Annotated in this window: 51 protein-coding genes and 1 riboswitch (1 of these 52 only partly in view); of the genes, 31 read left to right on the forward strand and 20 right to left on the reverse strand. The window is 69.8% G+C overall.

The annotated features are described in order from the left end of the window. Positions 1-29: 29 nt before the first annotated feature. From AB0F17_RS60570 to AB0F17_RS60590, 5 genes are read right to left on the reverse strand one after another with little or no spacing between them, the layout of a single operon-like run. Positions 30-1,274 carry a right-handed parallel beta-helix repeat-containing protein gene (locus AB0F17_RS60570; protein ID WP_358044766.1) on the reverse strand — a complete coding sequence of 415 codons (1,245 nt, stop codon included), beginning with the start codon at positions 1,272-1,274 and terminating at the stop codon, positions 30-32. 57 nt (positions 1,275-1,331) lie between these two features. Continuing rightward, positions 1,332-3,107 (reverse strand): glycoside hydrolase family 13 protein, encoded by a 1,776-nt coding sequence (locus tag AB0F17_RS60575; protein WP_358044769.1) that lies wholly within the window; start codon positions 3,105-3,107, stop codon positions 1,332-1,334. Between the two features lie 6 nt (positions 3,108-3,113). Further along, positions 3,114-3,953 (reverse strand): sugar ABC transporter permease, encoded by an 840-nt coding sequence (locus AB0F17_RS60580; protein ID WP_358044772.1) that lies wholly within the window; start codon positions 3,951-3,953, stop codon positions 3,114-3,116. Next, entirely contained in the window at positions 3,950-5,518 is a 1,569-nt protein-coding gene (locus AB0F17_RS60585) for an ABC transporter permease subunit (protein WP_358044775.1), read from the reverse strand. Before AB0F17_RS60585 ends, AB0F17_RS60580 begins: the two co-directional genes overlap by 4 nt. A gap of 4 nt (positions 5,519-5,522) precedes the next feature. Then, positions 5,523-6,806 carry a maltose ABC transporter substrate-binding protein gene (locus tag AB0F17_RS60590; protein WP_358044778.1) on the reverse strand — a complete coding sequence of 428 codons (1,284 nt, stop codon included), beginning with the start codon at positions 6,804-6,806 and terminating at the stop codon, positions 5,523-5,525. Positions 6,807-7,073: 267 nt separating this feature from the next. Here AB0F17_RS60590 and AB0F17_RS60595 point away from each other — a divergent pair, with 267 nt between their 5' ends. From AB0F17_RS60595 to AB0F17_RS60605, 3 genes are all read left to right on the forward strand, one after another. After that, positions 7,074-8,561: a glycoside hydrolase family 13 protein gene (locus AB0F17_RS60595; protein ID WP_358044781.1), complete on the forward strand. Its 1,488-nt coding sequence runs from the start codon at positions 7,074-7,076 to the stop codon at positions 8,559-8,561. Positions 8,562-8,686: 125 nt separating this feature from the next. Then, positions 8,687-10,027, forward strand: coding sequence for a HAMP domain-containing sensor histidine kinase (locus AB0F17_RS60600; RefSeq protein WP_358044784.1), 1,341 nt, complete (start codon positions 8,687-8,689; stop codon positions 10,025-10,027). 77 nt (positions 10,028-10,104) lie between these two features. After that, positions 10,105-10,923, forward strand: a complete 819-nt coding sequence (locus AB0F17_RS60605) for an SAM-dependent methyltransferase (protein WP_358044786.1) — start codon at positions 10,105-10,107, stop codon at positions 10,921-10,923. On the opposite strand, the gene AB0F17_RS60610 is transcribed toward AB0F17_RS60605, so the two are convergent. Beyond that, positions 10,920-12,254 (reverse strand): cation:dicarboxylase symporter family transporter, encoded by a 1,335-nt coding sequence (locus tag AB0F17_RS60610; protein ID WP_358044789.1) that lies wholly within the window; start codon positions 12,252-12,254, stop codon positions 10,920-10,922. The two genes, AB0F17_RS60605 and AB0F17_RS60610, sit on opposite strands and share 4 nt — an antisense overlap. A gap of 105 nt (positions 12,255-12,359) precedes the next feature. On the opposite strand from AB0F17_RS60610, the gene AB0F17_RS60615 reads away from it, so the two are divergent. The 5 genes from AB0F17_RS60615 to AB0F17_RS60635 all read left to right on the forward strand — a co-directional run bounded on the left by AB0F17_RS60615 (position 12,360) and on the right by AB0F17_RS60635 (position 18,875). After that, positions 12,360-13,874, forward strand: coding sequence for an ATP-binding protein (locus tag AB0F17_RS60615; protein WP_358044791.1), 1,515 nt, complete (start codon positions 12,360-12,362; stop codon positions 13,872-13,874). After that, complete coding sequence (locus tag AB0F17_RS60620) at positions 13,871-14,536, forward strand: response regulator (protein ID WP_358044793.1); 666 nt, start codon at positions 13,871-13,873, stop codon at positions 14,534-14,536. Before AB0F17_RS60615 ends, AB0F17_RS60620 begins: the two co-directional genes overlap by 4 nt. Positions 14,537-14,608: 72 nt before the next feature. Continuing rightward, entirely contained in the window at positions 14,609-16,648 is a 2,040-nt protein-coding gene (locus AB0F17_RS60625; RefSeq protein ID WP_358044796.1) for an N-acetylneuraminate synthase family protein, read from the forward strand. A gap of 11 nt (positions 16,649-16,659) precedes the next feature. Then, positions 16,660-17,640, forward strand: a complete 981-nt coding sequence (locus AB0F17_RS60630; RefSeq protein ID WP_358044799.1) for a glycosyltransferase family 2 protein — start codon at positions 16,660-16,662, stop codon at positions 17,638-17,640. After that, complete coding sequence (locus AB0F17_RS60635) at positions 17,637-18,875, forward strand: polysialyltransferase family glycosyltransferase (RefSeq protein WP_358044802.1); 1,239 nt, start codon at positions 17,637-17,639, stop codon at positions 18,873-18,875. Before AB0F17_RS60630 ends, AB0F17_RS60635 begins: the two co-directional genes overlap by 4 nt. Positions 18,876-19,028: 153 nt before the next feature. On the opposite strand, the gene AB0F17_RS60640 is transcribed toward AB0F17_RS60635, so the two are convergent. Both AB0F17_RS60640 and AB0F17_RS60645 read right to left on the reverse strand, forming a co-directional pair. Next, positions 19,029-20,195, reverse strand: a complete 1,167-nt coding sequence (locus AB0F17_RS60640; protein WP_358044805.1) for a DUF6716 putative glycosyltransferase — start codon at positions 20,193-20,195, stop codon at positions 19,029-19,031. Positions 20,196-20,343: 148 nt separating this feature from the next. Further along, complete coding sequence (locus AB0F17_RS60645) at positions 20,344-21,288, reverse strand: hypothetical protein (RefSeq protein WP_358044808.1); 945 nt, start codon at positions 21,286-21,288, stop codon at positions 20,344-20,346. A 96-nt stretch (positions 21,289-21,384) separates the two neighbouring features. Here AB0F17_RS60645 and AB0F17_RS60650 point away from each other — a divergent pair, with 96 nt between their 5' ends. From AB0F17_RS60650 to AB0F17_RS60665, 4 genes are all read left to right on the forward strand, one after another. Next, the gene (locus AB0F17_RS60650) at positions 21,385-22,212 is read left to right on the forward strand and encodes an aldo/keto reductase (protein WP_358044811.1); all 828 of its coding nucleotides are present in this window, start codon (positions 21,385-21,387) and stop codon (positions 22,210-22,212) included. Positions 22,213-22,231: 19 nt separating this feature from the next. Further along, positions 22,232-23,185, forward strand: coding sequence for a Gfo/Idh/MocA family oxidoreductase (locus tag AB0F17_RS60655; RefSeq protein WP_358044814.1), 954 nt, complete (start codon positions 22,232-22,234; stop codon positions 23,183-23,185). A gap of 118 nt (positions 23,186-23,303) precedes the next feature. Then, positions 23,304-23,439, forward strand: a riboswitch (cyclic di-AMP (ydaO/yuaA leader). Positions 23,440-23,450: 11 nt separating this feature from the next. Beyond that, entirely contained in the window at positions 23,451-24,131 is a 681-nt protein-coding gene (locus tag AB0F17_RS60660; RefSeq protein WP_358044817.1) for a CHAP domain-containing protein, read from the forward strand. 284 nt (positions 24,132-24,415) lie between these two features. Further along, the gene (locus AB0F17_RS60665) at positions 24,416-24,580 is read left to right on the forward strand and encodes a hypothetical protein (protein WP_214641500.1); all 165 of its coding nucleotides are present in this window, start codon (positions 24,416-24,418) and stop codon (positions 24,578-24,580) included. A 98-nt stretch (positions 24,581-24,678) separates the two neighbouring features. Here the strand turns inward: AB0F17_RS60665 and AB0F17_RS60670 are convergent, their stop codons facing one another. Further along, the gene (locus AB0F17_RS60670) at positions 24,679-25,413 is read right to left on the reverse strand and encodes a hypothetical protein (protein WP_358044820.1); all 735 of its coding nucleotides are present in this window, start codon (positions 25,411-25,413) and stop codon (positions 24,679-24,681) included. A gap of 391 nt (positions 25,414-25,804) precedes the next feature. Next, positions 25,805-27,034 (reverse strand): transposase, encoded by a 1,230-nt coding sequence (locus tag AB0F17_RS60675; protein WP_358044823.1) that lies wholly within the window; start codon positions 27,032-27,034, stop codon positions 25,805-25,807. A gap of 146 nt (positions 27,035-27,180) precedes the next feature. On the opposite strand from AB0F17_RS60675, the gene AB0F17_RS60680 reads away from it, so the two are divergent. The 9 genes from AB0F17_RS60680 (at position 27,181) to AB0F17_RS60720 (ending at position 36,758) form a co-directional block, all read left to right on the forward strand. Continuing rightward, the gene (locus AB0F17_RS60680) at positions 27,181-27,597 is read left to right on the forward strand and encodes a YciI family protein (protein WP_358044826.1); all 417 of its coding nucleotides are present in this window, start codon (positions 27,181-27,183) and stop codon (positions 27,595-27,597) included. Positions 27,598-27,703: 106 nt separating this feature from the next. Continuing rightward, complete coding sequence (locus AB0F17_RS60685) at positions 27,704-28,945, forward strand: RNA polymerase sigma factor (RefSeq protein WP_358044829.1); 1,242 nt, start codon at positions 27,704-27,706, stop codon at positions 28,943-28,945. A gap of 334 nt (positions 28,946-29,279) precedes the next feature. Continuing rightward, complete coding sequence (locus AB0F17_RS60690; protein ID WP_358044832.1) at positions 29,280-30,620, forward strand: extracellular solute-binding protein; 1,341 nt, start codon at positions 29,280-29,282, stop codon at positions 30,618-30,620. A 58-nt stretch (positions 30,621-30,678) separates the two neighbouring features. Next, a complete protein-coding gene (locus tag AB0F17_RS60695; protein WP_358044835.1) occupies positions 30,679-31,629 on the forward strand; it encodes a sugar ABC transporter permease in 951 nt (316 codons plus the stop codon). Then, positions 31,626-32,456 carry a carbohydrate ABC transporter permease gene (locus AB0F17_RS60700; RefSeq protein WP_358044838.1) on the forward strand — a complete coding sequence of 277 codons (831 nt, stop codon included), beginning with the start codon at positions 31,626-31,628 and terminating at the stop codon, positions 32,454-32,456. Before AB0F17_RS60695 ends, AB0F17_RS60700 begins: the two co-directional genes overlap by 4 nt. Then, positions 32,453-33,862 (forward strand): GH1 family beta-glucosidase, encoded by a 1,410-nt coding sequence (locus AB0F17_RS60705; RefSeq protein ID WP_358044841.1) that lies wholly within the window; start codon positions 32,453-32,455, stop codon positions 33,860-33,862. The genes AB0F17_RS60700 and AB0F17_RS60705 overlap by 4 nt, the downstream gene beginning before the upstream one ends. Further along, the gene (locus AB0F17_RS60710; protein ID WP_358044845.1) at positions 33,843-34,844 is read left to right on the forward strand and encodes a LacI family DNA-binding transcriptional regulator; all 1,002 of its coding nucleotides are present in this window, start codon (positions 33,843-33,845) and stop codon (positions 34,842-34,844) included. Before AB0F17_RS60705 ends, AB0F17_RS60710 begins: the two co-directional genes overlap by 20 nt. A gap of 73 nt (positions 34,845-34,917) precedes the next feature. Further along, positions 34,918-35,745 (forward strand): aldose 1-epimerase family protein, encoded by an 828-nt coding sequence (locus AB0F17_RS60715; RefSeq protein WP_358044848.1) that lies wholly within the window; start codon positions 34,918-34,920, stop codon positions 35,743-35,745. 17 nt (positions 35,746-35,762) lie between these two features. Then, a complete protein-coding gene (locus AB0F17_RS60720) occupies positions 35,763-36,758 on the forward strand; it encodes an aminoglycoside phosphotransferase family protein (protein WP_358044851.1) in 996 nt (331 codons plus the stop codon). Here AB0F17_RS60720 and AB0F17_RS60725 read toward each other — a convergent pair. Further along, a complete protein-coding gene (locus tag AB0F17_RS60725) occupies positions 36,702-38,978 on the reverse strand; it encodes a M64 family metallopeptidase (RefSeq protein WP_358044854.1) in 2,277 nt (758 codons plus the stop codon). The genes AB0F17_RS60720 and AB0F17_RS60725 overlap by 57 nt on opposite strands. Positions 38,979-39,151: 173 nt before the next feature. Next, positions 39,152-40,231 carry an anti-sigma factor gene (locus AB0F17_RS60730; protein WP_358044857.1) on the reverse strand — a complete coding sequence of 360 codons (1,080 nt, stop codon included), beginning with the start codon at positions 40,229-40,231 and terminating at the stop codon, positions 39,152-39,154. A gap of 118 nt (positions 40,232-40,349) precedes the next feature. Here AB0F17_RS60730 and AB0F17_RS60735 point away from each other — a divergent pair, with 118 nt between their 5' ends. The 3 genes from AB0F17_RS60735 to AB0F17_RS60745 all read left to right on the forward strand — a co-directional run bounded on the left by AB0F17_RS60735 (position 40,350) and on the right by AB0F17_RS60745 (position 43,870). Further along, positions 40,350-41,546, forward strand: coding sequence for an FAD-dependent oxidoreductase (locus AB0F17_RS60735; RefSeq protein WP_358044860.1), 1,197 nt, complete (start codon positions 40,350-40,352; stop codon positions 41,544-41,546). Positions 41,547-41,636: 90 nt separating this feature from the next. Next, a complete protein-coding gene (locus AB0F17_RS60740) occupies positions 41,637-42,983 on the forward strand; it encodes a class II 3-deoxy-7-phosphoheptulonate synthase (RefSeq protein WP_358044863.1) in 1,347 nt (448 codons plus the stop codon). Positions 42,984-43,102: 119 nt separating this feature from the next. Then, a complete protein-coding gene (locus tag AB0F17_RS60745) occupies positions 43,103-43,870 on the forward strand; it encodes an SAM-dependent methyltransferase (RefSeq protein WP_358044866.1) in 768 nt (255 codons plus the stop codon). 43 nt (positions 43,871-43,913) lie between these two features. On the opposite strand, the gene trxA is transcribed toward AB0F17_RS60745, so the two are convergent. Further along, positions 43,914-44,288, reverse strand: coding sequence for a thioredoxin (trxA, locus tag AB0F17_RS60750; protein ID WP_358044869.1), 375 nt, complete (start codon positions 44,286-44,288; stop codon positions 43,914-43,916). 227 nt (positions 44,289-44,515) lie between these two features. After that, positions 44,516-46,126 (reverse strand): DUF6880 family protein, encoded by a 1,611-nt coding sequence (locus tag AB0F17_RS60755; RefSeq protein ID WP_358044872.1) that lies wholly within the window; start codon positions 46,124-46,126, stop codon positions 44,516-44,518. A gap of 135 nt (positions 46,127-46,261) precedes the next feature. Here AB0F17_RS60755 and AB0F17_RS60760 point away from each other — a divergent pair, with 135 nt between their 5' ends. Further along, positions 46,262-46,636: a hypothetical protein gene (locus AB0F17_RS60760; protein ID WP_358044875.1), complete on the forward strand. Its 375-nt coding sequence runs from the start codon at positions 46,262-46,264 to the stop codon at positions 46,634-46,636. Here AB0F17_RS60760 and AB0F17_RS60765 read toward each other — a convergent pair. Further along, the gene (locus AB0F17_RS60765) at positions 46,598-47,251 is read right to left on the reverse strand and encodes a TetR/AcrR family transcriptional regulator (RefSeq protein WP_358044878.1); all 654 of its coding nucleotides are present in this window, start codon (positions 47,249-47,251) and stop codon (positions 46,598-46,600) included. The genes AB0F17_RS60760 and AB0F17_RS60765 overlap by 39 nt on opposite strands. Positions 47,252-47,359: 108 nt before the next feature. On the opposite strand from AB0F17_RS60765, the gene AB0F17_RS60770 reads away from it, so the two are divergent. Both AB0F17_RS60770 and AB0F17_RS60775 read left to right on the forward strand, forming a co-directional pair. Beyond that, the gene (locus tag AB0F17_RS60770; RefSeq protein ID WP_358044881.1) at positions 47,360-48,307 is read left to right on the forward strand and encodes an SDR family NAD(P)-dependent oxidoreductase; all 948 of its coding nucleotides are present in this window, start codon (positions 47,360-47,362) and stop codon (positions 48,305-48,307) included. A gap of 46 nt (positions 48,308-48,353) precedes the next feature. Next, positions 48,354-49,013: a class I SAM-dependent methyltransferase gene (locus AB0F17_RS60775; RefSeq protein ID WP_358044884.1), complete on the forward strand. Its 660-nt coding sequence runs from the start codon at positions 48,354-48,356 to the stop codon at positions 49,011-49,013. Positions 49,014-49,075: 62 nt separating this feature from the next. Here AB0F17_RS60775 and AB0F17_RS60780 read toward each other — a convergent pair whose 3' ends face one another. The 3 genes from AB0F17_RS60780 to AB0F17_RS60790 all read right to left on the reverse strand — a co-directional run bounded on the left by AB0F17_RS60780 (position 49,076) and on the right by AB0F17_RS60790 (position 51,722). After that, entirely contained in the window at positions 49,076-49,285 is a 210-nt protein-coding gene (locus tag AB0F17_RS60780; protein ID WP_358044887.1) for a hypothetical protein, read from the reverse strand. 153 nt (positions 49,286-49,438) lie between these two features. Then, on the reverse strand, positions 49,439-49,909 hold the full coding sequence (locus AB0F17_RS60785; protein WP_358044890.1) for a hypothetical protein: 471 nt from the start codon (positions 49,907-49,909) through the stop codon (positions 49,439-49,441). A 130-nt stretch (positions 49,910-50,039) separates the two neighbouring features. Then, positions 50,040-51,722, reverse strand: a complete 1,683-nt coding sequence (locus tag AB0F17_RS60790) for an ExeM/NucH family extracellular endonuclease (protein ID WP_358044893.1) — start codon at positions 51,720-51,722, stop codon at positions 50,040-50,042. A gap of 205 nt (positions 51,723-51,927) precedes the next feature. Here AB0F17_RS60790 and AB0F17_RS60795 point away from each other — a divergent pair, with 205 nt between their 5' ends. Next, complete coding sequence (locus AB0F17_RS60795; RefSeq protein WP_358044895.1) at positions 51,928-53,262, forward strand: pentapeptide repeat-containing protein; 1,335 nt, start codon at positions 51,928-51,930, stop codon at positions 53,260-53,262. Here the strand turns inward: AB0F17_RS60795 and AB0F17_RS60800 are convergent. Beyond that, entirely contained in the window at positions 53,259-53,588 is a 330-nt protein-coding gene (locus AB0F17_RS60800; RefSeq protein ID WP_358044898.1) for a metalloregulator ArsR/SmtB family transcription factor, read from the reverse strand. The genes AB0F17_RS60795 and AB0F17_RS60800 overlap by 4 nt on opposite strands. Positions 53,589-53,680: 92 nt before the next feature. On the opposite strand from AB0F17_RS60800, the gene AB0F17_RS60805 reads away from it, so the two are divergent. After that, entirely contained in the window at positions 53,681-54,343 is a 663-nt protein-coding gene (locus AB0F17_RS60805) for a permease prefix domain 1-containing protein (protein WP_358044901.1), read from the forward strand. Here AB0F17_RS60805 and AB0F17_RS60810 read toward each other — a convergent pair. After that, the gene (locus tag AB0F17_RS60810) at positions 54,327-54,662 is read right to left on the reverse strand and encodes a helix-turn-helix transcriptional regulator (RefSeq protein WP_358044904.1); all 336 of its coding nucleotides are present in this window, start codon (positions 54,660-54,662) and stop codon (positions 54,327-54,329) included. The two genes, AB0F17_RS60805 and AB0F17_RS60810, sit on opposite strands and share 17 nt — an antisense overlap. Positions 54,663-54,781: 119 nt before the next feature. Between AB0F17_RS60810 and AB0F17_RS60815 the strand changes: the two genes are divergently transcribed. Then, positions 54,782-55,933 (forward strand): cytochrome ubiquinol oxidase subunit I, encoded by a 1,152-nt coding sequence (locus AB0F17_RS60815; protein ID WP_358044906.1) that lies wholly within the window; start codon positions 54,782-54,784, stop codon positions 55,931-55,933. Positions 55,934-55,943: 10 nt separating this feature from the next. Next, positions 55,944-56,643, forward strand: the 5' portion of a protein-coding gene (locus AB0F17_RS60820; RefSeq protein ID WP_358044909.1) for a cytochrome d ubiquinol oxidase subunit II. Its footprint extends 65 nt past the window's final position; 700 of the gene's 765 nt are visible here — the first part of the coding sequence; its start codon is at positions 55,944-55,946; its stop codon lies beyond the right edge, outside the window.

A 56,643-nucleotide genomic window follows, 5' to 3' on the forward strand; every position in this document is an offset into this window, starting at 1 on the left:
GACCCGCCGGCGGGTCACACAACGGGGTTTCACCGCTGGTAGGCGCCGGCGTCCGGGACGGCGGGCAGGCGGGCGATGTCCGGGCCGGACGACCTGCGGCCGAACCACGCCGGGCCGAGCCGGACGCCGTGGCCCAGGGCCGGAGAACCGGGCCGCAGGTGGAGGTCCGTACGGGAGACGAAGCGGGGGTCCGCCTTCACCGACTTGGGCCCCAGCTTGAACCCGTACGTACGCCCCCGGTAAACGCCGCCCGCGTCGTCGGCGCCCTTCCCGTCCTCGTACCCGGCCTGGCCGCCGACCGAGATCACGTTGTTGCGCAGCTTGAGTATCGACGGCGAGCAGCCACCGTGGCAGGACCAGCCGATCGTCACCCGTCCGGGCAGGTAGACCGAGTTGTGCACCGCGATGGTCCCCGTGACCGGGCCGACGACGTGCTCGGGACCCCGGGTGACCAGGAACGATCCATTCTTGCGGGAGGAGGTGACCACGTTGAAGGCGAACACGTTCCCGGCGGCCGTGCTCCCCTTGCGGGCGCCGAGTTCGGTGAACGCCTCGTTGTCGCGGGCGGTGTTGTGCGTGATCAGGTTGCGGTCGCCGTTGTAGATCTCGACCGCCGCCCCGTCGAAGCCGTAGTCGACGCTCGACGCGTAGCTGCCGGTGATGGTGTTGCCCGTCACCGTGTTGTCGTCGCCGTTCAGCAGGACGCCGAACGCCCCGGAGTCGTTGTCGGGGTCCGAGTCGTTCACGCTCATCCGGGCGTTGGCCGTCAGTCTGCTGTCCCTGATGACGTTGCGGGATCCGCTGGGGGTGACCAGGACGCCGGCGATGTTGTGATCGGCCCCCACGCCGACGAGCTCGTTGCCGTCGCCGCTCAGCTCGAACCCCGCCCACTGGCAGCGGGAGGCCCGCACGCCGCTGATGCGCCAGTGGTCGCCGCTGACGACGACGCAGTTGCCGTCCATGCCGGAGATCTTCGCCATGGGGCCGGTCCCGTACGGCTGGAGGACGATGGGTTTGGCCGCCGTGCCGTTGGCGGCGAGGGTGAGCGAGCCGGTCCACCTGCTGCCGCGTTTGACGCTGACCGCGTCGCCGGGTTTGAGGTCGGCCGCGCCGATCTTGTCGAGCGACTTCCACGGTTTGGTGGCGCTGGTGCCCGTCGCCGAGTCGTCGCCCGCGCGCGAATCGACGTAGTAGGTGGTGCCGGCACGGGCCAGAGCCGGTAACGGCAGGGCGGGCACGAGTGAAGCGATGACGGCCACGGGGAGCAACCTCATGCGAACACACCACTATCTAGTTTAAATCTGAACGATGGGCGGGCCCACGCTAGCGGGTCAGCGCGTGAGGCGCCAGACACGTAGCGAAGGGCCATCACCTGGCAACACATCGGTGTCAGAAGCGTTATAAACGCCCACCGCCCGGGTGGGCAGCGGCAGGGCACGACCGGGTGCCCTACGCGCGCACACTAGCAGCGACTCGGCGGCGGTTTCCCGGAGAAAGACCAGGCAGTCGGTATCGGCATGCAACCATCGCAGCCCGCCGTGGCGCAGCGCGGGCTCGGCCCGGCGCAGCCCGAGCAGCTCCCGGTAGGAGGCCAGCGTCTCGAGGTCCTGGTCGGCGGGCCGGTCCCAGGGCATCGGGGTACGCGCGTGCTCGCCGTTCACGCCTGTCAGCCCGTACTCGCTGCCCGCGAACACCATCGGTGTGCCCGGCAGCGTGGCCTGCAGCCCGAGGGCGACGAGGTGGCGGTCGGCCGAGCCGGTCACGGTGCGGATGCGCGGCGAGTCGTGCGAGTCGAGGAGCTGCCACGAGTTCGCCTGTGAGCGCCACGACAGGTGGGCGGCGAACGCGCGGAACGTCGCGTGCGTCTGGAGCCCGTCACGCGCCGGCACGCCGCCGGGCACGCCGAGGAAGTTCGTCAGCTCCAGCTCGGGCGAGCGCAGCCAGGCCCACACGGGCCGGGTGAAGCCGCCGTAGTTCATGGTGCCGTGCCAGCCGTCGCGGTCCAGGTCGGTCGAGGCGTCGTGGCAGTGTTCGGCGATGAGCGCCGCGCCGGGGCCGATCTCACGCCGCAGCAGGGCGGCGATCTCGTGGTTGTGGTCGTGGGGGCCGTGCCGGCCGGTCATGTTCGCGACGTCGACGCGCCAGCCGTCGAGCGGGCCCAGCCATTTCTTCAGTACGGCCGGCATCCGGGCACGCACCTGGTCGCTGCCCCAGTTGAGCTTGGGCAGCGACTTGACCCCGTACCAGGACTCGTAGTCGCCGGTGCCGGGATCGAAGTAGAACATCTCCCGCTCGGGCGCGCCCGCGTCGGACAGCGCGGCGGTGAACCAGGGATGCGTGCGGCCGCAGTGGTTCGTGGTGATGTCGCCGATCAGCCGCATGCCGCGCGCGTGCAGCGCGCCGGCCAGCCGGTGCAGCGCCGCGTCGCCGCCGAGCAGCGGGTCGATCCGGTCGAAGTCGGCGGCGTCGTAGCGGTGGTTGGAGCGGGCCGGGAAGATCGGCGTCAGGTAGACGGTGTCCGCGCCGAGCGCCTGTACGTGGTCCAGCCGCTGGACGATGCCGTCGAGGTCGCCGCCGTAGAACTGCCGGGACGTGCCGGGGCCCGACGGGATGACCGGATCGCGGTCCCAGTCCCGCGGCAGCGCCCAGTCCGGCAGCTCCCGCATCGGCCTGGACCTGGCGAAACGGTCAGGGAAGATCTGGTAGACGATGGCGTCGGCCAGCCACGGGGGCGGCGGCTCGTGGCAGACCAGCCGGAAGTCGGTGGCGTCGGTGACGTCGTGGGTGACGAGCCCGGCCGCGGTCAGCCACGCCTGGCCGCCCGTGGTGTGCAGGAGGAAGCGGTAGGGGGTGACCGGGTTGGCGGCGACGACGTCCGCGCGCCACCAGACGTCGGTCTCGCCGTACCCGCCGATGGCGCCGGGGGTGCCGGCCGACGCGGCGGTGAAGCGGGGTTCGCCGTCGCGGACCGTACGGACGTGCACGCCGGTGATCCCGGCGGACAGGGGCGCCCGCACCCGGACCGTCACCGTCGAGCCGGGTGACGGCGCCTGGGTGGAGACGTACAGAGCCGAGCCGTCGTGATGCGGCTCACCGAGGAAGCGCAATGAGACCTATCCCTTGACGGCTCCGGCGGTGAGCCCGGAGACGATGTACTTCTGCAGCCATAGGAACACACCGACCGTGGGTACGGCGGTGAGCAGCGTGGCCGCGGCGAACATGCCGAAGTTGGCGTTCCGCTGGTCCCCCGCGATCATCCCGTACATGCCGACGGCCAGCGTCTTGCTCTCGGGATCGCGCAGGAAGACGTTGGCCATGATGAACTCGCTCATCGTGCCGATGAAGGCCAGCAGCGCCGTGACCGCGAGGATCGGCGTGACCAGCGGCATGATGACCCGCCAGAAGATCTGCGCGTGCGTGGCCCCGTCGACGGTGGCCGCCTCGTCCAGTTCCTTGGGGACGGTGTCGAGGAAGCCTTTCATCAGCCAGGTGTTCACGCCCAGCGCGCCGCCCAGGTAGAGCAGCATGAGCCCCCACACGGTGTTGAACCCGAACGCCGGGTAGAGCTCGGTCACCCTGGTGAAGATCATGAAGATCGTCACGATGGCCAGGAACTGCGGGAACATCTGGATGAGCAGCAACGCCAGCAGCCCGACCCGGCGCCCGCGGAACCGCATCCGGCTGAAGGCGTAGGCGGCGAACATCGACAGCACCAGGCTGGCGAACGACGACGACAGCGCGATGAACGTCGAGTTGAGGAACCACCTGGCGAACGGATACCTGTCGGAGGTGAACAGGTCCGCGAAGTTCCCCAGACCGGCCCCGGTCGGCAGCAGGTCGGTGGAGGCCAGCGTGCCGAGCGGGTTGATCGCGGCGGAGAACACGAACAGGATCGGGAACACCGCGAACGCGCACACCACCAGCACGAACACGTGCCGCAGCGCGAGTCTCATGCGTAGACCTCCTCCTGTTTGCGGGTCCGGCGGAAGGCCACCGCGGAGATGAGCGCCACGATCGCGAAGATGAACACCGAGATCGAGGCGGCGAAGCCGAACTGCGCGCCATAGGTGCCGAACGCCAGCCGGAAGGTGTAGGTGATCAGCAGGTCGGTGGCCCCCACCTGCGGGCTCTCCGCCGGGAACGGGCCGCCCTCGCTGGTCAGCGCGATCGCGTTGAAGTTGTTGAAGTTGAAGGCGAACGACGAGATCAGCAGCGGGGTGAGCGCCACCAGCAGCAGCGGCAGCGTCACCTTGCGGAAGCCGTGCCACGGCGTCGCCCCGTCGATGGAGGCGGCCTCGGTCAGCTCGCGCGGGATCGCCTGGAGCGCGCCCGTGGTCACCAGGAACATGTACGGGAAGCCCAGCCAGAGGTTGACCAGGATGACCGCCAGCCTGGCGGTGGACGGCTGCCCCATCCAGTCGACGTCCAGCCCGAAGAGCTGGTTGATCAGCCCGAAGTCGCGGTTGAACATGTCCCGCCAGACCAGCAGCATCGCGAAGGCGGGCATGGCGTAGGGCAGGATCAGCGCGATCCGGTAGGCGTGGGTGCCGCGCATGCGCGGATGGTGCAGCGCCAGCGCCACCGCCATGCCGAGCGCGAACGTGGACGCCACGGACGCCAGCGCGAACACCACGTTCCACCCGAAGACGCCGATGAAGTACCCGGAGATCGTGGGGTTCGTCAGCACCCGGGCGAAGTTCGCGAAGCCGACGCTCACCTGCCAGCCCTGCGCGAGGTGCGCGCCTTTGGCGTTGACGAAGTAGCCCTGCCCCTCGTCGGCCGTCCACCGGTCGCCCTCGCCCTGGACGCAGTCGCAGCGCGCGTCGTAGACGAGCGCCGCCCGTCCCTCGACCGCGCGGCTCAGCCCGTTCGCCTTGATCAGCCCGCCGCGGGTCGGTACGGCCAGCGCCGCGATCTGCTGCGCCCTGGCCGCCGCCTGCGGGGCCGTCAGCACGGTGAAGCCGGGCGCCCGCAGCACCTTGCCCGTCACGCCCACCTGGGCGCCGGTCACCGGCGCGAGCCCGGCCGGGTCGCCTGACTGGACCTGCTTGGTCTTCGGGTCCACGAGGAGGAAGACCAGCCGGTCGCCTTTCAGCGCCGTGGTCAGGTTGTACTCGGGCGAGCCGGGCGCCTGCCGCACGGAGCCCGTCTCGATCGAGGTGATGGCCGCCGTCTTGTCGCCGCGGTGGCCGTCGCCGAAGTTCGTGAACGCCGTGCTCACCGTGTACAGGACCGGGAACACCTGGAAGGCGATCAGGAAGAGGGTGCCGGGGATCAGGTATTTGGCCGGGATGAACCGTCGGGTCAGATAGAGATAGGCGATCACCGCCGTGGCGCCGCCGAGGATCACCAGGGCGGGCCACGACCCGGCCGCCACCAGGGGCGGCGCCGCGTACACCAGGAGCGCCGCCGCCACCGCGAGCACCGCGATCCTGCTCACCAGGAAAGCCGTGGTGATCTCGCGGCGGGGCCGCGGGGGAGCATGAGCCCCCGAGGCCGCACGCACGTCCAGGGTCATGGCGTCAGTTCTTGAGCGAGGTGTCGATGGCCTTCTGCGCGGCCGCCGCGGCCTTGGCCGGGTCGCCGCCCTTGACCACCGCCGCCTCGGCGATGCCGAACGGCTCCCAGACCGCCTGCATCTCGGGGATGGCCGGCATCGGCAGGCCGTTCTTGCCGGCGTCCATGAACTTGCCCGCGTCGGGGTCGGTCGCGCCGACCTCGGTCAGCGCCTCGGTCAGCGCCGGGGGCCGCGGATCGGCCGCGTACAGGGCCTTGGCCACGTCCTTGTTGGTCACGTAGTTGGCGACGAACTCCTGCGCGAGGGTCTTGTTCTTGCCCTTGGCGGCCACGAAGAACGACTGGACGCCGACGAACGGCGTGGCGGGCTTGCCGTCCTTGAACGACGGGACGGGCGTGATGTCGTAGCTGATGCCGCCCTTCTTCACCTCGGCCATGGCCCAGGGTCCGGAGATCAGGAACGCGCACTTGCCGCCGGCGAAACTGGCGACGTAGTTCTCGTTGGTGATCGACGTCTTGAGCGCGCCGTCACCCTTCTCCCCCAGCTCCTTCAGCTTGCCGAACGCCTTGACCGAGTCGGGTGAGCCGAGCAGCACCTTCTTCGGGTCCGGGTCGCCGGAGGCGGTGGTGCCGAACAGCGAGCCGCCGCCCGCCGCGAAGAGCGGGTAGACGTGGAACCCGTCGCCCTTCTGCGCCACCGGCAGGCAGAGCACCTCCTTGACCTTGCCCGCCGCCTTGAGCGCCTTGCCCTGCTTGACCATGTCCTCCAGCGTCGCGGGGGCCTCGGGCGCGAGCTTGGTGTTGCGGATCAGCGCGATGTTCTCCACCGCGTACGGCGCGGCCATCACCTGCCCGTCGAACGTGACCGCCTTGATGGCGATCTCCGGGAACGCCGCCTTCTGCGCGTCGGTGAGGTTGACCGGGTCGATGGCGCCGTTCTGCACCAGGTTGCCGATCCAGTCGTGCGCGCCGACCATGATGTCCGGGCCGCTGCCCTGCTGGGAGGCGGTGAGGAAGGTCTGCTGGTTGTCCTTGCTGATCTCCTTCACCTCGACGGCCACGCCGTTCTCGGTGCCGAACTGGTCGGCGAAGGGCTTGAGCGCCTTGACCCGGTTGGGGTCGGCCCAGATCACGAGCTTGCCGCTGCCCTTGTCGGCGGCGGGGGCCGAGGCCGAGGCGGCGGAACCGCTGGGGGCGGCGGAGGGGGTGCCGGGCTGCGAACCACCGCACGCCGTGGCGGCTAACGCCAGGGACGTGAGAGCGGCGACACCCAGAGCTCGCTTGCGCATGGGACCTCCTGAGGTCACGGAGGGAGCATTGACCGCTTTCGCGGCTTATATTTCCGGGACGTTAGCGAGTCTTTGCAAGAATTGGAAGAACTTGCGAAAGAGCGTTACCTGATCCAGATGCTCCGGATACTCCCTTGACCTCGCCACCTGGTCTCCTGGGGGAAGTACGGTGTTATCTGCAACTTTCCGCAACTTACGCTTGACCCCACAGAACAACGCAAGCCATCCTGCACCAGACATCACGGACATTTCCCCCGGAGGACCGCAATGCTCGGCAACGACGATTGGTGGCGGGACGCCGTCGTTTACCAGGTCTACCCACGCAGCTTCGCCGACGCGAACGGCGACGGCATCGGGGACCTGCCGGGGGTGCGCGAGCGCCTCGGCTACCTCGGCGAGCTGGGCGTGGACGCCATCTGGTTGAGCCCCTTCTACACCTCGCCGATGGCCGACGGCGGCTACGACGTGGCCGACTACCGCGACGTGGACCCGATGTTCGGCACGCTGGCCGACCTCGACGGGCTGATCGCGGACGCGCACGAGCTGGGCATCAGGGTGATCGTGGACCTGGTGCCGAACCACTCCTCCGACCGGCACCCGTGGTTCCAGGCGGGGCTGCGCGACCGCTACATCTTCCGGGACCGGCCCAACGACTGGGAGTCCATCTTCGGCGGGCCCGCGTGGACGCAGGTGGCCGACGGGCAGTGGTATCTCCATCTCTTCGCGCCCGAACAGCCCGATCTCAACTGGGAGCACCCGGAGGTGCGGGCCGAGTTCCGCGACATCCTGCGGTTCTGGCTGGACCGCGGGGTGGACGGCTTCCGCGTCGACGTGGCGCACGGCATGGTCAAGGCCGCCGGGCTGCCCGACGTGGGGCCGAAGGAGGGCCGCCAGGCCGAGATGCTCGGCGACGAGCGCGTGCCGTACTTCGACCAGGACGGCGTGCACGAGATCTACCGCGAGTGGCGGCCGATCCTCGACTCCTACCCCGGCGGGCGGATGGCCGTCGCCGAGGCGTGGGTGTCCTCGCCCGAGCGGCTGGCCCGCTACGTCGGCCCCGACGAGCTGCACCAGGCGTTCAACTTCGACTTCCTGCTGGCCGACTTCCACGCCAAGTCCTTCCGCGCGGTCATCGAGAAGGCGCTGGCCGAGGCGGAGCTGGTCGGCGCGCCGACCACCTGGGTGCTGTCCAACCACGACAAGCCCCGGCACGTCACCCGGCACGGCGGCCTGGCCCGGGCCAAGGCGGCCACGCTGCTCATGCTGGCGCTGCCCGGCTCGGCCTACCTCTACAACGGCGAGGAGCTCGGCCTGCCCGAGGTGCTCGACCTGCCGGACGAGCTGCGGCAGGACCCGGCGTTCCTGCGCAGCGGCGAGAGCCGTGACGGCTGCCGGGTGCCGATCCCGTGGACCAGCGCTCCCGGCTACGGCTGGCGGAACCCGTGGCTGCCGATCCCCGACTCGTGGGCGCCGCTGTCGGCCGAGGCGCAGCACGACGACCCCGGCTCCACGCTGAACCTCTACCGGGCCGCGCTGCGCCTGCGCAAGGCCCACCCGGCGCTCGGCGGCGGCACGCTGGCCTGGCTCGACTCCCCCAAGGACGTGCTGGCCATCGAGCGCTCGCCCGGCCTGGTCGTCGTGCTGAACACCGGCGACGAGCCGGTGGAGGTTACCGGCGAGGTGCTGCTGTCGAGCGGCCCGCTCACCGCCGACGGCACCCTCCCGCCCGACACCACGGTGTGGCTCCAGCGCTGACGCCGGGCGCGGCCCGTACAGCCCTCGCGGGCTGTGCGGGCCGTACGGGCCGTGCAAGCTGACCATGGGGGAAATTTTCCCTTTGATCGCTATCTAGCGGTACTTACCGTTAGTAGCCTCGTTTAATGTCACGCCTCTGGGCGAGGTCGCTCCGTGGCCGCGTCACGGTCGTGGCGGCCGCCGTGGCCGCCGCCGTGCTGATCCCGGCGGGGGTCGGCAGTGTCGTCGTGGCCAAGTCCGTGATCGAGGCCCACGTCTGGGAGGAGACCCGGGACGCCGCCGAACGGGTGGCGGTCGAGTCACGCGGGGGCGATCTGCCCCTGGGCGCGGGGATGCCACTGCCCGACCCGTACGTGGACCTGATCCAGGTCGTGGCCCCGAGCGGCGAGGTGATCGGGACGAGCGACGCGGCCCGCAACCTGCCACCGCTGAGCGACGTCTGGCCCACGCCCGACAACCGGGTCATCAGCACCACGAACTGCCTCCCGAGAATGTGCGTCCACCTGACGGCCGTCCGCGTGTCGCCGGATCCGAACTCGAACGTCGTGTACGCCGGGCGCGCCACGCCGGGCGTACTGGACCTGTGGATCCTGGAGACCGTGGTGTTCACCCAGGTCGTCGTGCTCATGGCCCTGGCCACCTGGACGACCTGGCTGGTGATGGGCCGGGCACTGCAACCGGTGGGCGCAATGCGGGCCGAGCTCGACGAGGTCAACGCCAGCGACCTGAGCCGCCGGGTGACCCAGCCGCCGGGGGACGACGAGGTCGCCGCGCTCGCCCGGTCCGTCAACGGCACGCTGACCCGCCTGGAACGTTCCGCCTGCCAGCAGCGCCGCTTCGCCGCCGACGCCTCGCACGAGCTGCGCACCCCCATCGCCGGGCTGCGCGCGCAGTTGGAGAGCGCCCAGCTCTACCCCGAGGACACCGACTTCGTCGCCCTGGTGGACAGCGCGCTGCACGACACCGACCGGCTCGAAGCGATCATCACCGACCTGCTGCTGCTGGCCAGGATCGGCTCGCGCGTGGACGTGGCGAAGGAGCGGGTGAACCTCGCGGCCCTGGTCCGCGACGAGCTGGCGTGCCGCGACGACCCGTTGCCCGTCAAGCTGGCGCTGGACGAGGGCGTCGTGGTGGACGGGGTACGGATGCAGCTGGCCCGGCTGCTGACGAACCTGCTGGACAACGCCCAGCGGCACGCCGAGAACATCGTCAGGGTGGTCGTCACCAGGGACGCGAACATGGCCGTCGTGGCCGTGGAGAACGACGGCGTGGAGATCGCGCCGAGGGACCGCGAGAGCATCTTCGACCGCTTCACCCGCCTCGACGCGGCCCGCAGCCGCGACGCCGGCGGCACCGGTCTGGGGCTGGCCATCGCGCGCGACGTGGCGGAGGCGCATCGCGGCGAGATCCGCGTCGAGGAGTACCGCGGCGGCGCCCGCTTCGTCCTGAGGCTGCCCGCCGTGTGACACGATCCCTCTCCGGTTGCTCACCTTGTGACATGAACCGGTGGATTTACGTGCCCTTTGTCCGGGATCATGGGGACATGACGGAACAAGCGCCGCAAGGTGTGGACCCGCACATCCCCAACGCGGCGCGGATGTACGACTACTTCCTCGGTGGCAAGGACAACTTCAAGGCCGACCGGGAGCTCGCCGAACTGGTCATGAGCGTGTTACCCGAGGTCAGAGAGGGCACGAGGCAGAACCGCAAGTTCATCGGGCGAGTGGTCGAATACCTCTGCGGTCAGGGCGTCACCCAGTTCCTCGACCTGGGTTCCGGCCTCCCGGCCGCGGAGAACGTGCACGAGGTCGCCCACCGGTTCGCGCCGGACGCGCGCGTGGTGTACGTCGACAACGACCCCGTGGTCGCCGCGCACGGCCGCGCCCTGCTGGCCGACCCGGAGAAGGTCACCATGGTGCTGGGTGACGGCCGCGAGCCGGAGAAGATCCTCGGGCATCCCGAGGTGCTGTCCGTGCTGGACTTCGACCAGCCGGTCGCGGTGCTCATGATGTTCTTCCTGCACCTGGTGCCCGACGAGGACGAGCCGCACGCGTTCGTGGCCACCTACCGCGACGCGCTGGCGCCGGGCAGCTACCTGGCCATCTCCCATGTCGGCAACGACGTCGTGCCGGAGCGGGTGGCCAAGATCAGCGAGTTCTATCAGAAGGCCAACGCGCCGTTCTGCCCGCGCCCCGGCACGGAGATCGCCCGGTTCTTCGGTGACTTCGAGCTGATCCCGCCGGGGCTGGCCAGTGGCCTGGGGCCGGAGATCGGCTGGCCGTTCAACGACCCCCAGGAGACACAGTTCCTCGATGAGGAGATGGCGCGGATGGGCTACGCGGGCATCGGCCGCAAGCTCTAGACCGCCGTCATCTCCCGCTGCTCGTCCGCCGCGGGCGGTTCGGCTCGTTCGTCCTCGTCCAGCAATGTCGCCTCGTCGAACGGCACGTTGCCGGCGAGCACCTCGGCCGCCCGCGCCCTGTCGAACTCGCCCGTCCAGGTGGCGACGAGCACGGTGCCGATCGCATTGCCCGCGAAGTTCGTCAGCGCCCGCGCCTCGGACATGAAGCGGTCGATGCCGACGATGAGGCCGACGCCGTCGACCAGCTCGGGCCGGTGCGACTGCAGGCCGCCGGCCAGGGTGGCGATGCCGGAGCCGGTCACGCCCGCCGCGCCCTTCGAGGCGATCATCATGAACCCCAGCAGCGCGAGCTGCTCGCCGAAGCGCAGCGGCGACCCGCTGGCGGAGGCGATGAACAGCGTGGACATGGTCAGGTAGATCGCGGTGCCGTCGAGGTTGAAGGAGTAGCCGGTGGGCACCGTGATGCCCGCCACGGTACGGCTCACGCCGAGGTGCTCCATCTTGGCGATCAGCCTCGGCAGCGCGGCCTCGGACGACGACGTGGACAGGATCAGCAGGAACTCACGGCCCAGATAGCGGAACAGCGGCCAGAGCCCGATCCTGGCCACTCCCCACAGCAGCGGGCCGAGCACCAGGCCGACGAACAGCACACAGGTGGTGTAGAAGGCGATCATGATGATGGCCAGGCTCTTGAGGGCGTCGATGCCGGTGGCGCCGACGACCGCGGCGATGGCGCCGAACGCGCCGACCGGCGCCGCCCACATGATCATGGCGAGGATGCGGAACACCAGCCGCTGGATGTGCTCGATGGCCGTCAGGACCGGCGCGGCCTTGGCCCCTATGGCCTGCAGCCCGAATCCGGTGAGCAGCGCGACCAGCAGCGTCTGCAGCGTCTGGCCCTCGGTGAACGCCGAGACCAGCGTGGTGGGGATGATGCCGAGCACGAAGTCGGTCGAACCGGTGGCGCCCCCCTTGGCCGCCTCGCCCTCGGCTATCTTCTTGGCGGCGTCGGTGAGGTGCAGTCCCGAGCCCGGGTCGATGAGGTTGCCGACCAGCAGCCCGATGATGAGGGCTACCGTGGACATGATGAGGAAGTAACCGATGGTGAGCCCGCCGACCTTGCCGACCTTGGCCGCCTTGGTGACCGAACCGATGCCGAGCACGATCGTGCAGAAGATGATCGGGCTGATCATCATCTTGATCAGGTTGACGAAGCCGGTGCCGAGCGGCTTGAGTGCCTGGCCGACGTCCGGCCAGACGAATCCCACCAGGATCCCGAGCAGGACCGCCCCGATGACGGCCAGGTAGAGATAGCGAGTGCGATCACGCATGGAGGGTCTCCGGTCGCTATGAGTAAAAGTCCTAACCATGCGACTATGCGGTCCGTGGTGATCCAGGTCACTATTGCGTAAGTTTCGTTCATTGAGAGGTCTCCGATGCGCCGCTGGAGCCTGGCAGGGCAGATGCTGCTCCTTCAACTGCTCGTGGTCACCGTCACGCTGGCGGGCGCCACCACGCTCGTCTCCGTGCTGGCCGACCAGCTCGTCACCGCCGAGGCGGCGGGCGCGGCCAGAGCGGCGGCGGCCGCCGTGGCGGCCTCACCCGACGTGCTGGCCGCCCTGGACGAGCCGTCCCCCACCACGCGGCTGCAGCCGTTCGCCGACCGGGTGGAAGCCGAGTCGGGCGTCGACTTCGTCACCATCATGAAGCCCGACGGCACCCGCTACACGCACCCCAACCGGGCGGAGATCGGCAAGCGGTTCCTCGGCCACATCGACCGCGCGCTGCGCGGCGAGACGTTCACGGAGACCTACACCGGCACACTCGGCCCGTCCGTGCGGGCGGTCGCCCCGGTCCACGCGGGCGGCCCGAACGGCCCGATACGGGCGCTGGTCAGCGCGGGCATCAAGGTCGACAGGGTGAGCGCCAGACTGCGCGGCCAGCTCGTCTGGACCGGGCTCATCGCCCTGCTCGGGCTCGCCCTCGGCGCCGTCGGCACGTGGCTGGTGACCGCCCGGCTCCGCAGGCAGACGCACGGGCTCGGCCCGGTCGAGCTGGGCCGCATCCACGAGCATCACGACGCGGTCCTGCACGCCGTACGGGAGGGGCTGCTGCTGGTCGGCAAGGACGGCACGCTGACGCTCTGCAACGACGCCGCGCGACACCTGCTCGATCTGCCCGCCGACGCCGAAGGACGGCACCTGGACGAGCTGGGCCTGTCGGGGGTGCTCGACACGGATCAGGAGCGCGTGCACCTGGTCGGCGACCGGGTGCTGGCCGTCAACGGCGCGGCCAGCAGGCTCGGCACCGTGGTGACCGTGCGGGATCACACCGAGCTGCAGGCGCTGGCCGGGCAGCTGAACGCCGAGCGCGGGTTCGCCGACTCGCTCCGCTCGGCCGCCCACGAGTCGGCCAACAAGCTGCACACGGTCATCACGCTGGTGGAGCTGGGCCGTACCGAGCAGGCGGTGGCGTTCGGCACCGCCGAGCTGCGGGCGGCGCAGGAGCTCACGGACCGGGTGATGGGCGCGGTGCGCGAGCCGATCCTGGCCGCGCTGCTGCTGGGCAAGAGCGCCGAGGCGGCCGAGCGCGGCAGCGAGCTGGTGATCAGCCACGACAGCGACCTGGACGACCTCGGCCTCGACCCCGGAGAGCTGGTCACGATCGTCGGCAACCTCATCGACAACGCGATCGACGCGGCCACCCGCGTCGAGGTGCTGCTGCGGGGCGGCCGTGACGGCTTCCTCATCCGGGTGGCCGACGACGGGCCCGGCCTGATCGCGCCCGACGCGTTCCAGAAGGGCTGGACCACCAAGGGCGACGGGCACGGGCTGGGGCTCGCGCTGGTCGGGCAGGCGGTGCGGCGGCTGGGCGGCACGATCGAGGTGGACGGCTCGGTGTTCACCGTGCGGTTGCCCGTGCCGCGGCCCGTACCGGAGCCGGTCCGATGATCTCGGTGCTGGTGGTCGAGGACGAGGAGATCACCGCCGAGGCCAACCGCATCTACGTGAACCGGGTGCCGGGCTTCGAGGTGGCGGGCGTGGTGCGGTCGGGCGGGGAGGCGCTGCGGTTCCTGCGGCGCACGCCGGTCGATCTCATCCTGCTCGACCTGTACCTGCCCGACATGCACGGGCTGGAGGTCTGCCGGGCCGTACGGGCGGGCGGGCTGCTGTGCGACGTGATCGCCGTCACCTCCGCGCGCGATCTGGCCATGGTGCGCAGGGCGGTCTCGCTGGGCATCTCCCAATACCTGCTCAAGCCGTTCACCTTCGCGACACTTAACGAGAAGCTGACCGGCTATGCCCGGTTCAAGGAGGAGGCCGGTGAGATCGTCGGACAGGGCGACGTGGACCGGGTGCTCGGCACCCTGCGCGGCCGCTCTGACCTGCAGAAAGGGCTGGCCCGCGACACCCTCGACTTGGTCGCCGCCGAGCTGCGCCGCCGGCCTGCGGGGATGTCGGCGCAGGCCGTGGGGACGGCGGCCGGAGTCTCCAGGGTGACCGCCCGCAGATACCTGGAACACCTGGTGGAGCTGGGGGTAGCGGTCCGGATGCCACAGTACGGAGGAGTGGGCCGTCCAGAGTTGCTCTACCGGATCCCCCCGGAAAGTTAATGGAGGGGACGCTGCCAGTTCAATCCGCACCTCTAGCTTCGGGTGGCAACCCGTTAGCACTGAGGAGTCACGTTGCGAGTCCTGGCCGTTGTTCCCGCCCGCGGAGGTTCCGCAGGCGTTCCCTTGAAGAACCTCGCGCCGGTCGGCGGTATTCCCCTGGTCACCCGTGCCGTGCGCGCTTCGCTGCGCAGCGAGCTGATCGACCGGGTCGTGGTCAGCACCGACCACGCGGGGATCGCCGAGGCCGCCAAGGAGGCGGGCGCGCTCGTCGTGGACCGCCCCGAGGAGCTCAGCGGCGCGACCGCCTCCAGCGAGTCGGCGGTGCTGCACGCGCTCGACGCGCTCGGCGAGGACCCCGAGGTGGTCGTCCTCGTACAGTGCACCAGCGCCTTCATCGACTCCGCCGACCTGTCGGCGGCCGTGCGCAAGGTGCTGGACGGCGAGGCCGACACGGTCGTGTCCGGCCTGCCCACGCACGAGTTCCTCTGGACCGCCGCCGGCGGCGGGATCAACCACGACCCCGCGGTCAGGCAGCGCAGGCAGGACCGCGAGCCGCAGTTCCGCGAGAACGGCGCCTTCTACGTCATGCGCACCTCCGGGCTGCGCGAGCACGGCCACCGCTTCTTCGGCACCGTCGCCGTACAGCCGGTGCCCGTGCGCCACGCGATCGAGATCGACGAGCCCGAGGACCTGGAGCTGGCCCGCGCGCTGGCCCCGTTCGTGGACGTGCCCGAGCCGATCGACGTCGACGCGGTGATCACCGACTTCGACGGCGTCCACACCGACGACCGCGCCTACGTCGACTCCGACGGCCGCGAGATGGTGCTGGTCAGCCGCTCCGACGGGATGGGCATCGCGCTGCTGCGCCGCTCCGGGGTGAAGGTGCTGGTCATGTCGACCGAGCACAACCCGGTCGTGGCGGCCCGCGCCCGCAAGCTGGGCGTCCCCGTGCTGCAGGGGATCGCCGAGAAGCGGATCGTCCTGCGTGACTGGCTGACGATCGAGGGCCTGGACCCGGCCCGCGTCGCCTACGTGGGCAACGACGTCAACGACCTGGGCCCGATGGCCGAGGTGGGCTGGCCGATCGCGGTGCCCGACGCGCACCCGCGAGTACGCGCGGCCGCCAGGGTCGTCCTGTCCAAGGTGGGCGGCGACGGAGCGGTGCGCGAGCTGTGCGACCGGGTCGTGGCGGCCCGGCCCGAGGCACCCGCCGCGCCCGAGGCCAAACCGCGTCTTAGGTTCCGCCCGGTGGCGGTCGGCGAGGTGCTGGTCGGCGACGGCGAGCCCGTCTACGTCATCGGCGAGATCGGCATCAACCACAACGGCGACCTCGACCTCGCGCGCCGGCTCATCGACGTGGCGGCCGACGCGGGCTGCCAGGCGGTGAAGTTCCAGAAGCGCACCCCGGCGATCTGCGTGCCCGAGGCGCAGAAGGGGCAGATCAGGCAGACGCCCTGGGGCGAGATGACCTACCTGGAGTACAAGGAGCGGACCGAGTTCGGCCACGACGAGTACCGCCAGATCGCCAAGTACTGCGACGAGCGCGGCCTGCACTGGTTCGCCTCGCCGTGGGACGTGCCCTCCATCGACTTCCTGGAGGAGATGGACGTCGTGGCGCACAAGGTGGCCTCGGCCAGCGTCGCCGACCACGAACTGCTCCGCGCCCTCGCGGCGACCGGCAAGCCGCTGATGCTGTCGACCGGCATGTCCACGCTCTCCGAGATCGACCAGGCCGTCGAGATCCTCGGCACCGAAAAGCTGATCATGATGCACGCCACCTCCACGTACCCCCTCCCGCCGGAGGAGGCGAACCTGCGCACGATCACCACCCTCAAGGAGCGCTACGGCGTGCCGGTCGGCTACTCCGGCCACGAGCGCGGCCTGCAGATCTCGCTGGCCGCGGTGACGCTCGGCGCGGTCTGCGTGGAGCGGCACATCACGCTCGACCGCACCATGTGGGGCTCCGACCACGCCGCCTCGCTGGAGCCCGCCGGTCTCGAGCACCTGGTACGCGACATCCGGATCATCGAGCAGGCGATGGGCGACGGCGTCAAGCGCGTCTTCCCCGGCGAGGAGGCGCCCAAGGCCCGCCTGCGCCGCGTCACCGTCTGACGAGCGCCATCTTGATCACTCTGTCCGTCATCGTGCCCGTGCGTGACGGCGAGCGTTTCATCGCCGACGCGCTCTCCTCGCTCTGCCGCAACGCCCGGCCCGACTTCGAGTTCATCGTGGTGAACGACGGGTCGGTGGACGCCACCGGCGACATCGCCGAGGACTTCCGCGCCGACCTGCCCGGTCTGGCCGTCCTGCGCAATCCCGCGCCGGTCGGCCTCGCGGACGCCCGCAACACCGGGCTGGCGGCCGCCTCGGGCCGGTACGTCACGTTCATGGACGGGGACGACTGGCTCGCCCCCGGCTACCTGCCCCAGCTCGTCGAGGCCATCGACGGGCTCGGCTGCGACTTCGTGCGCGCCGACCACGTGCAGGTCGAGGGCCGCAAGCGGGTCGTGCACCGCGCCCCGCTGGCGCGGCGGGACGCGGTGCTCGACCCTCGGGACGCGATCCTGCCCGCGAACGTGCGGACCATGGTCGACTACCCCTACGCGTGGGCCGGCGTCTACCGGCGCTCGCTGCACGACCTGCTGCACTTCCCGGGCTCACTGCACACCGCGGAGGACCGCCCGTGGATCTGGCGGCTGCACCGGGAGGCGGCCACGTTCGCGGTGGTGTCGCTGGCCGGGTTGTTCTACCGGCGGATGGTGTCGGGGTCGCTCACACAGGTGGGCGACGAGCGGCAGCTGCACTTCTTCGACGCCTTCGAGCTGGTGTTCAAGGACCTCGAGGAGGAGTTCCTGCCGAAGGCCGTACGCAACTTCTGCGCGCTGTTCGCGCACCACCTGGAGATCGCCGACCGCTTCACCCCGCAGTTGCGCGCCCGCTTCGAAGAGCGCGGCGCGGAAATGGTACGAGCGCTGCCCACCGGCATGGTGGTGGACGCGGTGGCGCGCATGTCCGTGGAGCGCGAGGCCGCGCTGCGGGCGCTGCTGCCCGACCTCCCCCCAAGCCCCCACGTCCGGCTCCGCCGGGAACGCGAGGACTCATGACCACGGTCTTCTACGCCTCGACGCTGTTCGGGGCGATGTCGCTGGCGGCCGGGATCGACGACGGCCGGTTCGCCGAGGGACGCAGGGTCCTCATCGTGTCGAACAACGCGGCGGTCCCCGAGGTGACCGTCCCCCTGGACCGGACGCCGGGCTTCGCGGTGCTGCGCTCCCGCTTCGACGTGATCCACTCGTGGAACGAGCTGATCGCGCCGCTGCACCCGTCGGAGTGGAAGGCCCGCGTCATCGAGGTGCCGATGATGGAGCGGCTGATCCGCTCCCAGCTGGAGCTCGACGACGTGGACGAGCTGGTGCTGGAGTCGATCGCGGTGCCGCCCGCGCGGACGATCGCGGGGCTGGTGCGCGACTGCCCGATCACCGTCTACTCCGACGGCCTGATGAGCTACGGCCCGACGCGCGACCCGCTGCCCGCCGAGATCTTCCGCCGCATCACCCGCCTGCTGCACCTGGACCTCGTGCCGGGGCTGGAGCCGCTCTTACTCAGCGAGTACGGCGTGCCGGCGTCGCTCCTGCCGGACGAGGCGTTCCTGTCGGTGGTCCGGCAGGTGGCCACGACCGCGCCCGACATGCTGGCCGGGCAGGCGATGATCCTCGGGCAGTACCTGTCGGCGCTGGAGATCGTCACGCCGGAGGAGGAGGCGGCGCTGCACGAGTCGATGCTGCGCGGCCTGGTCGCCCGCGGCTACTCGAGCGTGGTGTTCAAGCCGCACCCGGCGGCCGGCCGCAGGCACGCCCAGTTGCTCAGGGCCGCCGCCGAGCCGCTGAACGTGCAGCTGATGGTGGCCGATGAGAGCGTCCCCGCCGAGGTGTGCTTCGCGGCGCTCCGGCCCGAGCTGGTCGTGGGCTGCTTCTCGACCGGCCTGGTCACGGCCGGGCGGTTCTTCGGGCTGCCGGTGGCCTCGTACGGCACCGAGCTGGTGCTGGAGCGGCTGGCCCCGTACGAGAACAGCAACCGGGTGCCCGCCACGATCGTCGACGCGCTGCTGCCCCGCATGACGGTGGACGGCACGATCGAGCCGGCGCCGCGCGGCTACCTGCGGGAGCTGGTGCGGGCGGTGGGCTACTGCATGCAGGCGGAGACGTATCCGGACCTGCGGCCGGTGGACTTCGACTTCGACCCGCGCTACTTCAAGCGCAAGCGGCTGGAGACCCTCGACCTGACGGCCAAGCCCACCGCGCTGACGCGGCTGCGCCGGAAGATCAAATCGGCCATCTGAGGGCGCCACCCAGCAGGGGCGGGCAGCGCCCCGCCCTGCTGTGCCACCCCTCTCGGCACCCGCCCTTCTCGGGGGGCACTCCCTCTCGGGGGGCACTCCCTCTCGACACCCCGCCCCTTTCGGGGGTACTCCCTCTCGGAGGGAGGCACTCCCTCAGGACAGCGCCCGCAAATACCGGCGCATCCGCCGCTTGGCCCGGTAACCGGCACGCAGCACGGTGGGGTGCACGTCCAGGCGCATCCTGGCGCGGCGGCGGGCGGCGGCGTGCTCGGGCCCGTCGAGCAGTGAGCCGGCCGGGACCCGGGGGCCGCCGGTCACCAGGCCGCCCAGCAGCCCCGCCCAGTTGTTGCGGTCCACCGGGTGGAAGTAGTTGGCCGCGCACCACCCGGCGTCGGCGGGGCGGAAGCCACCCGTGGCCAGCTCGTCGAGCGTGCCCAGCAGCCCGCTGCCCTCGAACACCAGGTTGATCATCTCCGCGCTCACGCCGAAGTCGCTCAGCACCAGCAGCGGCACGTCCTGCGCGATGGCCTCCAGCGCCGCCGTCGAGCTGACCGTCACGAACCCGGCCGCCTGAGCGAGCTGGTCGTGCATCGAACCCGCCTCGAACGCCACCCGCCCGGGCTCGCCGAGCTCGCGCCAGAGCCGCTGGTAGTGGTGCCGTTCGTTGTGCGTCTGCCGTTCGTCCTCCAGGGCGCGCAGCTTCACCACCACGTCCAGGTCCGGCCGGCGGGCGGCCAGCTCGGCCAGCGACAGCAGGACGCGTTCGCGATCCTCGCGCTCGCGCGGCACCTTGGCCTGGGTGGCGAACACCACCCGGTTCCCGCCGCCGCGCACGGCCCGCGGGCGCAGGAACGGCAGCCGGGCCAGCCCGACCGCCCCTCCCCCGCCGAGCTGCGCGGCGATCCCGCCGAACTCGGCCACCTCCCGCTCGCTGTGCACCACGAACAGGTCGCAGCCGCTGCGGAACAGCCACGCCTTCTCCGTCGCGGGCACCGAGATGCCCGGCAGCCCGGTCACGAACACCGGCCGCGGCCGCAGCCCGGCGAACGCCTCGGCCACCAGCACGTCCACGACCGGCCCCGTACAGGCCACGATGATCGCGTCCGGCCGGGTACGTTCGGCCAGCCGCCGCACCGCCCGCGCCGACATCAGCGCCGGCGTGGGACCTTCGCCCACGGCGGCGGCGATCTGCTCGGGCGACGGCGCGATCGGCGTACGCACCACCACGAGCTCCGTCTCGGAGCCGGGAGGCAGGTCGCCGAGCAGGCAGGCCGCCCACTTCAGGTACGAGTCGGAGTCGGCCACGGCCAGCACTCTCACGCGGTCACTCCAGTCGGATACGGGTTGACGCGGGTCACCCGGTTGTTCCAGTCAGGTAGGGGTTGCCGCCGGTCACCCGGCCGCTCCGGTCGAACAGAGGATGCCGCCGGTCATCCGGCCGCTCCGGTCAGATAGGGGTTGGCGCCGGTCACCCGGCCACACCGGTCAGATGCGAACGCAGGGCGGGGGCCGCCCTGCTCGTCCACCAATCGTCCTGTACGTCCACCGGCTCCACCGCGACGCCACGCGGCGTGAGCAGCACCCGCAGCGAGGTGATCGCGGTGGACGGCAGGCTGAGCACCCGCTGGCTGGGGTCGAGGCCGCGCAGCGTCAGCTCGGCGGGCACGCCGGCGTCGTACACGGTGATCTCGGGCCGCTCGCGGATGAGCGCCACATCCGCGGGGTCCTCGCGGCGGTGCGGGAAGTAGGCGAGCGGCTCCTCGGCGGCCAGGTCCATCAGCCAGCTCAGGTAGCGGTCGCGGCGCACCAGCTCGTTCCTGACGAGGGAGGTGCCGAGCACGACGGTCCGCTCGACCGGTCCGGGGCCGCCCAGCGGCTGCTCACGCAGCCACCCGAAGTCGTGACGGACCAGGTCGACGCCCACGGCGCGGACGGCCAGCGCCAACTCGTCGGACACCGGCAGCGCGGTGAAGACCGACACCCGGCTCGCGCGCAGCCTGATCGCCGCCGCCAGCCCCAGCGCCGCACGCAGCTTCCCCGGATGCGCCCGCGCCCGCAACAGCGGCTTGTACGGCCCGGCGGCCAGCAGTTCGAGCAGCCGGAGCGTGGCCAGCCCATCGTCGACGATCACGATGCGACCCGGGTGCGAGACGAGCCAGCGGACCTGGACACGGCCGGAGAAGGCGTCGCCGACGGCGTGCGGGGAGCGTGGCATGCGCTCGCGCGGCTCGGCCAGCTCCAGCCCCTCGGGCAGCGCCAGGTCGGACAGCGCCCGGCGCGTGGCCTTCAGCGCCCGGAGACCGGCACGCGGGACGACGGCGGTGGCAGGCCCGAGCAGCCCAGCGCGGTGGGCCTCGATGGCGCACAGCATCTGAAGCGGGGACTCCACCCAGGCCGACGCCTGTTTGCCCACTCTGTACTCCCCGCCCGGTGATGGCCCGTTCACGACCGCTTCAAGCTAGCCCGCCCGCCTTAAGCCGTCAGAAACGACACGTGAACAATGAAGACCATGAACTCTCTACTCCTCAATACGGACGGCGTACAGGTGCCGCAGCTCGGGTTCGGCGTCTGGCAGGTGCCGAGCGACGAGGCCGAGCAGGTCGTGACGACCGCTCTGGAGATCGGCTACCGCCACGTCGACACCGCCAGCGCCTACAGGAACGAGGAGGGCGTCGGCCGCGCCGTACGCGCCTCGGGGATCCCGCGCGAGAAGCTGTTCATCACCACCAAGCTCTTCAATCCCGACCACGGCCGGGCCGAGGAGGCGTTCGACGAGAGCCTGTCGCGGCTCGGGCTCGACTACGTGGACCTCTATCTGATCCACTGGCCGTTGCCGAAGCACGGCACGTACGTGCAGGCGTGGCGCGGCCTCGAGAAGATCTACCGTCAAGGGCGGGCGAAGGCGATCGGCGTGTCCAACTTCACCGTCGAGACGCTCACCCGGGTGATCGACGAGACGGACATCACGCCGTCCATCAACCAGATCGAGCTGCACCCGTACTTCCAGCAACGGCGGCTGCGGGAGTTCCACGAGGCCAACGGCATCCTCACCGAGGCGTGGAGCCCGCTGGGGCAGGGCCAGGGCCTGCTCGGCGACCCGGCGCTGAGCGTGCTGTCGGAGAAGTACGGCAGGACGCCCGCGCAGATCGTGCTGCGCTGGCACATCCAGCTGGGCAACGTGGTGATCCCCAAGTCGGTCACGCCGGCCCGGATCAAGGAGAACTTCGAGGTGTTCGACTTCGTCCTCGACGCCGAGGACATGGCGGCGATCGGCGCCATGAACACGACAGACGGCCGCATCGGCCCAGACCCGGACACCTTTCACTGGATGGGTTGATTCCCTACGATCTCCCCCCATGAAGAATTTTGCATGGGGTATCGCGGCCACGGGTGTCATCGCCAAGAGGGTCGGCACGGTCATCGCGGCTGAGCCGGGGATGCGGGTGGCCGCCGTCGGCTCCCGCGACCTCGGCCGCGCGCGGGCACTGGCCTCGGAGCTGGGCGCGGAGTCGGCGTACGGCTCGTACGAGCAGCTGTGCGCCGACCCCGCCGTCGACGCCGTCTACGTGGCGACCCCGCACGCCCAGCACCTGGAGGTGGCCGAGGCGGCGATCGCGGCGGGCAAGGCGGTGTTGTGCGAGAAGCCGCTCGCCGCGTCCGTCGCCGACGCGGAGCGGATGGTCCGGCTCGCGCGCGAGGCCGGGGTCTTCCTGATGGAGGCCATGTGGATGCGGTTCAACCCGCTGATTCAGCGGGTGGCCGCCGATCCCCGGTTCGGGGAGATCCGCTCGGTCCAGGCGTCGTTCGGCTTCAAGTCGCCCTACGACCCCGCGCACCGGCTGTGGGCGCCGGAGCTGGGCGGCGGGGCACTGCTCGACCTGGGCGTCTACTCGTTCGGGCTGGCGCAGCTCCTGCTCGGGATGCCGGAACGGGCGCACATCACGGGCTCGCTGGCGCCCTCGGGGGTGGACGCTGAGGCGGGCGGGGTGCTGATCTATCCGGGCGGCCGGCGGGCCCTGGTGGAGTGCTCGCTGCTGGGCCCGTACGCGAACGACGCCTACGTGGTGGGGACCGGCATGCGCGCGGACATCAAGGCGCCGTTCTGGGCGCCGGAGCGGGTCGTGCTGAGCGGGCCGTCGATGGAGACGGAGGAGCTCGTGCTCGATCCGGCGGACAACGGATACGCCGGCGAAGTCCGCGAGGTGCGGGCCGTCGTGGCCGCGGGAGGTAAAGAATCCGCGATCATGCCACTTGACGAAAGCCTTGCCATGATGGGGCTTCTGGCAGATGTACGCGGGCAACTCTCCTGACCAGCGGTTTATCTATTTGTAATCCCCTTGCCCCATGTATTACCTTGTACGACATCTAAGGCATACGTACCTGTTTGTCCGGTTCGTTGCCTGACCATCGCACAAACATCACAGGATCGTCCTGTGACCGCTGAATCCGCCTCGTGCGGAACCGGGGACCCATGTCTTTGGGGTGAATCGGCACGTCAGTGCCGTAGGGCAGCTTCCACGCCCGAACCCGTCAGCTAACCCGGTAAGCGGCATGGAAGCAAGGAGAACCCCCTCGATGGCCATGAGTCGTCTTACCCGTGCCCCCAAGCTGACCTTCGCTCAGGCCGCCCTCGGCGTGGCCGTCGCGGCCGCCGCCATCGGCGGGCAGTCCACCGCCCACGCGGAGACCATCGCTACCGGCACCCAGCAGCACGCCGCCGCTCCCGCGGATCACCCGGAGGCCAAGGTCGAGGCCAAGGCCAAGATCTCGGCCGCGCAGGTCCTGGCCCTGGCCAAGGCCCAGGTCGGCACCTCCGAGGACGCCGCCGGCGGCGGCACCAAGTTCCAGAAGTGGTACATGAACACGCCGCGCGCCCGGGAGACCGTCAAGCGCGACGGCGGCAGCAAGCAGGAGTACCTGAACGCCGCTTGGTGCTCGATGTTCGTCTCGTGGGTCGGCGCGCACTCCGGCGCGCGCAGCATGGTCGGCTGGGACGCCTACACCGTCGAGCACGCGCGCTGGTTCGCCAAGAACCACCGCTGGGGCCAGGCCCCGAAGCCGGGCGCCGTGGTGTTCTTCTCGTGGAGCGGCAGCAAGAGCCTGGACGACATCCAGCATGTCGGGTTCGTCGTCAAGGACAACAACAACGGGACGATCTCTACGATCGAGGGCAACACCGGCAACGGCACGGTCGCCCAGCGTGTCCGGCCGAAGTCCCAGGTCGTCGGCTACGGATACCCGGACTACACCGGCTGACGGCTACTCCCCGAGTCCTCCGGCCCGCCTCCCCCCGTGAGACTCTCCTGGCCTCTCCTTTCGACGAGCGCGCGTCCTTTGGGCGCGCGTTCGTCGTACGTCTCCCCTGCGACAACCCCGGCCACCTGCTTCGGAACAGCCGAAAGAGGATCACGTCCCACCGAACAGCGCATGGCCGCCGTATCGGCCGCAACCCCCAAGTTTGGGGATGTACGGGTCCGCCGTCACCTCCAACACTGGCGGTGACCAGGCAACATGCCGGTTCTCATACCGCAGGAGGGGACATGTCACCGACGACCCAGCAGGACAATTGGCGCTTCTGTAACAAGTGCTACACCCTTTGGTGGAACGGTCGCCCCGACAACGGGCACTGCCCCGCAGGTGGCGCCCATGAGGGGCACGGCAGCTGGAACTTCTACCTCCCGGCGAACCCCGCCGAACACATCTGACGGGCACAGCCGACGATAGACCGGGCCCCCGCCCGGCAGAACTCCCCGCGACGCCCCGGCGTCGCGGGGAGTTCTGCGTGGGTTGCCTGCTCGCCGGGTCAGCCCAGTTGCTGGGCGTTCAGGCCGATGAGGCGTTCGTAGGCGGGGCTTTCGTCTGGGTAGAGGACCTGGACGTCGATGAGGAGGTCCGTCCCGGGGTCGACGCTGTGTCCGCCGCCCTGGGGGGAGCCGAGCAGGACGGCACCATCGGTGCCGTCGCGCAGGATCTCACCCCAGAAGTTGTCGACGAAGCTCTTGGACAGCGAGGTTTCCTCCGGCAGATCACCGAAGCCCACGCTCCATTTCACGACGCGGGTGTCCTCGGCGTGCATCGTGAGCCGGTAGGAGTAGATGTGCCCCACGCCTTCCGCCCAGTGGCCTCGCAGCTCCTGGTCGACGCGCAGGTTCCCCACGAAGCGGGCCGCCAGTGCGGACTGGGCCTGGTCGTTCCAGGAGCCGTTCGGGCTGTCGGCCATGGGGATGCCCCGCAGATCCGCGATCGAGGTCCCCCGGTCCACCGGCAGCGCGTGCCCCTGCTGGTCGGCGGCCGAGAAGAGCGCGTTGTCCTCGACCGTGTTGTTTACGACGGCACTTACCCCGTCACCGCTGTGGTCGAACCCGTACTCGGAGAAGTCGTTGACGTACGCGCCCATCGGAATGGCCAGGATCTTGTCGCCACGCCCCGGGGTCTGACCCGCGTTGAAGTTCGAGCCCCGGTAGAGACAGAAGTTCCCCCCCGGGCATGCCTCCGCCCCTTGGCCGTAGATCAGCTTCGGTTCCCTGTTGTCGCTCATTGCGCTCCCCCATCGTTGACGGCTCACGCGGCCACCCCGGGGGCAGCCGCCGGGTTCTGCGGACCGTGGTTGTCCCGGGCGTTGTTCCAGGGCGGAGCCCAGCGCATCGTGACGCCGGAAACCGGTACAGAAACCCAGCCATCACACTATGCTCAGGCCTTGCCACCTAAAGTAACGCCACGCGAGGCTCGCCACTGGTCGCCCGCAGCGCGCCAGCCAGCCGGTACCTCTCTCGGGGAGTTGACCGCCTGTCCGTTGCACCGAAGGCGGCCGATCCCAGTTCGTGATGCGGGTGACCGCTACGACGTCTCCTGGTAAAAAAATTCTGCGTACGTGTCGATTCGGGGGTCTGACTGTTCGACGCGTTCGTGAGAGTGAAGGAGGCGGATCATCAACTACCACCGGTTGAAGCTGGCGGTTTGCTCTCGCGGTCCCGTCTGGCTGAAGGGAGGCCGGTAGCGTGTGGCTGGTTGATGGCAGCCCAGCCCGCTACGCCGCGTGTGGCGATGTTGCGGGCCGCGATGTGGTCGGCGTGCCCAGCGAGGCCACACCCCGTGCAGACGAACCGGCCCCGCGCCGGCCGGTTCGCCCTGCTGACGTTCCCGCACTCCGGACAGGCCTGGGAGGTGTACGCAGGGTCGACCAGGATGAAGGCGACTCCGGCGCGGGCGGCTTTGTAGCGGGTGAAGGTGATCTGCTGGGCGAACGCCCAGTTGTGCAGGGTGCGTCGCTGGAGCCGGTGAGCCCTGACCCGGCCGCGAATGCCTTGGAGGTCTTCCAGGGCGATGCCGCGGCCGGTGCGTTCGGCTTCACGCACCACATATTTGCTGATTTGGTGGTTGAGGTCGGTCATCATCCGGTGCTCACGCCCCGACAGGCGACGCAATACCCGCCGCGCCGCAGCAGTCCCCTTCTTCTGCAGCCGTCGGCGTTGGCGATGGCGCCGCTCCCGCAGGGTGCGGACGTGGCCGTTGCCGCCGATCGGCCCAGGCAGTGCGGGGCCGGGCAGCACCGCGCCGTCGGAAGTGACCGCCAGGTTCGCCACCCCTTGATCCACCCCGAGGAAGCCGTGGACCGGCTGGCGCACCGCCAGCTTGGGCAGGGTGACGGCGACCTGCAGCAGCCACACCCCGCGCTGGCAGATCAGGTTGGCCTCACCGAGCGGCAGCGCGTCCACGGCTTTGAGGTCTTCTGGCCGGCCGGCGTAGGGGACGGCGACGCGGCCGGTGGGCGTCCACAAAGATACGGTCCGGGCGTCACGATTGAAGCTCATCAGCCGTGCGTCGTAGGGGACGGCGCCGTGCGCGCGGAAGATGTGGGCGCGCTTCTTGGTGGCGCGCCGGTTGGCGTAGGCGCCGGCGACCCGGGCGATCGCCCGCACGGCCGCTTGCGCGCCCAGCCCGGCCACCTGCGCCCGCACCTCGTAGTAGGCGAGCCGGTGCAGCTCCACTACGGCGAAGGTGCGGTGCTGCCACGCCAGCCGGGACACCATGGTGGCCGCCTGATTGCACACCTGCACCGCCGCTGCCAGCGCGTCGGCCTGGCCCGGGGCGGGTGTGAGTCGCAGTTGCACGACGGTGGGCAGGCCGTGGCGTTTGGTGGTGGAGCGGCGGATCGCCATCGCGCACCTCCTGTCACAGCGCCATCACCCACCGCACACATCACCGAACGTGACCGAGTCTTTCCATACTGTTTTCGAAAGGAGGGGTGGCGCTTCCTCCCGGCCCTGAAGGACCAGGTCTCCGCGCCACAATCCAGATGAAGTTCATGATCGTAGGGAAGGCCAACGAGGCGACCGAGGGCGGAGCACTGCCCAGCCAGGAGCTCGTCGACGCGATGGGCGCCTACAACGAGAGCCTGGCCAAGGCGGGGGTGCTGCTGGCCGCCGAGGGGCTCTATCCCAGCTCCCACGGCGCGCAGATCGCCTACACCAGGGATGGCAAGGCGACCGTGCTCGACGGGCCGTTCGCCGAGGCCAAGGAGTTGATCGCCGGGTTCTGGCTGATCCAGGTCAAGTCCCGGGAGGAGGCCATCGCGTGGGCGCTGCGGGTGCCTGTTCCCGGTGGGCATGAGGGGATCGGGCTGGACGTCTGGCAGGTGTTCGATGCCTCCGACCTGCCGGACGATTCGATGAGCCCCGAGGAGGCCTTGCGGGAGCGGCTGACGGGATCCGCCGAACATTAGCAGCCGGCTGCCCGGCCTCGAGGTCGGCTCGCGGGACCCGAATGCCGAGCGCCGGTCCCGGGCCCGGCTTGCGTGACCTCGGGCGAGCTGGTCTTATGACCAGGTGATGGCTTCCGATACGCACCGGGCGATCGAGACGGTCTGGCGGATGGAGGCGGCGCGGCTCATCGCCGGCCTGACCGGGCTGGTGCGCGACCTCGGTCTGGCCGAGGAGCTGGCCCAGGACGCGCTGGTCGCGGCGCTGGAGCAGTGGCCGGAGTCAGGCGTGCCGGGCAATCCCGGAGCCTGGCTCATGACCGTCGCCAAGCGCCGCGCCGTCGACCTGCTGCGCCGCCAGGAACGCTACGCGCGCAAGCTCACCGAGATCGGCCGCGAGCGGTCCGAGCCGGGCTCCGAGGAAGAGCCGCCCAGCATGGACGAGATCGAGGACGACCTGCTGCGGCTGGTGTTCACGGCGTGCCATCCGGTGCTGTCCACCGAGGCGCGGGTGGCGCTCACGCTGCGGGTGCTCGGCGGGCTGACCACCGACGAGATCGCCAGGGCGTTCCTGGTCCCGGAGCCGACGGTGGCGCAGCGGATCGTCCGCGCCAAGCGGACGCTGGCCGACAAGCAGGTGCCGTTCGAAGTGCCGCAGGGCGAGGAGCTCGCCGGACGCCTGTCGTCCGTCCTGGAGGTCATCTACCTGATCTTCAACGAGGGCTACTCGGCCACGGCCGGTGACGACTGGATGCGGCCGGGGCTCTGCGAGGACGCGCTGCGGCTCGGCCGGGTGCTGGCCGGGCTGATGCCCAAGGAGCCCGAGGTGCACGGCCTGGTCGCGCTGATGGAGATTCAGGCGTCGCGCGCGGCGGCCCGGGTGGGCCCGTCCGGCGAGCCGATCCTGCTGCTGGAACAGCACCGGGGCCGCTGGGACCGCCTGCTCATCCGCCGCGGCCTGGACGCGCTCCAGCAGGCCGAGGACCTCGGCGGCGATCTCGGCCCGTACGTGCTGCAGGCCGCCATCGCGGCCTGTCACGCGCGGGCGCTCACCGCCGAGGAGACCGACTGGCGGGCCATCGCCACGCTGTACGAGGCGCTCGCGCGGATGTCGCGGTCGCCGGTCGTCGAGCTCAACCGGGCGGTCGCGCTCGCCATGGCGTACGGTCCGGCGGTCGGGCTGGAGCTGGTGGACCAGCTCGTCGACGAACCGGCGCTCAAGGGCTATCACCTGCTGCCGAGCGTACGCGGGGATCTGCTGGTCAAGCTGGGACGGCCGGATGAGGCGCGGGCCGAGTTCGAGCGGGCGGCGGCCATGACCCGCAACACCCGCGAACGCACCCTGCTACGGGAACGCGCCGCCGCCTGCTGACCCCCGGCACGCCCTAGGACCGTCTCGGGGGTCGTGACTACGGGCGCGACCACGAGAAAAGCCCACAGTACGTGGGCGACATGCCCAGAAAGCAAACACAAACGAGTCCCTTGTGATGGGAGCGCTCCCAAACGGCTCTTTGCGCCCTTCATCACCAAAAATCCCTTTTCAGGACGAGAAATCACCCCATTGGTAACGGTTGCGTTTCAGCGCATTGACGGGCCAGAGCCACAAGTGCACCCTTTGTGGGAGCGCTCCCAAGGATTTCCCACCGCGGCCCGGAGCGTGTGCCGCGGTGCACCTCCCCACCCATTCACCCGAGAAGGGGTCCACCATGATGATCCGCAAGCGTCGCGGCGCTCTCGCTGCGGCTTCGGCCCTGGCGGCGGCGGCGCTGACCGTCGCATCCTGCAGCTCCGGCGGCACTCCGGCCGCCAGCAACGCACCTGCCTCCTCCGCGGCCGCCGAACCGGTCACGATCCGGGTGCAGGATTTCGGCGGCGGCTCGAACTTCGGCTACAAGAACGCCATCACGAAGTGGAACGCCGAGCACAAGGACATCCAGATCAAGGAAGAGCACCTCACCGACCAGTTCGAGCAGCAGTACTGGCCGCAGATGATCCAGTGGCTGCAGGCCGGCAACGGCGCCGGCGACGTGGTCGGCATCGACGAGGGCGGCATGGGCCTGGCCAAGGCGCACCCCGAGTGGTGGGCCGACCTGAAGGAATACGGCCTGGAGTCCCGCAAGGCGGACTTCCCCGCTTGGAAGTGGGAGAACGGCACCACCGCCGACGGCAAGCTGTTCGGCCTGGGCACCGACATCGGCGGCATGAGCCTCTGCTACCGCGCGGACCTGTTCAAGAAGGCCGGGCTGCCCAGCGAGCGGGACAAGGTCAGCGCCTTGTGGCCCACTTGGGACGCCTTCATGAAGGTCGGCCAGCAGTTCCAGGCGAAGGTGAAGGACACCAAGTTCGCCGACGGCACGAACACGCTCTACCAGGTGGTCCTGTACCAGGAGGCGGCCAAGAACGGCAACGTCACCTACTTCGACAAGGACAACAACCTCATCGTCGACAAGAACCCGGCGGTGAAGGCGGGTTTCGACTTCGCCACGAAGATGAGCCAGCAGGGCCTGACCGCCAAGCTGCGTAACTTCACCGACGAGTGGGCGGCGGGCACCCAGAAGGGCGCGTTCGCCACGGTCGGCTGCCCGTCGTGGATGCTCGGCGTGGTCAGCGGCAACGCGGGCGACGGCGGCAAGGGCAAGTGGGACGTGGCCGCGGTTCCCGGCGGCGGCGGCAACTGGGGCGGCTCCTGGCTGGCCGTGCCGAAGCAGAGCAAGCACCCGAAGGAAGCCGCCGCGGTGGCGGACTACCTGACCAACGCGCAGACCGAGGCGAGCATCTTCACCGACTTCGGCAACATGCCGAGCAACACGCAGGCGCAGCAGGACCCGGCCGTGCAGGGCGCGAAGAACGAGTTCTTCAACAACGCCCCCATCGGAGAGATCTTCGCCAAGTCGGCGGCGAGCCTGCAGCCGGTCTTCCTCGGCGTCAAGCACGCCCAGGTCAAGAACGCCATCGAGTCGGTTATCCAGGGCATGGACGACGGTTCGGTCCCCTACGGCAAGGCCTGGCAGCAGCTGGTCGACGACGCGGTGAAGGCCGCGGGCTGATCTTCTCCGCCCGGCCCGCACTGAGCGGGCCGGGCTACTTGCCGCCGAAAGGTCACTCATGAGTATCGACACCCTCCCGCGGGCGGTGCGGCCCAGCCGTCACCAACCGCCCGGCCGCCGCTGGCGTTCCCGACTGGACGTCAAGGTGATGCCGTACACCCTGGTGTCCCCGTACTTCATCCTGTTCGCCGCCTTCGGGCTCTTCCCGCTGGCCTTCACGCTCTACTACTCGCTCTACGACTACGACCTGGCCGGGACCACGGAGTGGACCGGGCTGGGCAACTACGCCAAGCTGCTGACCGACGAGGACTTCTGGAACGCCGTCACCAACACGGTCGGCATCTTCCTCCTGGCCACGATCCCGCAGTTGCTGCTGGCGCTGTTCCTGGCCAACGCGCTGAACAAGCGGTTCCGGCTGCGCCTGGCCATCCGGATGAGCGTGCTGCTGCCGCTGGTGACCTCCGTGGTCGCGGTGGCGGTCGTGTTCACCCAGCTCTTCGCCCGCGACTGGGGTCTGGTCAACTGGATCCTCAGCTGGTTCGGGGTGGACGCCATCAACTGGCGGGCCGAACGGTTCCCGTCGTGGCTGGCCATCGCCACCATGGTCGACTGGCGCTGGACCGGCTACAACGCGATCATCTTCCTGGCCGGGATGCAGACGATCCCCCGCGACCTGTACGAGGCCGCGGCGATCGACGGCGCCTCGCGGCGGCGGCAGTTCTGGCAGATCACGCTGCCGATGCTCCGCCCGACCATGATCTTCGTGGTGCTCAACTCCACGATCGGCGGGCTCACGCTGTTCTCCGAGCCGACCACCTTCTACAACGGCAACGTCGACGGCGGGTCGCAGGGGCAGTTCCAGACGGTCGCGATGTTCGTCGTCAAGCAGGGCTTCCGCGAGTTCGACTACGGTTACGCCGCCGCGGCGGCCTGGCTGCTGTTCCTGCTCATCCTCATCGGAGCGTTCGTCAACTTCATGTTCGTGCGCCGGATCGGGGGCACCAAATGACCAACTGGTCGCCGACCCTCATCACCCGGGTCATGCTGGCGCTGGCCATCGTGCTGTCCGCCTTCCCGCTGTACTGGATGCTGGTCATCGCCTCGCGCACCAACGCCGACGCGGTCTCGGTGCCGCCGCCGTTCCTGCCGGGCGGCAACCTGGGCCAGAACATCGTCGCGGTGCTGAACAACGAGGACGCCCACTTCCTGCTCGGTCTGACCAACTCGTTCATCGTGGCGAGCGTCGTCACCGTCTCGGTGGTCATCATCTCGACGCTGGCCGGCTTCTCCTTCGCCAGCCTGACGTTCAAGGGCAGGAACGTGCTGCTGCTGCTCGTCCTGCTGACGATGGCCGTGCCGCTGCAGCAGATGGGCGTGGTGCCGCTCTACCGGCTGATGGTGAGCCTGGAGTGGACAGGGACCCTCAAAGCGGTCATCTTGCCCTACTTGCTCAACGGGTTCGGGGTGTTCCTGATGGCCCAGTACACCCGCCAGGCGGTGCCGATGGAGCTGGTCGAGGCGGCCAGGGTCGACGGCGCGGCCACCCTGCGGATCTGGTGGAACGTCGTGCTGCCGGCCGTGCGGCCGGGCATGGCGGTGCTGGGGATCAACACGTTCATGCTGATGTGGAATGACTTCATGTGGCCGCTGATCGTGCTGACCCCGGACAATCCGACCGTGCAGATCGCGATCACGTCGCTGAACGCGAGGTTCTCCACGAACTACACATTGATCTTCGCAGGAACGGCGCTGTCCATCATTCCGCTCATCGCGGTATTCGTCGCATTCGGCCGCCAGATCGTCGGCGGACTCATGGAAGGTGCGGTCAAGGCGTGACGACACAAGAGGAACAGACGCGTGCCGGGCTGAGCTTCCCCACGGGGTTCGCGTTCGGATCGGCCACCTCGGCCTACCAGATCGAGGGCGCGGTCGACGAGGACGGGCGCGGCGTCTCCATCTGGGACACCTTCGCCAGGACTCCCGGCCGCGTGCTCAACGGGGACAACGCGGACGTGGCCATCGACCACTACCACCGGTACCGGGAAGACGCCCAGGTCATGGCGGAGCTGGGCCTGTCGGCCTATCGCTTCTCGGTCTCCTGGCCCCGGATCCAGCCCGACGGGTCCGGCCCGATCAACCAGAAGGGCCTCGACTTCTACAAGCGGCTCACCGACGAGCTGCGGCAGCACGGCATCGACCCCTGGCTGACCCTCTACCACTGGGACCTGCCCCAGGCGCTGGAGGACAGGGGCGGCTGGCCCAACCGCGACACGGCCTACCGTTTCGCGGACTACGCGGCGACCGTACACGAAGCGCTGAAGGACTACGTGCATACCTTCAGCACCGTCAATGAGCCATGGTGCACCGCGTTCCTCGGCTACGCCTCGGGCGAGCACGCCCCGGGGCGACGCGAGCCGGAGAACGCGATCAGGGGCGCGCACCATCTCAACCTCGCCCACGGTCTGTCCGTACAGGCGATGGGCGCGAGGCGGGTCGGCGGCTGCGTGAACCTCTACGCGGTCACCCCGGCCACCGCCAGCGAGGCCGACCAGGACGCGGCGCGGCGCATCGACGGGCTGCAGAACCGGTTCTTCCTCGACGCGCTGATGACCGGCCGTTATCCGCAGGACGTCCTCGACGACCTCGGCATGGACCTGGGCTTCATCCAGGACGGCGACATGGCGACCATCAAGGCGCCGATCGATCTGCTGCTCGTCAACTACTACAGCCGCTTCACGGTTTCGGGAGCACCAGGCGGCAGAGCGTCGGCGGCGGCGGCGCCCACGGACACCGGCTCGCCCTGGGTCGGCAGCGAGCACGTGTCGTTCGTCAACGGCGGCCGGCCGGTCACCGCGATGGGCTGGGAGATCGACCGGAGCGGCCTGCTGGAGGTCCTGTCCAGGGTGGCGCGGGACTATCCGCCGATCCCGATGGTCGTCTCCGAGAACGGCGCGGCCTTCGACGACGTCCTGGAGCACGGCCGGGTGCACGACGCCGAGCGCGTGGCCTACCTGGACGCGCACCTGCGCGCCTGCCGCGACGCGATCGACGCCGGCGTGCCGCTGGAAGGCTATTTCGCCTGGTCGCTGATGGATAATTTCGAGTGGGCATGGGGCTACGGCAAGCGTTTCGGCCTCGTGCACGTGGACTTCGAAACCCAGCGGCGCACACTCAAGGACAGCGCCCTCTGGTACTCGGAGATCATCCGGCAGAATAGGCGCCATGAACAGACCGACTCTTGAGGCAGTGGCTGCTTTGGCCGGGGTAGGCCGGGGCACGGTGTCGAGAGTCATCAACGGCTCGCCCAACGTGAGCGAGAAGGCCCGCGACGCCGTGCAACAGGCCATCCAGGAGCTGGGCTACGTGCCCAACCGCGCGGCCCGGGCGCTGGTCACCCGGCGCACCGACACGGTGGCGCTGGTCGTGTCCGAGTCCGAGCTGCGCGTCTTCGACGAGCCCTACTTCGCCGGGACCATCAGGGGCATCGGCTCGGCGCTGGCCGAGACGGGCCTCCAGCTGATCCTGGCGATGGCCCAGTCGCAGGAGGAGCACGAACGCCTGGAGCACTATCTGACGGGGCAGCACGTCGACGGCGTGCTGCTCCTGTCGCTGCACGGCGCCGACCCGCTGCCCGGCAGGCTGGAGGCGATGGGCGTGCCGACCGTGCTGGGCGGCCGGCCCGTCGGCCTCACCCCCTACAGCTACGTCGACATGGACAACCGGGCCGGGGCCCGGCAGGCGGTCAAGCACCTGCAGGGTCTCGGCCGGCGGCGCATCGCCACGATCGCCGGGTCGCAGGACATGGGCGTGGGCGTCGACCGGCTGGCCGGCTACCACGACGCGCTGCTCACCTCGGGCGCACAGGAGTTGGTGGCCTACGGCGCCGACTTCTCCGAGGAGAGCGGCGCGGCGGCGATGTGCGAGCTGCTGGAGGCCGAGCCGGAGCTCGACGCCGTGTTCGCCGCCTCCGACCCGCTGGCGGTGGGGGCGATGCGGGTGCTCAAGGCCGAGGGCCGGACCATCCCGGGTGACGTGGCGGTGGTGGGGTTCGACGACTCCAAGATCGCCATGCACACCGACCCGCCGTTGACCACCATGCACCAGCCGGCCGAGGAGATGGGCCGCCAGATGGCCCGGCTGCTGGTGGCGCGCATCAACGGCGAGGTGCTCCGCCAGCCCGTGGTCATCCTCGACACCCACCTGGTGCGCCGGGAATCGGCTTGACCAGGAGATATCCTCCATCTGATCCCTGAAAGTCCGATCCCGGAAAGTCCGATCCCTGAGAGAGGATCCCCTCGTGCCCCAGCTTGCCGCCGGCGGATACACCGCGCAGGTCAGCCCGCGTGGCGCCGCGCTCAGGACGCTCCGGCACGACGAGCGCGACCTGATCACGAGCTGGCCCGCCGACGGCCCGGTCCCCTATTTCGCGGGCACGATCCTCGCCCCCTGGCCGAACCGGGTGGGCGGAGCCCGCTACCCGTTCGGCGGGCGGACGCACGAGCTGGCGGTGAGCGAGCCCGAGCGCGGCCACGCCCTGCACGGGCTGGTGTCAGGCGTCGACTGGCAGGTCGAGGAAGATCAGCACGCCTTCGTACGGCTGGCGCACACGATCACCCCGACGGCCGGTTACCCGTTCACGCTGGCCCTGCGGGTCGTGCACCACCTCGACGAGCACGGCCTGACCACCACGGTCACCGCCCGCAACGAAGGCGACGCCGCCGCCCCCTACGGCTGCGGCCCCCACCCCTGGCTGCTCGGCGACGACCTGGAGCTGCCCGCCGCCAAGGTGCTGGTCACCGACGAGGAGCTGCTGCCCCGCTCCCTCGACGACGTGTCCGGCTCCCCGTACGACTTCCGGCAGGCCCGGCCGCTCGACGGCGACGTGATCGACCACGCGTTCACCGGGCTGGCGGCCGGGGAGGCCCGGGTCGGCGGCGTGCGCATGACGTGGGACCCGGCCGTGCTGCCGTGGGTGCAGGTCTGCACCAGCGGGCAGCTCGGCTACGAGGGCGTGGCGGTGGAGCCGATGACCTGCCCGCCCGACGCGTTCAACTCCGGCACCGACGTGGTGGTGCTGGAGCCCGGTGGCGAACACGCGGCGAGCTGGACGATCAGCGCCGCCTGACCCCAGAATCAGGACTCGTGGACAGCAGGACGAAACGGCGTTTAACGCCCACCGAGCTCGACGACCTCGCCCGGCGCGCGCTCGGCGCGGGTGTGACCGAATCCACCGAACTCACCGACGGCTACGCCAACGCGGTCTGGCGGCTGTCCCTCGACGACGGTCGCGAGGTGGTGCTCAAGTTGTCGCCGCCGCCCGAGCTGGACCAGCTCAGCTACGAGCGCAACCTGCTGCGGATGGAGGCGGCGGCCTACGAACTGGCCGCCACCGCGGGCGTGCCGATGGCGACGCTGCTGGTCGCCGGGTTCGACGACCCCGTGCTGGGCGGCGACTACCTGCTGCTCGGCGCGCTCGACGGCGTGTCCTGGAACGACGTGAAGCCGGACGGCGAAGCCGGCCTCCGCCGCGAGCTGGGCCGCCTCCTGGCCAGGTTCAACGCCGTGACGGGCGAGGTGTTCGGCTACCCGCACGCGGCCATCACCGGCGGCACCTGGCGCGAGGCGTACCTGGCCATGGTGGGGGCGCTGCTCGCCGACACCGAGCGCTACCCGACGCCGCTCCCCCTGCCCGCCGCGGAGATCGGCGCGCTGCTCGCCGCCGCCGCGCCCGTCCTGGACGAGGTGACCACGCCGCACCTCGTCCACTTCGACGTCTGGGCGGGGAACGTCTTCCTGGACCTCACGGGGACGCCCAGGATCCAGGCCATCATCGACCACGAGCGGGCGTTCTGGGGCGACCCGCTGGCCGAGTTCGTCACGCCGACCATCTTCGGCGAGCTGCGCGAGGACGACCCGCTGCTGGCCGGGTACCGCGAGGTGACCCCGGTGGAGCTCACCCCCGCCGCGCGGACCCGGCTCGACCTCTACCGCGCCTACCTCTACCTGATCCTGCTGGTGGAGAACGGGCCGCGACAGTACCCCGAGGCGGAGTACGCGCGCATCCGCGACCTGGCCACCACCTCACTCATGGACGTCCTCGACCGCCTCGTAGGACTTGCCCCCGGGACCCACGGCTAGCTTCCCGCACTGCCCGGCGCTCAGGCCGGTGACCTTGTTCGGTACACCCAGATCCACCGGCGCGGGCGTGTTGCCCGAACAGGCGAGCGCGCCCTTGACCGTGGTGCCCGACAGGATCGGCGCCGCGTTCGAGGTCAGCAGGGCCGCGCCGCGGATGTCGGCGCCCACGACGGCCAGCGCCCCGGCGCGGTCGACCGTCAGCGCGCCGTCCACCCGCGCGCCGAGCACCTGCACCGAGGCGGCCTTCGAGGCGATGAGCGCGCCGTCGACGCGACCACCGGTGACGACCACCGAGGCCCCGGCCCGCACCGTCACCGGGCCGCTCACCTGCGCGTGGTCCAGGCAGGTGACGCCGTCGGCGATGGTCAGCGGGCCGCGCTGGACGCCGGTGACGGTCCTGGTGCAGGCCGGCGGCGGCGCGATCGTGGTGACCGTGAAGCTGCCCGCCTCGCCGTAGTTGCCCGCGCCGTCGATCGACCGGTACTCGATCGCGTGCCGCCCCCTGGGCAGCTTGCCGTACACGAGGGAGTCGATGACCGTGCCGCCCTCGGTGAACGTCCACGGCAGGTCGGAGGAGGTCGGCCAGCCGAAGTAGTTGAACCAGCCGTCCTCGTCGACCCTCGACTCCGAGACCACGTAGCCGCCCTGGTCGTCGGTCCCGGTCAGCTTCATCGAGAAGGGCCCGTTGTAGACGTAGGTGTCACCGGACCTGACGAGCGGCCGCGACAGCTCGTAGCCCGTCTTCGGCGAGGTGGCGTCGACCGTCCAGGTCAGCGTCCGGCCGCCGGCCGTCGCGGTGAGCGTGTGCGTGCCCTCCGCCGGCTTCAGCGCGCCGAGGTCCAGGTCGCTGCCGCCGTCGCCGACGCGCTTCCCGTCGAGCGCCCACGCGACCGCTGGCACGCTCGCGGCCGGGTGCGTGGTCTCCACGTACACGACGCCGGTACGGCCCAGCGGCCGGTCCACCGGTGTGGACGAGACGATGCCGGGGGTGACGCCGTCGGGCGGGGTGGTCAGCGACGTGTCGACGGTCCAGGAGCGGGAGGCGCTCATCGCGGCGCGGATCGCCGGGTCCCTGACGAAGTTCGTCGGGTCGGTGACCGTCGCCTTGATCGTGTGCGTGCCCGGGGTGAGGCCGAGGGTGCGCAGGTCGAGCGCGGCCGGCTCGCCGCCGGGCAGGTCCGCGCCGTCGACGTTCCAGGTGACGGTGAGCGCGTGGCCGTTCGGGCGCATCGGCTCCACCCAGAGCACCCGGTCCGCGCCGACGGGCGTGTCCGACGGCGTGGCGTCCTGGATCACCGTCGTCTTGGCGGTGATCCGCTGCGCCATCACCTCCCGGCTCACCTGGTCGTAGTAGTAGCCGAGCGTCTTCATCATCGAATGCCGGCTCGGCCGCCAGATGCCCGTGGTGGAGTACATGCCGCCCTCGTAGCGGCCGATCGGGCCGCCGGACTCGCTGGGCTCGCCCAGCCAGCGCCACCACTTCTTCTTCTGGTCGAGCATTTGCTGCTCGGTCAGCAGCGTGTGATGGGCGGAGGCGGGCTCGGGTCCCGTGTAGGCGCCGCCCGGGACGCCGCGCTGGTAGTAGTCGTACTCGTCCTGCAGGCCGCCCAGGGAGTGGCCCAGCTCGTGCGGGCTGATCAGGGCGGACATGGAGTTGCTGCCGGACGCGGTCGCGTAGGAACCGCCCGCGCCGCCGTAGGTCCCGCTGTTGGCCAGCGCGAGGATCTGCCGGTTGGCCGTGGTGGTGCCGGTGACCAGGTTCGCGTAGCGGGTCGCGGCGGTGTTGTCCATGGTGATCAGCCGCTGGACGCTGTTCGCGTTGCACTGGCCCCAGAAGCCCATGCTGAGCGGGGTGGTCTTCTTCGGCGAGGTGAGGGCGGGGTCGCAGCTGACGCCCGACTCGCCGGAGACTATGTCCACCCGGTAGACGTTGATGTAGGCGCGATAGGACTTGTACGGCTCGATGGACCACATCACGTTGAGGTGCCGGTCGACGTCGGCCTGGAACTTCGCCTGCTCGGACTCGGTGTAGCCGTCGCCCATGATGACCAGGTTGAACCGTTTGGCGGGCGCGCCGGTGACCTGGACCGGCACGACGGTGGCAGCGCCGGGCTCGGCGGCCGCGTTGGCTTTGTCGGCTGCGTTGGCTGCGTCGGCTGAGAGGGCTGGGGGAACGTATAAGACGGCGGCGGCCAGGACCAGGGCCGCGGATCTACGCATGCCCCGCATTATCGGCCCGTTGATCGGCCGGCGCCTTATACGAATCGCCGATAACTTCGGGGTGATCGCTCCCGAACGACGATCCACCCCGGACTCCGCCTCCGGCGGGACGTCCCCAGCGTCCCGCCGTACGGCTGGGCGTCGTTCTGGAAGCCCAGCCCGTGTGGTGCGGGTCAGGTCGTGGGGAGTTCGGCGAACAGGACCGGTTGGGTCGTGGGCTGTTCGGAGCCGCCCGCCGGTTCGACCGTGAGGCCGACGTGCTCGTCTCCCTTGGCCGCGGTGGCCAGCATGGGCGTGGTGACGCCGTCCGGGCGCTGGTTCAGGAGCCCCGCTGGGCGGATGCCGTCCCGGCCCATCAGCCACAGCTCGTACACCCTGGACCGCGGCAGCTCCGGCAGGCCCGACGACGTGAACACCATCCGCCCCCGGACCCGCGAGACCACGACGGTGCCGCTGCCGCCCGCGGTGATCGGCTGCCGTACGGTCGTGACGTCGGGCGCGGCCAGGACCGCGGCGACCTCGCCGTCCCTGGCCCGCAGATCACCCAGGTCGCGGCGGGCGTCGAACACCACGACGCCGAGCGCGATGGCCGCCGCCGTGGACACCGCGGCCAGCCCCGCCACCGCCCGCCCCCGCCGGCGCCGCATCGGCACGACGACGCCTTCGGACGCGGCGGCGATCTCGGGGGCCACCGGGCTCTCGGACGGGATCCGGATCGTGGCCGGATCGCCGGAGACGACCCGCTCCTGAGACCGCCCACCATCGCCCCCAGGCACCCCCTCACGGACCGTCGCCTCGTCCGGCCGCCGTCCCGTGTCACGGTCCGTCGCGCTATCACGCGGCGGTCCCGCCTTCCAGACCGTCACGTCACCAGGCGGGCGGCTCGCGTCGCGGAGGGTCACGTCCCATGGAGACGGGCTCTCGGCGGGGCGGCTCGCGTCCCAGACGGCTGGGGGCGATCCCGGGCGGCGGGGGTGCCAGACGGTGGGGGCGTCGTCGGCGGGTAGTGGCCGTACCCGGTCGGCAGGCTCCTGCCGTACCCCGGCGACGGCCGCGAGGACGCGGGCGCGCAGGGCGGCGGGCGGTGTTTCGGCGATCGCGAGTGCGAGCAGGACGGCCGTCTCGCGGAGGCGCCGCACCTCCGCCCGGCACGCCGGGCACTCCTTCATATGCCTTTCGAACAGCACCCCGTCGCTGTCCGGCAGCGCGTGCACGGCATAGGCGCCGGAGAAGGTGTGGAGCTCCTTGCTCATATCGCACTCCACGTCGCTCGGGGGTTCACGCCCTTACTTCGGCGTCTCGGGCGTTTCGGATGGCAGATGGTCTATGCATTTCTCCACAGAGAGCTACAATCTCATCGGGTGATGAAATATGTCCTGTGTAATAGCGGGCGGCGGACCGGCGGGCGCGATGCTCGCCCTCTTGCTGGCCAGAGCAGGCGTCGAGGTGACCCTGCTGGAGAAGCACGCCGACTTCCTGCGTGATTTCCGTGGCGACACGATCCATCCATCGACACTTCAGGTGCTGGACGAGCTGGGGCTGGTGGAGGAGTTCCTGATGCTCCCCCACCGCAAGGCGTACGGGGCGGCCCTGATAACCGACGACGGGCCGATCCAGTTGGCGAACCTGCGTGGGCTGCCGGGCAAGTACGACTACATCGCGTTCGTCCCGCAGTGGGATTTCCTGAAGCTCATCACGTCAGCGGCCCAGAAGTATCCGACGTTCCGCCTGCTCATGGAGGCAGAGGCGACCGGCCTGATCCGCGAGGGCGGCGCGGCGCGTGGGCTGCGATATCGCGATAAATCGGGTGAGCATGAGATCAGGGCGGAGCTGACCGTGGCCGCGGACGGCCGCGGTTCGACGTTGCGCGCGGCGGCCGGGCTGGTGCCGCAGGAGTTCGGCGCGCCGATGGACGTCCTGTGGTTCCGGCTGCCGCGGGTCGAGAGCGACCCCGACCAGACGTTCCTGCGGATCTCGACCGGCCACATGATGGTCGGCATCAACAGGGAGACCTACTGGCAGCTCGCCTACATCATTCCCAAGGGCGGCTTCGACCGGCTGGCCGAGCGGGGCATCGACGCGTTCCGCGAGCCGGCGGCGCGGCTGCTGCCGTGGCTCGGGGACCGCATCGGGCAGATCACGAGCTATGACGACGTCAGCATGCTCACCGTGGCGATCAACCGGCTCCGCCGCTGGTATCGGCCCGGGTTCCTGGCCATCGGCGACGCGGCGCACGCGATGTCACCGATGTTCGGCGTCGGCATCAACCTGGCGGTGCAGGACGCGGTCGCCACGGCCAACCTGCTGGCGGCGCCGCTGGGGGCGGGCCGACCCGTCCCGGAGGCTCTGCTGCACCGGCTGCAACGCCGCCGCCTGCTGCCCACCAGGGTCACGCAGGCCGTGCAGCGTGTGGCGCAGGACCGGCTGATCGGCCCGACAATCAACGGTCAGGTAGGCCCGCCCCGCATCCCGGGCAATCTGCCGCGCAATCCGCTGGTCAGCGGGGTGGTCCGTCGCTTCCTCGGCCTGGGCGTGCGCCCGGAGCACGTGATGACGCCCGAACGCTGACCCCGTCCGGTCCGTCCGGATACGCGGCCGTTCTCACAACGTGGACATCGGGGTCGGCGACCGCGGGCCGGTAGCATACCCTCGTATGTCGTGAGCGCACTGAGCAATCCCGAGGAACTCGATTCCTGGCGAGCCCTGCCGGCGGCCCAGCAGCCTGACTGGCCCGACCGCAGCGAGCTCGAGAAGGTCGTCGCCGAGCTCGGCGGCCTGCCCCCACTCGTCTTCGCCGGCGAGTGCGATCAGCTCAAGGAGCAACTGGCCGCTGTCGCGCGAGGCGAGGCGTTCGTGCTGCAGGGCGGTGATTGCGCCGAGACGTTCGCCGGAGCGACCGCCGACAATGTGCGCAACAAGCTCAAGACGCTGTTGCAGATGGCGATCGTGCTGACCTACGCCGCCAAGGTGCCGGTGGTGAAGATCGGCCGCGTGGCCGGGCAGTTCGCCAAGCCGCGGTCCAAGGGCACCGAGACGCGTGACGGCCTGGAGCTGCCCGCCTACCGGGGCGACATGGTCAACGGGTTCGCCTTCACCCCCGAGTCGCGCAACCCCGACCCGTGGCGGCTGCTGAAGGCCTACCACTCCTCGGCCGTGACGCTCAACCTGGCCCGCGCGTTCACCAAGGGCGGCTACGCCGACCTGCGCCAGGTGCACGCCTGGAACCAGGACTTCGTGGGCGAGTCCCCGGCCGGTCGCCGCTACGAGCAGCTGGCCAGGGAGATCGACCAGGCACTGGCGTTCATGCGCGCCTGCGGGGCCGACCCGGAGGAGTTCCACACGGTCGAGTTCTACTCCTCGCACGAGGCGCTGATCCTCGACTACGACCGGGCGCTCACGCGTATCGACTCGCGGACCGGCAAGCCGTACGACGTGTCGGCGCACATGGTCTGGATCGGCGAGCGCACCCGTCAGCTCGACGGCGCGCACGTCGACTTCTTCGCCCGCATCCGCAACCCCATCGGCGTCAAGCTCGGCCCGACCACCACGCCCGCCGAGGCGCTGGCGCTGGTCGAGAAGCTCAACCCCGAGAACGAGCCGGGACGGCTCACGTTCATCACCCGCATGGGCGCCTCCAAGATCCGCGAGCACCTGCCCGCGCTGGTCAAGGAGGTCACCGCGGCGGGCGCGCAGGTCGCCTGGATCTGCGACCCGATGCACGGCAACACGTGGGAGGCGCCGAGCGGCCACAAGACGCGCCGGCTCGACGACGTGCTCGACGAGGTGACGGGCTTCTTCGAGGTGCACCGCGCGCTCGGCACGCATCCCGGGGGCATCCACATCGAGTTCACGGGCGACGACGTGACGGAGTGCGTGGGCGGCGGTCACGAGATCGTCGAAGACGACCTCTCGCGCCGCTACGAGACGGCCTGCGACCCGCGGCTCAACCGCGGCCAGTCGCTCGACCTCGCGTTCCGGGTGGCCGAGCTCTACCGCTCCAGCTGAGTACGGCCGGCAGCCCCGGTAGGGCCGGGGCTGCCAGAGCATTCTTCGGCCATGCCCGGCCGCCATCTCCTAGGATCACCCTGACAAAGATGAGAATTCCTCAACTATCGGGAGAGATCGTGGACAGCGCCCCGGATGGCGTGGACCCGAGCGTGCCCAACATCGCCCGGATGTATGACTACTTCCTGGACGGCAAGGACAACTTCGCCGCCGACCGGGCCGCGGCCGAGCAGATCTTGAAGCTGTTCCCCGATACCAGGGAGTCCGCCAGGGCCAACCGCGCCTTCCTCCGCCGGGCCGTACGCCATCTGGTCGAGTCAGGCATCGAGCAGATCGTGGACCTGGGCGCGGGGCTGCCCACCCAGGGCAACACGCACGAGATCGCGCCCGAGGCGCACGTCGTCTACGTCGACTACGACCCCGTGGTGTGCGCGCACGGGCGGGCCCTGCTGACGGGCGCGAACGTGGACTTCGTGGAGGCCGACATCAGGGACACCGGCGCGCTGCTGGAGATCCTGGGCGAGACGATCGACTTCGGCCGGCCGGTGGCGTTCCTCATGCTGGCGGTGCTGCACTTCCTCCCCGACGAGGCCGCGTACGGCATCGTCGGCAGGCTCCGTGACGCCGGGCCGACGGGCAGCTACCTGGTTGTCAGCCACGCCGTGGACGCCAAGCCCGACACCACCCCGCAGGCGCTGGAGATCTACGAGCGCGCGACGGCGGCGCTCAACCTCCGGACGCCCGAGGAGATCGCCCGCTTCTTCGACGGCTACGAACTGGCCGAGCCCGGCCTGGTCTACCCCCAGGACTGGCGCCCCGACGCCGACGAACCGCTGCTGGAGGCCGCCACCAACGTCGGCTACGCGGGAATCGGCCGCAAGCCGTAGAACGAGAAAAGCCCCGCTGGTGCGGCGGGGCTTCGTGGTGCGGTCAGTTCTGCTCGGCGCCCTTCAGCTCCTCATTGAGCTCGGCCCTGATCGCCTCCATGTCGAGCGCGCGGACCTGGCTGATCAGGTCGTCGAGCGCGGGCGCCGGGATCGCGCCGGGCTGCGCGTAGACCACGATGCCGTCCCGGATCGCCATGAGCGTCGGGATCGAGCTGATGTCGAAGCCCTGGGCGAGCGCCTGCTCCGCATCGGTGTCGATCTTGCCGAAGGTGATGTCCTCGTGCTTGTCGGACGCCTTCTCGAAGATCGGCCCGAACATCTTGCACGGGCCGCACCATTCGGCCCAGAAGTCGAGCAGGACAATCCCCTTATCGGCGATGTCGTTGAAGTTCTTCTCGGTTACCTCGATGCTCGCCACCAGTGGCTCCTCGTATCGTCGAGTGAAGTCGGTATGTCATCTCAAGGTGCAAACCTGTCAACCACGTACCTGCCACCAGCATTCCATGTCCCCGTCACGGGCGGACCGCACGGCATGCGACCTGTCAGCGTGCAGTTCATCGGGAAACGAGGCCGGGGCGTTTCAGCCGGTCGTCACGGCGCGCCGGACGCTCTCGCGGAGCACTGCCCGGCAGGGGCGTGGTGGCGTTACAGAAAGCCCGCACCGTCCAGTTGGAGGTGGAAGGCCTTCTTGCCGGGGTGGGCGGCGCGGAGCCGGGCGACGTAGGAGGCGAACTCGGTCCGCCTTCCGGCGCGCTCGAACAGGGTCCGCAGGGTGAAGAGGTATTGGATCGCTTCCTGGTAGCCGGGTCTGCTGGCCCGGCTGACGCTGGATTCGGCCAGTTCCTGGTAGACCGGGATGGCGTCCTGCGGGTGAGTCTCAGCACGGGCGTCGACCACGCGCATGCGCAGGTCGGAGCCGAGTTCATAGGCCTGGAGAACCTCCCAGGCGCCCGCCGCGTCCCCGTTGACCAGCAGCACCTCGGCCAGCGTATGGGCCATGGCGGCCGACGAGCGAAGGTGCGTGATGGCCTTCGCCTTCCACGGTGCCGCGTCCGGGCCGGCCTGATCGATCAAACTCTGATAGGTGTGCGTGGACGGTGAGAGTGTGAAGAGCTGCCACCGGGTCTCGAGCGCCTGCTCGGTCCGTCCGGCGTGCTGATGGCAGTCCAGAGCGAGCGTGAGGAGGTGCTGATCGCGGCCGTAGCGGCCCATCCCCTGATCGATCCAGCGCAAGGCTTCGTCGTGACGACTCTCGCCGATCAAGAGATGAGCGATCCTCGCGATGTCCCGGCTGCTGGCGACCCGCTGGGCGAGCATGGCGACCGCGGCGTCGGTGCCGCCCTCGGCGCGGGCGAGCGACTCGCGCAGCGTGCTCAGCTTGTAGTCGGGGACTCTGCCTGCGATGGCACCGTCCAGCAACTCGTGGCAGCGGCGCAGGCCCAGAGCACCCAGCGCGCGAGCATAACCGGGCAGCGAGCTCTCGAAGGTGCACCAGTTGCTGATCAGTACCTTGCCCATCAGCCACTCTGCCAGCTTCACCGGGTCGGGCGAGCCGGCCAGGCAAGCCTCCTGATGCATGCCCTGAACGCGTCCGAGATCGTCGACGAGCTGGCCACCGTAGATCTCACCGGTGTCCAGCGCCTCCTCAATGAGGTCGATCGCGCGGACGATCAGCTCGCGAGCGGTGTCCGGTGACGGCTCGATCAGGTCGTCGATCTCGTCGAGGACCTCCTCCAGGTCCTCGAGATCGGGATACCACTCCCCCTTGTACCAGGAGTTGCCCTCATCCTCGGCCTCGGCCAGCAGGTCCCCCATGACCGCTTCCAGGTCAGCGAGAAGGTCGGCCGGCTCCTCGCCGATGACGGTCTCCGCGAGCTCGGTCCACAGCCGGTCGGCGAGCGTGGAATCCGCCGCGGCCAGAGTGGCGAGGCGGCGGGCCAACCAGTCGGAGTCCTGAGTTCGCAGCAGCGCGTACAGGTCAGGCGCGGGCTGCACATCACCCATCCGGACCCAGGTCACCGCCGCGGCGGCCGCATGGGCGCACAGCTCGGGATCCAGGCACTCGCATACCGCGCGCATCCCGCTCGCGGTGAAAGTGACCGTCACCGAATACCCACTCACCAGCGCGGCGACCGATGCTCCCTTCTCGGTCAACCCCGCGACCTTGCCGTCAGCGGCCAGCGCCAGAGCCTCAGCGAACACCGACTCGCCGACCTGGCTCCGTACGGCTTCCTCGTCAACCTGGATGAGCGCCATGACCTCGATTATTCCGCAATCAACTCCCACCGGTTGAAGTCGGTGCTCTGCCCGGGCTTGTGGGCGCACGCCTTCTGCCAGAAGATCGATTCCCTGAACAGTGCCACTGGCTCATCCGTCCAGAGAGGAAGCGCTGTGGACATCGATCGACATCCGCTGAGCGATCTGGAGAAATCTCTCCTCACCGTCGCCGACCAGTACGGCTTCCAGCTCACGCACGTGGTGAAGTACTACTGCGAACTGGAACAACCCGACCGAGGCGTAGTCGTCTATCTCAACCGGCGACGCACGCCGTCGAACGTGATCGCGGTGATGGTCCATCCAGAGACCGACCTGACCCGGCTGTTCGACCTGGCGGGATTATCGATCCCCGCCGACTTCAGACACGGCACGAACATGCGCCGATTCCCGAAGAGGCGGCACACCGGCAAGCAGCCGATCACCTACGGATACTCCATCGAGTGTGATGATTCAGGCGTCTTCGGCCGCCTGCTCGATCGTCTCGCTTGATGCCGGATCCGCCGGCGACCGAGCATCGATGTTCTCCGTGCCCTCCAGCCTTCCGGTGCGGAGGGCGTCCAGCAGGTAGTTGAGCAGACGTTCGACCTGATCGGGGTCCAGGGCCGCGATGGCCGCGCCGTGCGCGGCGACCAGGACGTCCAGTGGCTCGACGCCCTGCCGGAGCACACCGTCGCGCACCCCCGCGTCGAGGAGCCGGCTCACCGCGTCGAGCGCGCGAGCCCTGGCACCCGGGAAGGTGACGGCGTTCGTGTCAGTCGCCGCCGTGGCGCGCAAAGCCCGCGCGAGGCCGTGCTTGGCGGTCAGGTAGTCCACCCATCGTCCGAGCCAGAGGCGTAGCGCCTCGTCCGCGGGCATCGTACCGAGCACCTCGTCCGCCGAATCGCAGACCCGCGCGAGCTCGCTCGCGTGCGCGGCCTCGATGAGGGCCTCCCTCGTCGGGAAATGTCGGTACAGGGTGCCGATGCCCACGCCGGCCTCCTTCGCGATGCCCTTCAGCGAGGTTCCGGGACCTTCGCGGGCGAACGCGCGGGTCGCGATCCGCAGGAGCCGTTCACGGTTCGCCCGGGCGTCGGCTCGGGGCTGTCTGGGGTCCTTCGTGGCCATAGATCGCTTTCTGCAGAGTCCACCCGCCGTTTTAAACGGAGCCGGGTCCGCTTATAGTGGAGCTAACCGGACCCTGCTCCGTTTAATTCTAGATGAAGGAACATCAGCATGAACACCGACCACGTCACGACCCCTTTCGGACCGGCCACGACCGCCGAAGAAACCGTCGAGGGCGTCGACCTGTCCGCCAAGAAGGCCATCGTGACAGGAGCGTCGTCGGGAATCGGCGTGGAGACCGCGCGGGCGCTCGCCAAGGCCGGCGCGGACGTCACCCTCGCGGTCCGCGACACCGCCCAGGGCGAGAAGGTCGCCGCCGACATCGTGGCGTCCACCGGCAACGCGCGCGTGCACGTCGCGTTCCTGGACCTGTCGGCCCGCGACTCGATCGACGCCTTCGTCGCCTCATGGCGGGGTCCGCTCGACATCCTGGTCGACAACGCCGGCATCATGGCCACCCCCGAGCGGCGTACCGCCGAGGGCTGGGAGCTGCAGTTCGCCACCAACCACCTCGGCCACTTCGCCCTCACGGTCGGGCTGCACGACGCCCTCGCGGCCGCCGGGCACGCCCGCGTCGTCGTCGTGAGCTCCGTGGGCCATGTCAACGGGGACATCCTCTGGGACGACATCAACTTCGAGCGCCACCCGTACGACGAGTGGAAGGCCTACAGCCAATCCAAGACCGCGAACATCCTGTTCGCCGTCGAAGCCGCCAGGCGCTGGGCCGACGATGGCATCACGGTCAACGCGCTCAACCCCGGCCGCATCTGGAGCACCGGCCTGTCGCGGCACATGTCCGCCCCACCCGCAGCATTCGAGCCCGAATCCAGCGACGGCGTGACGGTCAAGAACATCACCCAGGGCGCGGCCACCTCGACCCTCCTGGCCGCCTCGCCCCTCGTCGAAGGCGTGACCGGACAGTACTTCGAGGACTGCCAACCAGCCGCCCCGCACACGCCCGGACTCCGGCGCGGCTTCGCGGCATACGCCGTCAACCCCGACGCCGCCGCCCGCCTCTGGCAGGTGTCCGTCGACATGATCGGCAACGCCCGCCGGTAGCCCCTCGATATGCAGTCTTGTCGGTGTCGGCTGACATGATCTGCCGATGACGGTTAACAGCTCCTTGATCGCATCTTTCTGGGATGCTTCCGCCGTTTCCTTCGATGAAGAGGCCGATCACGGCCTTCGGGAGCCCCATGTCAGAGCGGCGTGGGCCGAACGCGTGCGCTCATGGATGCCCTCTTCGCCCGCCGATGTCCTGGACCTGGGTTGTGGCACCGGCTCGTTGTCCTTGCTGCTCGCCGAGCAGGGCCACCGGCCGATCGGGGTGGATCTGGCGCCGCTGATGGTCGAGCAGGCCCGCCGCAAGCTCACCGAGGCCGGCTTCGATGCCGTGATGATGGTAGGCGACGCGAGCAGCCCGCCCGCGGAGGCGGGAACATCCTTCGACGTGATCCTGTCCCGTCACCTGCTGTGGACCTTGGCCGCCCCTGAAAAGGCACTGCGCCGATGGGTTGACCTGCTGCGCCCTGGCGGGCGTCTGGTGCTCATCGAGGGCCGCTGGGCAACCGCCGAACCGAGTGAGGACGACTCCTATCCAGCAGATACCGCGGCGATGCCGTGGATGGGCGGAGTCGAGGCCGAGCGGCTCGTACAGGCGCTGCGCCCGATGGTGCGGACTTCACGCGTCGAGCCACTCCTCGATCCCGCTCTATGGGGACGGTCCATCCAGGACGAGAGATATGCCGTGGTTGCCTTCGCGTAGCGATCCCCGAGGCCGGCCGTACGTACGCCGCGTGGACGGCCTCGGTCGCTTGGGGCTGTGCGTCAGCTTGGCGGACCTGGTTCGCGTCTCGGCCATGCGGCCAGGGCCAGTTCGGCGATCTCGGCGAGTTCGCCCGCGTCAGCTCCGTCCCGGGCGCGCTGCGACATTCCTTGGATGACGACGGCGAAGTAGCCGGCCAGCGTACGGGGATCGGCGCATGGGGGTAGTTCGCCGTCCTGCTGAGCGGTGCGCAGGCGGTCCTGGAAGACCACGAGGTTGGCGTTGCGCAGATCGCGCAGGAACGCTGCTATCTCGGCGTCCTGGACGGTGACGTTGGTGGCGGCACTGATGGTCAGGCAACCGGCGGGGTGGGCGGGGTCGGGGTAGATCGCTACGGTCTCCCGCAGGACGCGGGCGAAAGCTTGTCAGTGGCAGCGCCGGTCGAACCCGGCTTCGTGATATCCGTCGAAGAACTCCACGATGACGCCCTTGAACCCGTCCCGCCATGATCCGCTCGGGTTGACGTACACGGTGCCGAAGAGCTGGGCGCCCTCGACGCCCTCGATCGCGGCGGACTTGTAGTAGCGCGCGATCTCGACGTCGGGCAGCTTGGTGAGCAGGGCCACGCGGACCAGATAGTCGCAATGATTGCTGTTACCCGACTGAATACCCACCGTGCCCTGCACGGCCATGTCACCAGGCTCCGTGTCGGGCGGGAGCGGGAGCATGCTCACCCGCTCCTCCAGCCGGGCCAGCCTCTCGTCGTTGCGCCACTCGGGGACCTTGAACACCAGGACGTAGGCGACGACGGAGGCGAGGAGCGCCAGGCACACGAAGAACGGCCACCTTCTCCGCTGTCTCGGTAACGCCTCCGGGACCGCCTCGATCAGCACCATGCCACCCTCCAGAGCGCTTGCCGGCTGATCACCATTCAACAACAGGGCGGAGAGATCGGCACGGATCGTGGTTCGCGAGGAGGGTCACGGGCGGCCCACGCGGTGTGCGGGGCCGCCCGTGACGAAAGGGTCAGCGGCCCGGCAGTGTCAGGCCGATGACGAGCGGGTCGTGGTCGGAGGAGCGGAAGGCGTCCGGCTTGTACAGGGACGCCGGGTTGTACTCGGTGTTGTAGTCAAGAATGCGTGGCTCGTCCGAGTTGATGTGCCAGATCGTCGCGCTGGTGACCCGCTTGAGCAGTTGCCGGCCGACCAGCGCGTGGTCGAGCTCTCCCGCCAGCCCGTCGAACAGGTAGCTGTAGCGCAGCGGCGCCGGCACGAACTTCTTGGTCACGCTGGTCAGCCCGCCCGCCTCCAGCGTGTGGATCGGGTCCTCCTCGCCGTAGGCGTTGAGGTCGCCGAGCACCACCGGGTTCGGCAGGTCCTTCACCAGCCCGAGCAGCGTCTGGGCCTGCTTGACGCGGGTGGCGTTCCAGCAGCTCTGTCCGTCGCCCTGGTCGGTGTCGGGGCCGCTGGACGGGCAGGTGCCCTTGGACTTGAGGTGGTTGACGATCATGGTGAACGGCTGGCCGCCCGCCGCCCGGCGGAAGGTCTGGATCAGCGGCGGCCGACTGAACACCGCGTCCTGCGACGCCTGCGGCGCGCCGACGGGCGTGAGCCTGGCGGGCTTGTAGATCACCGCGACCTGGATGGCGTCCGTGCCGGGGTACGGATGCTGGAGCGCCGCGTACGTACCCGCGCCGACCTCGGCGTTGACCGCGTCCACGAGCGCCTGGAGCGCCGTCTGGCCGTTGTTCTCGACCTCCATGAGGGCGACGGCGTCGGCGTTGAGGCCCTTCAGCGCCGCCACCAGCTTGGCGAGCTGCCGCTGCTGCTCCACGGCGTTGGTGGCGCCGCGCGAGCCGAGGGTGGTGAACCAGTTCAGCGTGTTGAACGAGGCCACCTTGACGTTGCCCACGACCGGGAACGGCCGGGGCAGCCGCGGGTTGGTGTTGTGGTAGTTGATCGGCTTGGTGGGTTGCAGGCGGTAGGTGCCGAATCCGTAGCCGAGCACGCCGGTGATGCCCGCGGCCAGGTCGCCGGTCCGCACGATGGGCGGCAGAGTGGCCGGGTTCTCCCTGCTGGAGCCGTCGTCGATGAGCAGCGAGCGGCGCGCGTTCAGCGCCGCGTCCACGCCGGGCCGGTCCGTCGGCTGGAACAGCCGCCCGCCGGAGGAGACGGTGACCTCGCCGTATCGGCCCAGGTTGTAGTGCTCGCTGACGGTCAGCGGCTGCGGGAAGGTGAGCAGCATGTTCTCGACGGGCTCCCGCGCGTCACTCGGCAGCTTGTACGGCTGAGCCGCCACCGAGCCGGTGCCGCAGACGTCCACCGCGGTGACCGGCGACAGCTCCGTCCACCCGTTGTACTCCGTCGCCTTGCCCGTCACGAGCACCCGGTCCCCGACCGCGACGTCCTTGAGCGTGTCACGGGCGTAGGCGAACAGGCCCTCGGAGGTCTTCGGGTCGGCGTCCGGCTTCGGGTCCTGGAAGAAGAAGCCGCTCAGCTGGTCGGCGCGCTGGAAGTCGCCGGTGACGACGCCTTCGACGGTGACCGTCTGCCCGGTCAGGGGGCTGGCGTCGCCGTCGCCCTGCACCTCCGCGATCCGCCGGCTCGGCGGTGTGTCGCACGGCGTGGCCGGTGTGGCGAGCGCCGGCGTGGCCGGGAGGGCGGCGGCCACGATGAACGCGACGAGAAAAGCTCGGCTTAAAACATGCATGACCGGCACTTTAGAGCTAATTGCGGTCACATATTTCCACATGAAAGTGGCCAGAACATTAAATCATCCAACCTTGACATTGGGTGCTACCGGGTATGAAGACTGCATGGACTGGGTCACCTGCGCCTCTTCGGCAGCCTGTATGGGAATAGCCCGCCAACCGTACGACCGTTGCCTGGCACACCTGCGACCAGACGAAGCAGCCGTGACACTCGACGAAATTACCCCCGGACGCCTGCTGGACCTGCGCGGCACGCCGATCAACGGACCGCTGCTCGGCAGGATCATCGAGGCGACGGGCGGTAGACCTGGCCGGACCCGGCTGGACCGGGTCACGTTCACCGGCGACGTGCGGCTGTCCGGCGTGACGTTCACCGGTGACGTGTCACTGGACGGCGCCAGGTTCGAGCGGCTGGCATCGTTCTTCGGCGCCCGCTTCGAGGGCAACGTGTCGCTGGCCGGGGCCACGTTCGCCCGCGAGCTGTCCTTCCACGGCGTCCGGGTGCGCGGCCACCTCTCACTGGACCGGGCGGTGATGTCGCGTGACGCGCTGTTCAGCCAGGCCGTGTTCGGCCACGGGCTGTCGTGCGAGCGGGCCAGGTTCGACGGTTACGCCACGTTCGACGGGGCCATGCTGGGCGACGGCGCGAGTTTCCGCGGCGCCAGGTTCGGCCGGACGCTGTCCTTCCGCAAGGTCACCGGCCATGCCGGGTTCGACACCGCGCACTTCGCGGCCGACACCTACCTCTCGGTCTCCGGCCGGCTGTCCGCCTCGCGGGCCCGCGCCGACGGCACCTTCGACGTGGCCGTCGCGTCCGGCCGGGTGGACCTGCGGCGGATGGAGGTCGCCGGCGGAGTGACGATCCGGCTCACCGACTCCCAGGCCGACCTGGAGGGGGCGGTGCTGCGGGGGCCCGCGATGGTGACCGGGCGCGGCTGGTCCACGCTGACCTCGCTGCGCCACGTCGACGCGGCCGACCTGGCGCTGTTCGGCCTCGACCTGTCGGGGTGCAGGTTCGCCGGGCTGGCCCGCCCGGCCGCGGTCCGGGTCAAGAACTGCACGTTCGCGCTGACCCCGCGAGGGGTCCGGGTGAGCCTGCGCTGGCCGATGCTGCGCTGGTTCTCCCGGCGCAGCGCGCTGGCCGACGAGCACACGATGCGCGGCTGGACCGCCCCCGGCGACAACCCTGCTCGCCATCCGGCCACGGGCAACCGTCCGACGGCGCAGGATCCGCCCGCCGGGCCCGACCGGCTGACGGCGCCCGACCGGCTGGCCGTCCTCTACGCCGGACTACGCGCCCAGGTCGACGACGTCGACACCTCGGCCGACTTCGCGTTCGCGGCGATGGAGATGCGCCGCCAGGCGGGCCGCCGGTGGTTGTTGTCGCTTTCGTGGCTGTTGTGGGGGTACGGCATGCGGATGGGCCGGGCGGCGGCCTGGCTCGCCCTGCTGATGGCGCTCACCGTCGGCGCCCTCTTCTGGACGTCGACCTCGCACGCGGAACGCGCCGCCGACCCACCACCCGCCGTACACCACTAGTCGAGGGCATCGTCGTCTTCCATCTCGTCCGGCAAGGAGCTCGGCCGCTCTCGCCAGAAGCGTTCGTACGGCGTGAGCCAGTCACGGATCTCCATGAGCGGCGCGGCCTCCAGCCGGTAGAGCCGTTCCCGGCCCCGCCGGGTCTCGGCCACCAGGCCGGCGTCCTTGAGCACCTTGAGATGCTCCGAGACGCTGGGGCGGCTCATCTCGAAGCGTTCGGCCAGCCGCCCGGCCGGCTGCGTGCCCTCGTCGAGCAGCAGGCGCAGCAGCTCTCGCCGGGCCGGGCTGGCCAGCGCGGTGAACACGTGGTCGGCGGAGATATGCATGTCTACCACTATATGTAGGACTTTTCCTACCTACCAAGCCATCAGGGATGTCCCGGATTACAAAGGAGGATCTCCCTCCCTAAGATAGGTACATGCGCATCGACGACTACGTGGCCGAGCTGGGCGAATCCCTGTGCGGGCCGCCGGGTCCCAAGCGCGACCTGGTCGTCGAGGCGCATGACAGCCTGGCCGACACCGCCGACGCGCTGGAGGCCGAGGGCCTGGCCCGGGCCGAGGCCGAGCGGCTGGCGGTGCGGGAGTTCGGCGCGATCACCGAGATCGTGCCGAGCTACCAGCGGGAGCTGACCGCCGCGGCCGGCCGGCGGCTGGGCCTGCTGCTGGTCATCAGCCTGCCGATCACCGTGCTGATGTGGTCGGTGATCTGGCGCTTCTACCCCACCACCTCCCTGGCCGCCTGGGCCGCCAGGCCCGACTGGTACGACACCGCCTCGCGGGGGCTCGACATCCTGCAGCTGTCCACGGGCCTGTACGGCGGGCTGTCGCTGTTCGCGCTGGGCCGGGGCACCCGGTGGATCCGCAGGCCGCAGCTGGTGACCAAGTCGCTGGGGATCATCGTCTGGCTGATGCTGCCGGTGACCGGGGGGCTGGGCCTGCTGCTCTCCTATGGGGCCGGCCTGCAGGAGAGCGCCCAGATCTTCCTGCCCGCCATCCTCGCGAACCTCGTGACGGCGGCCTTCTGGGGCCTGCAGCTCTACGGCGCGACGCGCTGCCTGCGCATCAGCCAGGCTGCGTGACCCTCGGCCGCAGCACACCACCGATCACACTCGCGAACTCGGCCCAGGCCGACCGCTCCCCTTCCAACTGCTTCCGCCCCGAATCGGTCAGGCGGTAGGTGCGCCGCCTGCGCCCGCCGACCGTGGCCCACTCGCTGGCCAGGCAGCCGATCCGCTCCAGCCTGCGCAGCGCCGGGTAGACGGTGCCGGTCGGCACGTTGAGCGCGCCGCCGCTGCGTTCCTGCAGGGCCTCGATGATGGCGTAACCGTGCAACGGCTCGCGCTCCAGCACGGAGAGCAGCAGAGCGTCCATGTGGCCGCGCAGCGCGTCGGGGTTCATGACTCTGATCTTAGATAGCCCTTCATTATGTAGCCAGTCTACCTGTAGGCCATCTATATGTAGACTGTCTATATGTAGACTGTCTATAGGTAGGCAGACACAATGAAGGGGGTCGGCGCATGGAAGCGCTGGAACTTGCCCGGTTGCAGTTCGCGGTGACGGGAAGCCTGCACTTCCTGTTCGTCGTGCTGACGTTGGGGCTGGCGCCGCTGGTGGCGATCATGCACACGCGCTGGGTGCGGGCGGGCAAGCCGTTGCACGAGCGGCTGACCAGGTTCTGGGGCCAGATCTATGTCATCAACTACGCGCTGGGCGTGGTCACCGGGCTGGTGATGGAGTTCCAGTTCGGGCTCTCGTGGGGCGGGCTGTCCCACTACGCGGGCGACGTCTTCGGCGCTCCGCTGGCCATGGAGACGCTGGTGGCGTTCTTCCTGGAGTCGACGTTCCTCGGCCTGTGGATCTTCGGCTGGGGGCGGGTGCCCAAAAGGGCGCACCTGGCGTGCATCTGGCTCGTGACGCTCACCGCGTACGCCAGCGCCTTCTTCATCATGGCGGCCAACTCCTTCCTGCAGAACCCGGCCGGAGCCCTCGTCAGAGGCGACCGCATGGAGCTGGTCGACGTCGGCGCGCTGTTCACGAACAAGACGCTGATCTTCTCCTTCCCGCACGTGATCGGGGCCGGGCTGTTCACCGGGGCCATGGTGCTGGTCGGGGCGAGCGCCTACCAACTGCGCCGCCGTACGTCCGAGGTGGAGTTCTTCACCAAGTCGCTGCGCACGGGCGTGACCATGGCCTCGATCGGCATCTTCCTGACCCTCGGCTTCGGCTACGCGCAGTTCGCCGGTCTCCAGGAAGGCAAGTTCGAGGGCGACACGGCGGCGGTGCCGCTCGTGATCATGCTGGAGGCCGGGCAGTTGCTCGCGCTCGTCGTGCTGTTCCTGATGCTGCCGCTGATCCGCTTCCTGCCGCGCTGGCGGTGGACGCATCCGCTGCTCATGCTGATGACGCCGCTGCCGTTCGTACTGGCCATCATGGGCTGGCTGGCCAGGGAGATGGGGCGGCAGCCGTGGATGATCTGGGAGAAGCTCACCGTCGCCGACGCCATGACGCCCGGCCTGACCCCGCCGATGATCATGGGTTCGCTGGTCGCCTTCGCCGCCGTGCTGGGGCTGCTGGCGCTCGTCGACTACGTCCTCATCGCCAGGGTGATCAGGCGCGGGCCACGTGACCTCGACCTCGGCGCCGTCCCCGAACCCGCGCTGACCTACTAGGAGCCGAGAGATGGAACTGATCTGGTTCGCCTGCTTCACCCTGCTGCTGGCCGGATACTTCGCGCTGGAGGGCTTCGACCTGGGGGTCGGACTCCTGCTGCCGGTGCTGGGCAGGTCGGTCTCCGGCCGGGACCGCATGGTGGCGGCCATGGCCCCGTTCGTGCTGGCCAACGAGGTGTGGCTGGTGGCGGTCGCCGGGGCGCTGTTCGGCGTCTACCCCTCGCTCGAGGGCGAGGTGCTGTTCGGGCTGTATCCGGTGGTGGTGGCCATGCTGCTGTCCTGGATCCTGCGGGACACCGGGCTGTGGTTCCGCCGCCGGGCCGAGGGCTCGGCCTGGCGGGGCTTCTGGGATCTGATGATCACCGTCGGCTCGCTGGGGCTCTCGTTCGGCTGGGGCGTGGCCCTGTACGCGGCCGCCACCGGGTTCGGCTCGTCCCTGCTGAACCCGGTGGGGTTGATGCTGGGCGTGGTGGTGACGCTGCTGTTCGCCTTCCACGGCTGGACGTTCCTGGCCTGGCGCTCCCCCGGCCTGGCCGGGGCCACCCGCTCGGGCCGCGCGCTGGCCGTGTCGGGGGCGGTGGCCGCGCTCCCCGCCGTCGGGGTGCTCCTGGGCAGCATGCCGTACCTGCTGGAGCACACCGCGCCGGCCGCGACGCTGAATGTGCTCAGTGTCATGGCGCTGCCGTTCGCGCCGATCGTGGTCGCCGCGC

The organism is Nonomuraea sp. NPDC026600, assembly GCF_040638335.1.
GTDB lineage: Bacteria > Actinomycetota > Actinomycetes > Streptosporangiales > Streptosporangiaceae > Nonomuraea.

Coding starts and splice junctions, on each gene's coding strand:
- AB0F17_RS60570 (WP_358044766.1), bottom strand. CDS start 1,274: ATGAGGTTGCTCCCCGTGGCCGTCATCGCTTCACTCGTGCCCGCCCTG.
- AB0F17_RS60580 (WP_358044772.1), bottom strand. CDS start 3,953: ATGAGACTCGCGCTGCGGCACGTGTTCGTGCTGGTGGTGTGCGCGTTC.
- AB0F17_RS60585 (WP_358044775.1), bottom strand. CDS start 5,518: ATGACCCTGGACGTGCGTGCGGCCTCGGGGGCTCATGCTCCCCCGCGG.
- AB0F17_RS60590 (WP_358044778.1), bottom strand. CDS start 6,806: ATGCGCAAGCGAGCTCTGGGTGTCGCCGCTCTCACGTCCCTGGCGTTA.
- AB0F17_RS60595 (WP_358044781.1), top strand. CDS start 7,074: ATGCTCGGCAACGACGATTGGTGGCGGGACGCCGTCGTTTACCAGGTC.
- AB0F17_RS60600 (WP_358044784.1), top strand. CDS start 8,687: ATGTCACGCCTCTGGGCGAGGTCGCTCCGTGGCCGCGTCACGGTCGTG.
- AB0F17_RS60605 (WP_358044786.1), top strand. CDS start 10,105: ATGACGGAACAAGCGCCGCAAGGTGTGGACCCGCACATCCCCAACGCG.
- AB0F17_RS60610 (WP_358044789.1), bottom strand. CDS start 12,254: ATGCGTGATCGCACTCGCTATCTCTACCTGGCCGTCATCGGGGCGGTC.
- AB0F17_RS60615 (WP_358044791.1), top strand. CDS start 12,360: ATGCGCCGCTGGAGCCTGGCAGGGCAGATGCTGCTCCTTCAACTGCTC.
- AB0F17_RS60620 (WP_358044793.1), top strand. CDS start 13,871: ATGATCTCGGTGCTGGTGGTCGAGGACGAGGAGATCACCGCCGAGGCC.
- AB0F17_RS60635 (WP_358044802.1), top strand. CDS start 17,637: ATGACCACGGTCTTCTACGCCTCGACGCTGTTCGGGGCGATGTCGCTG.
- AB0F17_RS60650 (WP_358044811.1), top strand. CDS start 21,385: ATGAACTCTCTACTCCTCAATACGGACGGCGTACAGGTGCCGCAGCTC.
- AB0F17_RS60655 (WP_358044814.1), top strand. CDS start 22,232: ATGAAGAATTTTGCATGGGGTATCGCGGCCACGGGTGTCATCGCCAAG.
- AB0F17_RS60660 (WP_358044817.1), top strand. CDS start 23,451: ATGGCCATGAGTCGTCTTACCCGTGCCCCCAAGCTGACCTTCGCTCAG.
- AB0F17_RS60665 (WP_214641500.1), top strand. CDS start 24,416: ATGTCACCGACGACCCAGCAGGACAATTGGCGCTTCTGTAACAAGTGC.
- AB0F17_RS60670 (WP_358044820.1), bottom strand. CDS start 25,413: ATGAGCGACAACAGGGAACCGAAGCTGATCTACGGCCAAGGGGCGGAG.
- AB0F17_RS60675 (WP_358044823.1), bottom strand. CDS start 27,034: ATGGCGATCCGCCGCTCCACCACCAAACGCCACGGCCTGCCCACCGTC.
- AB0F17_RS60680 (WP_358044826.1), top strand. CDS start 27,181: ATGATCGTAGGGAAGGCCAACGAGGCGACCGAGGGCGGAGCACTGCCC.
- AB0F17_RS60685 (WP_358044829.1), top strand. CDS start 27,704: ATGGCTTCCGATACGCACCGGGCGATCGAGACGGTCTGGCGGATGGAG.
- AB0F17_RS60690 (WP_358044832.1), top strand. CDS start 29,280: ATGATGATCCGCAAGCGTCGCGGCGCTCTCGCTGCGGCTTCGGCCCTG.
- AB0F17_RS60695 (WP_358044835.1), top strand. CDS start 30,679: ATGAGTATCGACACCCTCCCGCGGGCGGTGCGGCCCAGCCGTCACCAA.
- AB0F17_RS60700 (WP_358044838.1), top strand. CDS start 31,626: ATGACCAACTGGTCGCCGACCCTCATCACCCGGGTCATGCTGGCGCTG.
- AB0F17_RS60710 (WP_358044845.1), top strand. CDS start 33,843: ATGAACAGACCGACTCTTGAGGCAGTGGCTGCTTTGGCCGGGGTAGGC.
- AB0F17_RS60725 (WP_358044854.1), bottom strand. CDS start 38,978: ATGCGTAGATCCGCGGCCCTGGTCCTGGCCGCCGCCGTCTTATACGTT.
- AB0F17_RS60730 (WP_358044857.1), bottom strand. CDS start 40,231: ATGAGCAAGGAGCTCCACACCTTCTCCGGCGCCTATGCCGTGCACGCG.
- AB0F17_RS60735 (WP_358044860.1), top strand. CDS start 40,350: ATGTCCTGTGTAATAGCGGGCGGCGGACCGGCGGGCGCGATGCTCGCC.
- AB0F17_RS60755 (WP_358044872.1), bottom strand. CDS start 46,126: ATGGCGCTCATCCAGGTTGACGAGGAAGCCGTACGGAGCCAGGTCGGC.
- AB0F17_RS60765 (WP_358044878.1), bottom strand. CDS start 47,251: ATGGCCACGAAGGACCCCAGACAGCCCCGAGCCGACGCCCGGGCGAAC.
- AB0F17_RS60770 (WP_358044881.1), top strand. CDS start 47,360: ATGAACACCGACCACGTCACGACCCCTTTCGGACCGGCCACGACCGCC.
- AB0F17_RS60775 (WP_358044884.1), top strand. CDS start 48,354: ATGACGGTTAACAGCTCCTTGATCGCATCTTTCTGGGATGCTTCCGCC.
- AB0F17_RS60785 (WP_358044890.1), bottom strand. CDS start 49,909: ATGGTGCTGATCGAGGCGGTCCCGGAGGCGTTACCGAGACAGCGGAGA.
- AB0F17_RS60790 (WP_358044893.1), bottom strand. CDS start 51,722: ATGCATGTTTTAAGCCGAGCTTTTCTCGTCGCGTTCATCGTGGCCGCC.
- AB0F17_RS60800 (WP_358044898.1), bottom strand. CDS start 53,588: ATGCATATCTCCGCCGACCACGTGTTCACCGCGCTGGCCAGCCCGGCC.
- AB0F17_RS60805 (WP_358044901.1), top strand. CDS start 53,681: ATGCGCATCGACGACTACGTGGCCGAGCTGGGCGAATCCCTGTGCGGG.
- AB0F17_RS60810 (WP_358044904.1), bottom strand. CDS start 54,662: ATGAACCCCGACGCGCTGCGCGGCCACATGGACGCTCTGCTGCTCTCC.
- AB0F17_RS60815 (WP_358044906.1), top strand. CDS start 54,782: ATGGAAGCGCTGGAACTTGCCCGGTTGCAGTTCGCGGTGACGGGAAGC.